The sequence below is a fragment of the Duganella phyllosphaerae genome, from assembly GCF_001758785.1.
GTDB classification, from domain to species: domain Bacteria; phylum Pseudomonadota; class Gammaproteobacteria; order Burkholderiales; family Burkholderiaceae_D; genus Rugamonas; species Rugamonas phyllosphaerae.
This window is the reverse complement of the sequence record NZ_LROM01000125.1, coordinates 1-57,671: the sequence shown is the minus strand read 5'-3', so window position 1 is coordinate 57,671 and position 57,671 is coordinate 1. Positions and strand designations below refer to the sequence as shown.

The following is a 57,671-nucleotide window of genomic DNA, read 5'->3' as shown; positions in this document are numbered from 1 at the left end:
ACTGCTGCAGCTGGGCGCCCGCGTGGCCGTCTCGGCGCGCCGCGCCGACCGCCTGCAGGCGCTGGCACAGGACCACGCCAGCGCCATCGTGGCGCCGTTCGACATCGTGGACATCGACGCCTGGGGAGCGCAGTATCGCGCCATCTGCGACCAGGCCGGCGGCGTCGACCTGATCGTATTTTGCGCGGCCGACTACCAGCCCGAACGCAGCTGGGAAGTGACCGCCGCCGGCGCCGCGCACACGCTGGCCGTCAACTTGGGCAGCGTGTACACTGGCCTGGCAACCGTACTGCCCGACATGCTGGCGCGCGGCAGCGGCGGCGTGGCCATCGTGGCCAGCGTGGCCGGCTACCTGGGTTTGCCCAACGCCAGCGTGTACGGTCCCGGCAAGGCGGCGCTGATCAACCTGGCCGAGTTGCTGTACCTGGACCTGCATCCACGCGGACTCGATGTGTACCTGGTCAATCCGGGCTTCGTGCAAACCTCGCTCACGGCCAAGAACGATTTCCCCATGCCGGCGCTGCAAACGCCGCAGGCGGCAGCGCAGGCGATCCGGCGCGGACTGGCGCGGGGCGCATTCGAAATCCACTTCCCCAAGCGTTTCACGTGGGCGATAAAACTGGTGCGCATGCTGCCCTACCGGCTGCGCTTTGCCATGATGGCCAACCTGCTCAAACCGCAATGACCGTCCTCGAACCTCTGCTGCAATGGTACGCCGCGATCACCCCGCAAACGATCGCGCGCGCCGCCGAATTTTATGCCGCCGACGCGCACTTTCGCGACCCGTTCAACGACGTGCGCGGCGTGCCGGCCATCGAAACCATTTTTCGCCACATGTTCGCCTCTACCGAGCAGCCGCGCTTCGTCATCATCGAGCGCATCGCCCAGGGCGACCAGGCTTTCGTGACGTGGCGTTTCCTGTTTACGCTGCGCGGGGCGGAGTACCAGGTGGAAGGCGGCAGCCACCTGCGCTTCAACGCGCAGGGACTGGTAATCGAACACCGCGACTACTGGGACGCCGCAGAAGAACTGCTGCAAAAACTGCCGCTGATCGGCGCCCCTATCCGCTGGCTGCGCGGCCGCTTCAAGGCAGGCTGACACGCTTGCGCATCTTGGTGAAAGCGAGCGATCTGCCATCGATTCTGAACATGTCGGCCAATCGGTTCGATAGTGTAGGCAATGCTCATTGCGTGTACAGTTTCTTGGTCATGAAGATGCGGCTGACGCCTTCCTGCTCGGACGCGATCTCACCGAACCGTGTCCAGCCATTTTTCTCGTAAAAGCCGGGCGCCTGGAAGCTGATGGTGTACAGCACAGCGGAGCGGCAACCGCGCGCCCGCGCCTCGGCTTCGAATGCATCGAGCACCTTGGTTCCGAGGCCTGCGCCGCGTGATGTCTCGGGAAGATGAAAAAGATCCAGGAAAGCCAGGCCCAGCGAAGTTCTACCCATGGCACCGCCCAGAACCTCGCCGGTCTCGGGATGCTGGACGATGACATTCAACGGCCGCCGATCAGTGGCGCCACACGCCGCCTGGTTGAAATTATCCAGACCGGCGCCCAGGATTTTCTCGAATTCGGCGTTTTCGGTATCGCCGACAACAATAAGATTTTCTTTCAAGTCAGTTCCTTTTGACGGTTGCAGCCTGCCCCGCCCGCAACAGTGGATACGGATTGATCGCGCCGCCCATATCGTACACGCCATAGTGCAGGTGCGGCGGCGTGCCTTTGGCATTGCCCGTATCGCCTACGTAGCCCAGTACCCGACCGGCCTCGATGCGCATGCCGGCTTCCACGTCCGCGTAGCGATCGAGGTGGGCATAATAATGGCGCTGGCCGCCCGGCCCCATCACCCACACCACCTGGCCACCGAGGCGATTGGTGCCAACGCGCGCGACGATGCCTTCGGTGGTCGACAGCACGGGCGTGCCGCGCCTGGCGAAAATATCGATGCCCTCGTGCTTGCGCCCTTCGCTGCGTGCTCCGCCCCAGGTATCGCGCAAGGCGCGCGGCTTGACGCCTTCGACCGGCACCGGCAGCGTGGTGGGCTTGTCCATCGCAGCCAGGCGCACCGTGTACATGGCGCGCTCGATGCCTGGTCCAAGGAACACGTAGCCCAGGATAACGACCACCAGGACGACCAGGATACTTAAAAATATTCGAATAGCCCTCATTGTTGGCTAACTGTCATTCCGGACTCCATCCCCTACCCCCGCCAAACCCCGCAAAGAACCCCGCCCGGGTACTGTAAGCAGTCCTGGCCTGCTGCGCATCGAGCACCCGGCCATGCTGGCGCATGCTCGTGTCGAGCGGTTTGCCGTCGATATCCATGCTGCCGTATTCACGCCAGCCGGCAATGGCTGTTGCCTGCGCCGGGTTGGGCGCCGGCTGCTTGGCGTTCGGTCCGGCCCAGCCGGCGGGTGCGATGTGGGGACCCATGCGGCAGTTGATGAAGGCGACGTGGTCCCAGGTGGCGGCGTAGCCGGGGCTGCGGGCCAGCCAGGTGGCGCCGGCCGGGACGTCGTTGCCGGTCGGGCCGGGGCCGTGGGTCAGGCGGCTGTTGACGAACATGAAGCCCTTGTCCTGCGCAGCGAGCGTGCGCGCCTGCAGCAGGTAGCCGCCGCTTTTACCATTGCCGCTATCGCCGACGGTGCGCAATTCGCTGTCTTCGAACAGCGCGGCGCGGTTGTTGCCCCAGATGTAGTCCACGTTGCCGGCGATGAGCGAGCGGTAGAACCACGAATAGCCGCGCACCTGCACCGTATCCTGCTCGCTGTACAAGCTGGCGTTTTTGACGATGAGCCGCCCTTCGCTGTTGAAGAACAGCGCCTCGGCCTGGCCGCCGGTGGGCGAGGCGCGCAAGGCGCTGTTGCGCAGCGTTAGGCCGTCGATGGTCACCAGGTCGGCATCTTCGATCAGGAACAATGCCCGGCCGCCGGTGATGCCGGGCGAGCGTGCGTCCTGCGCCGTGCCGGACCCGGGATTCACGCCGTCGCTGTTGGCGGCGTCGATTACCACGCCGTCGCGGCTCTGGCCGCGCAGGGTGAGGTTGTCCTTGCCGCGCAAGTACAGCAGCTCCTGGTAACGGCCAGCGCGGATGGTGACGGTGACCGGCGCCGTGCGCGCGGTGTGCTGCATGGCGTAATTGAGTGCGCCCTGCACCGTGCGGAAGTCAGCCGCGCCGTCGTCGTCCACCACCATGTCTTGGGCGCCCTGTAGCAAGGCGGCGCGGGTAGTAAAAGTCCAGCCCTGCTCTTTGGTGACACCGGCAAACGCCACGCCGCCGATGGCGCCAAGCAGCATGCCGTCATCGACCGTCACGCGGTACTGCTCGCCCGGCGCCAGCCTGGCGTTGTGCATGTGGATGATGGCGTCGCGCCCTTCGATGGCGACCGGCTGCCAGCGCACGGCGCGCCGCAACGGCTGGCCGGCGTAACCGAGCGAGTCAAACTCGCCGCCGGTGCGGACGGTGTCCACCAGCGCGCCGTCGCGCACGCGGTAGACGCGAATGGCGCCGCCAGACTCTCCCAGCGTGGGCGCCTGATCGAAGCGCAGCCGCAGCGGCGTATCGAACGGTACTTGATGCTCGCCTATCGCTGGCGTGATGGCGCCAGCCAGCTTGACCTCGGAACGACGCGCCGGACTGGCAGCAAGCACCCTTACCTCCAGCACCGATTGCACATTGGGGTTCTGCGGGTCGGCAAGAGTGACCGTGGTGACACCGGCTGCGCGCGGCGCCAGTACCACCGCGCCATCGGTCACCGTTGCCGTCACCAGCGACGGTTGCGCAGCCGTGGCGGTGAAGCGAAGCGCTTGCGCGCCGTTGGCCGGCGCGGCGATGGCGGCGTCCTGCAGAGCGCTTGGAGTGAGATAACCGGCCGGGGAGACCGGCGCGTTGGCGTTGGCGGTCGCTGTCGTTGCCGCGCCTGCATTGGCAGCCACACGATAAGCACCCAACGCGCTCACCGGCAGTGCCAGCGGTGCATCCCCCACCGACAACTGCACCCGCTGCGGCGCGCGCGCGAGCGCCAGCCTGGCCGGCTTGTCGATGGCGGCGCCGGTCACCGGCACGCTCATCTCGAACGCCGTTCCCTGCGCCACCACGCCGTAGCTGCCCGCCTGCGCCAGCGCGCCGTCGATCACGCTGGTGATCCGTTCGCCGTCGAGATACGCGGTGAGGCTGCTGCCGGCCATCTCGAGCCGCACCGTGTAAAACCGCCCATCCGCTGCAGCTGCGCGGTTGAACTGTTTGAGGCGGGTGAGACGGCCGTCCTGCATGCGCACGATCTCGATCTGCATGCGTCCGTTGGCATCCTGCCAGGCCAGGCCGGCGCCGTACCAGTTGCCGTCATCCTGGTAGCGGCCCACCACGTAGGCGCGGCCATCGGCGCCCGACGATGCCAATGGCCGCAGCCGGGCTTCAACGTAGGCATCAGCGGCGCCGGCGCCGGCAATGCGTACCGGCGCATCGGCTTCAATCCGCGTGGGCGCACCGGTATCCGCAGCGCCAGCGTGGGCAACGACAGGCGCCAACACAGCCAGCGCCAGCAGGGCTTTCAATAACATCGCGTCTCCATGGTTTTCGAATCACTTGTGCGGTCATTCTAAACCATGCGTCGTCAGTGACGAATGCCCTGCCGCTTCAAGAATGCCAGCAGCGGTCCCGGCTCGTCGGTCTGGATGGTATCCACGCCGGCGCCGATCAGATCGCCCCATGCCCGGCCCGACGTGCGCAGCGCTTCCAGGTCGCCGCCCATGCCGATCACGCTGATCACGCCCACCGACGTCAGCGTGTTGGCCCACAGCCGGACCCCGCCCGCTGCCGCCAGCTTGCGCACCGGCGCCAACTGCTCGCGCGGCAGGAACACCAGCTCCACCCCTGCCGGCCGCCGCTGCGCCGCCAATTGGCGCGTCACCACCTGCGCGGCACTGGCGCCCTCGCCCTTGCCGGTCCACGCGCCCACGATCGGCATGTACGGCACCGCTGCAAAGGCCGGATCGTCGGCGCCCACGCCCGCTGCGTCGAGGTTCACGAAACTCTTCACCAGCACGTAACGCGCCATGCCGTGCGCGGTCGCTTCCGCAATGGTCTGGGCGTAGATGTCGTCGTCCTTGATGTCGAGGTTGATCATGATGCGGCCCCTGGCAGCGGCCAGCATCTGCGCCAGCGTGGACAGGTGCTCGTCGGTGAGCTCCGGCGACATCTGCGCGCCCATGTTTTGCTTCAGGCGCAGCGCCTGCAACTGCGCCAGGGTCAGGTCGGCCACCTTGCCGCGGCCATCGGTCGTTCGGTCGACCGTGGCGTCGTGGATCACCACCAGCGCACCATCGGCGCTGCGGCGCACGTCGAGCTCCATCATGTCCACGCCCAGGCGCACGCAGTGTTCCAGGGCGGCCAGCGAATTCTCGGGCGCCGCCGCCAGCTTCTGCTGCGGCGAGGCGTTGTGGCAGCCCCGGTGCGCCACGATGAACACGCCGGCGGACGGCTGGTCGAACTTGCGGCGGATCGTATCCGCGTGATCGGCAGCCATGGCGGGCTGCGTTCCAGCCAGCAGCAGCGCCGCGTACCATACCTTCAAATAGCGGCCCATGTTAAAACTCCGGCGTGTAGCGCAAGCCCACCCACGCCACCTTCGGCACGGAATAGGTATCCTTGAGCAGGTTCATCGACGGTCCGGTGAGGCTGGTCATGCGCTTGCCGGTGACGTTCTGCACCTGGCCGAACAGGGTCAGCTCGCGCGTAAGCTTGTAGCTGGCCTGCAGGTCCACCTGCGAGCGCGGCGCCCAGTACAGGTCCTGCCAGGCGATATCCGGCACGATAGCGCGCAGCGCCTTGCCCTGGCGGTTGTACGCCGCGCGCAGTTCCAGTCCGGCGCTGGCATAGAACACGGTCAGGTTGGCGGTGCGGTCGGGCTGACCCACCAGGCGGTCGATGTCGCGTGCGGAGCCATCGGACCGGCGCACCGTCATCTTGCCATCGAGCGCGCTCCAGTTGGCGCTCAAGCCCATGTCGGCGATGAGCGGGTGGATCCAGCCCAGCGAGTTGACCACCGCACTCAGTTCCGCGCCCCGGATCGATGCCTTCGACGCATTGGCCGGCCGCGTGACCACCGCGTTCACATAGTTCACACCCTGGTAGGTGTAGCCCTGCGAGGCCTGGTTGAAGATCTCGTCCTTGATGTCCTTGTTGAACACCGCCACCGACAGCAGGCCCTTGGCCGCCTTCGGCAGGCGGTAGTTCAGTGCCAGGTCGGTGTTGGTGGACAGGCGCGGCTTGATGTCCGGGTTGCCCACCGTGACCGCCACACCGGTGGCGTTTGGATTGCCCGTGTCGCCGACGTTGGTGAAACTGATGGCGCTGCGCGCCGCGTAGGAATCGTAAGTGGGCCGGCCGATGGTCTGGCTGGCAGCAGCGCGCAGGTCGAGGTCCGCGCTGGCCTGCCACGTGGTTTGCAGCGACGGCAACAGGAAGTTGTAGCGCGACGACGTGGGCAGCGGCGTCCAGGCGCCGGCCACCAGCGCGCGGCCGGCGGTGTTGAGCAGGGTGCGGTCGTCGCGCAGGCCCACCAGGGTTTTCCACTGTTCGGTGTTGAAACTGACCTGGGCGTAAGCGCCCAGCGTGCGCTCGCGATGCTCGAAGTTGTCCTGGTTGCTGAACGCAGTCTGGTTGGTGGTGTTCAGGCCACCGGCCGCCCGCAGCGCCTCGATCTGGGCGCTGGCCGCCTGCGGGTCGATGGTGATCAGTCCCAGGCCATTCTGGCTGTAGCGCAGCGGTGCGGAAGGGCCGGTCACGCCAAGCAGAGTGAGCGCGGGCTGGCTGGTGTTCGGTTCCAGGTCGTTGCGATGAATATTGTAGCCAGGACGGTCCACGGTGTAAGCGGCGCCCACGGCAAAGCCCACGCCCGGCTGATCGAGTTCGCGCCGGTAGTCGGCGCGCACGTTGCCGATGGTGTCCTGCGCCGAGCGGCGGTAGTCGTCGCGGTAGTACAGCAGCTTGTAGTTGGACAGGTTGTTGTATGCCGCCGGCGAGACGTTGAACGAATGATTCAGATTGCTGGTGTCGTAGTCGAACGCGTATTCCGGCGTGGCGACGGGAATGGCGCCGCCGGTGCCGGGTGCGCTGTAGCTGGCATTGGTGCCGTACTTGATCATCCTGATCGGTTCACGGTAGGTAGCGCGCGAGACGTTGGCGCGCAGGCCCAGCGTCTCGTGGTCGGCGATCTGCCAATCGACACCGCTTTGCAGCAGCCGCGTTGCGCTGGTCATGTCCTGCTGCGAGTAGCCCACTTCGACGTCGCCGCCCGGATAGCGGCCGGACGTCGGCCCCTGGTTTTGCACGGTGAGCGTATTGCGCGGATCGATCAGGTTTTCGTTGCGCACCATCTGGTCGCGGAACTTGTAATAGCCGCCGGTGACAAAGCCATACACCGATTGCCATGGCTTCGCTTCGAGCTTGACGGTGAGGCCCAGGCGCGAGCGCTGGTCCTGCACATACCAGTACTTGTCCTGCTGCGGCACGGCATAGCCGTTGCCGAGGTTATTGCCACTGAGGCGGTTGCCGGCCGCGTCGTAAAAATTCTCGAACACGGTGTCGGTGGTCATGTGCGTGTCGGTGCTGGTATCGAGCTTCTGGTAGTTGGCCGCTACCACCATGCCGTACTGTTTAGCGTCGCCAAAGGTGAAGCTGCCGGTGGAGATCACGCGCTGGCCGATACGGTCCTGCGGCCGTGGGCGCGAACCGTCGCTGGCCGCCCCACCCGCTCCCTCGATGGTAAAGAACGGCCGGCCGCCGCGTTCGAAGGCGCTGCGCGTTTTGAGGTCGATGGCGCCGCCGATGGCGTTCGGTTCCTGGTCGGCGCCGAAGGTTTTGGACACCACCAGCTCGCTGATCATCGACGACGGCAGCAGGTCGAGCCGCACGCCGCGTCCGATCGAACCGAGATTGCCGTTCGGCGTACCCGGCGAGGCCAGGGGCGAGCCGTCGATGGTGACGTTGTTGTAGGCCGCACCCAGGCCGCGCAGCACCGGCGTGGCCGCCTCGTCGCGCGGGTGCTCATTGTCCAGCGTGGGCAGGACCGAGAGCCCCGGCACCCGGCGCAGCGTTTCGACGATGGTGTTGTCGGGCAGACCCTGCACCTCGTTGGCGCTGACCACGTCGGCGATGCCGCTGCGATCGAGCTTGCTCTCGATGGCTTTCAGGTAGGCGCGCTTGATGCCGGTGACGGTGACGACGGTGTCAGGCGTCGCCTGGTTATCGGCGTTGGCCGGCTGGGCCGCTTGCTGGGCGTGGGCGCCGGTCGCCATGGTCAGCGCCACGGCGGTAGGCGCCAGCAACCAGCGGTGTTTGGTCATGGTGTACTTCATGTTGTTCGATCCCCTTGCAGATGGTGCCGCGCCGGCTGGAATGCCTGCTGCGATCGGCATCGAGTGTAGGGTCGGCGCCGCTTGCCGGGGTGCGTTTCACGGTCAAATCTCACCGTGAAATACGCTGTCAAAACCGCTGTCTCAGCGCGGCGCCACGCGCGTGCCCAGCACCGCGATATCGGTGCTGCCATTGGCCTGCAACACGCATTGCAGCAGCACTTCGAAGTCGCCGATCGCGCCATTTTCCCGCTGCGCCCGGTGGATCAGGGGCCCGAGTTGCGCGGGATTCATCATGAACTCGATGGCGGCGTCGGTCCCGGCCGAGGTGGTACCGCCGATCAGCAGCGTGTGGCCGTCGCCGCTCAGGTTGCGTTTGAAGCCGATCAGCGCATAGCCGCGCCGCGCCGGGTCGCGTGAAGAGAACGGGTAACGCGGCCGTTCACCGCTGACGGGCCGGTCGTTCAGAATGAGAAAATCACCGGTTTCACTGTCCCAGTCGATGTGAAAATTGAACTGGTTGCGATACAGCGCCCACCAGGGATTGGAAGACTCGACGCCGACGAGGATGGTGTTGTCGTGCTTGAGGTCTGACAGTTTCACATCACGTGAAAAGCGCACGTGATACCGCTGCGGCGCGGCGGTGGCCAGCTTGCCCAGTTCCGCCGCCAGCGTCACCGACGACATGCCGGTGTACCGGCGTGCGTTGTAGCGTTCCACCTCCAGCGTTGGCGTGTCCGCCGCACCGGGACGGTTGGCGATGTAGTCGGCCAGCGGCACTGCGCGGCGCGTATCGCCCTGGTACATCACCAGGCCGTTGTCGGACACCACCAGCGTGGCATCGCGGTCGGCCGGCAGCATGGTGGCCCAGAACCGCGTACTCGCATCTTGCGCCGAACTGCTCGCTGCGTCATCGCGCGACTGCCACCACAGGATGGCCATGGCGGCCAGCACCAGCAGCATCAATGCGGGCATCAGCGCCGCCAGCCGCCAGTGATGCGCCGAAGGGACCGGGACATGCGTCGCTGGCGGCGGCGAAGAGGCAACAACGGATGCAGGCATTGGCTCCGGAGAAGCTGCCAGCGGCGCTAGAGGCACAAACACCGGCACATATGCGCCCCGTGGAATCGCGATGCGAAACGCTTCCGCACGGCCCTCGTCCTCGTAATACTGGTCGAGGCGCTGGCGCAGCAGCCGCGCCGTGCTGCGCACGATGGTGTCGTCGGAAGGGTTGTAATGGTCGGGGCGGCCGAAGACGGCCGTGCCAATGCGCTGCTCGGAGAGCTGTTTTTCCTGGCCGTCGAGGGTTGCGACGCAGACGTGGCGCAGAAAAGCCGTCAGCCGTCCGCTGCGCGAAAACGCCTGGCTGGCCAGGATGCGCGCCAGCGCGGCGGTGAACTCTTCCCGCTGCGCCGCCAGCCCACCCGGGCGCGATTGCGCGCCTGCGATTGCTTCCGTTGACATCCGCTTCCATCTCCAGCCGACCATGATCACCCACAGGCTAGCAGGCGATTGTGACAACAGCGTGAATTGGCGGGGGAATCCATAAATTCATTGATTAAAATGAATTTTGGCGATAACCTCGAATTCCTGCGATTGCCTGCCAAAGCGCGTAATGAAATCCGTAATTGAAAACGATGAAGTCTGCACCACCCAGCGCGCGGCCGAAATCCTCGGCGTCTCGGTCTCCTCGGTCCAGCAACTGGTGGAGTCGGGCGCCATCGACGCCTGGAAAACCCGTGGCGGCCACCGCCGCATTCCCATGGCAGCGGTACTGGCTTACAAGGGCCAGCCGGGCCGCGAGCGGGCCACCATCCTGGTCGTGGAAGACAATCCGATGCAGCGCATCCTGTACCAGAAGCACCTGGGCGCCTGGAACCTGACGGCGCAACTGGTATTTTGCGAGAACGGCTACCAGGCCTTGCTGGAAGTGGCCCGCCGCCAGCCCGACATCGTCGTCACCGACATCGTCATGGAAGGCATCGACGGCTATGAGCTGCTGAACACCATCGTCAACGACCCGCAACTGCGGCCCATGCACATTGCCGTCGTCTCGGCGCTCGGCGAATCGGATCTGGTGGCGCGCGGCGGTTTGCCGCCGGGCGTGGTCTTTTTCGGCAAGCCGGTCAACTACGACGAATTGCGCGGCTACCTGCGCGCCGGCTGCGCCAACTTCCTGCGGGCCGCCCGATGAGCCACTACCGTTACCAGAGCATCGACCCCACCGTGCTGATGGAGGCGGCCGGCGATCACGGCACCTTTATCACGCTGTCGCACACCTTCCTCGAACATGCGCCGGGATTGTTCTCGCGGCTGGAGCAGGCGTTCGCGCGGCGCGACTATCAGGCGATTGCCGCCAGCAGCCACGCGCTCAAGGGCATGGCGATGCTGATCGGCGCCGCCACGTTCTCGAGCGAACTGCAACGCCACGAGTCGGCCGCGCGCCAGGGCTGCGCGCTCGACGCCGCCCAGGCCGAACTGGCGCCGCTGCTTGCGCTGGTAATGCGCGAGGTCACCCAGAGCATCGTACGCGCGGTACCGCAGAACTGAGCCGCCGCGCGCCATGACCGTCGTCCGACGCCGCTGGAGCGCCCTCACCGCGCGCCGCGCCACCGTACTCGTGTGCGTGGTGCTGCTGGCCATGCTGGGCGCAACCACCGCGCTGGTGAGCTGGCGCCTGTACGTCCACGAAATCGCCGACTGGCGCGGCGAACTGGAAAACCTCACCCTCGTGCTGGCCGAGAACACCGCCCAGACCATGACCTCCACTTACCAGGTGCTCGACAGCATCGACGCGCTGGTGGCCGACGCCGCCGACAAAGCCGGCCCATCACCGACCGCGCGCCAGGCGGCACTCGGCAGCGCGCGCATGTCCCAGGCGCTGCGCGACCGCATCAGCGTGTCGCCGCAAATCAGCGTGGCCACCATCATCGCCGCCAGCGGCAACGTGATCAACTTCACCCGCAGCCATCCGGCGCCGCCCATCAACGTGGCCGACCGCGACTATTTTTTGCACCACGCGCAGAACGACTCGCCCAAGCCGTTCCTCTCCACCCCGGTGCGCAACAAGGGCAACCAGACCTGGACATTTTACGTGAGCCGGCGCCTGAACGACCCTGCCGGCCGGTTCGCCGGCGTGATCCTGGTGGGCGTATCGTGCGATTTCTTCGGCGAGTTTTTCCGCAACGTGAGCCTGGGCGAACACGCCGCCATCTCGCTGTACCGCAGCGACTTTACCTTGCTGGCGCGCTGGCCGGTGCGCGAGTCCATGATGGGCAAACGCAACCTGGGCGGCGCCACGTACGACGTCATCAGCGCCGGCAAGCAGCACGACGTGGTGCTCACCAGCAGTCCGCGCGCGGCAGACGGCATGCGCACGGTGCAGCGCATGGGCGCCGTCCGCGTGGTGCGCGACTACCCGCTGATCATCAACGCCACCATCACCGAAGAACTGCTGTTCGCCGGCTGGCGCAACAACCTGCGCATGCTCGGCGCGGTGGTCCTGCCCAGCATGATCGCGGTACTGATTGCCTTTGTGCTGATGGCCTTCCTGCTCAAGCGCCGCGAGGAAGATGCGCGCCAGGCGCTGGCCCTGAAGGCCGAAGCCGACGCCGCCAATGCCGCCAAGTCGCGCTTTCTGGCCGTGACCAGCCACGAGATCCGCACGCCGATGAACGGCATTGTCGGCATGAGCGAGTTGATGCTCGACACCCGCCTCGACGCCACCCAGCGCACCTACGCCGGCAATGTGCACCACGCCGCGCTGGAACTGCTCCACATCATCAACGACCTGCTCGATTTTTCTAAGGTCGAAGCTGGCCACATGCAGCTCGAACGGCAGGCCTATGCGCCGGCCCAGCTGATCGAACAGGTATTGGCGCTGCACCGGGCCAGCGCCGAACGCAAGCAGCTGCGCCTGTCGGTCGATGTCGATCACCTGCCTGGCCACGTCGAAGGCGACCCTGCGCGGGTGCGCCAGGTGCTGGGCAACCTGGTCAACAATGCCGTCAAGTTCACCCCTGCCGGGGCCATTGGCATCCGCTTGCAGGCCATCGCACCATCAGCCGGCGCCGACCCCGCGCAGTGGCGCCTGCGCTACTCGGTGACCGACAGCGGCATCGGCATCTGTCCGCACGCGCAGTCCCACCTGTTCGAACCGTTTCGCCAGGCCGACAGCAGTATCGGCAACCGCTACGGCGGCACCGGCCTGGGCCTGGCGATCTGCAAGCACCTGGTCGAATTGATGGGCGGCGCCATCGGGTGCGCCAGCATCCCGGGCCAGGGCTCGACCTTCAGCTTCGAGCTGCCGGCGCGGCTGATGCCGGCGCCGCCGGCCGACAGCGCGCCGGCGTCGGCGCAGGTCGCCGCATCCGTCCCGGCGCCTGCCGGCCATGCGCTGCTGGTGGAGGACACGGAAATGAACCGGCAGCTGGCGCGCATCCTGCTGCGCAAGCTCGGCTGGACCGCCGACGAAGTACACGACGGCCAGCAGGCGCTCGACGCGCTGACGGCGCGACGCTACGACCTGGTGCTGATGGACTGCATGATGCCTGTGATGGACGGCTATGAAGCGTGCCGCCGCCTGCGTGCGCAGGAAGCGGCCAACGGCTGGCCGCATACGCCGGTGATCGCGCTTACCGCCAATGCCATCGACGGCGACCGCGCGCGCTGCCTGGCAGCGGGGGCCGATGGCTACCTGACCAAGCCATTTACGGCCACCGCCTTTGCCGACGCCATTCGCCGCTGCACCGGCGACTGAATCGTCATAGAATGGCGCTATCGTTCAAAAACCAATGTTCTAACAATAATAGCGAGAGACACTTCGATGCCGGACATCTCCCAGGAAAGCGCACGCCTGCTGGTGCGCCAGGACTACAAGACCCTGTCGCTGGCCGCCCTCGGCGGTGCGCTGGAATTCTACGACTTCATCATTTTCGTCTTCTTCGCCACCACCATCGGCGCCCTTTTCTTCCCGCCCGATATGCCGGACTGGATGCGGCTGTTCCAGACCTTTGGCATTTTTGCGGCGGGCTACGTGGTGCGTCCGATCGGCGGCATGGTCATGGCGCATTTCGGCGACCTGCTGGGCCGCAAAAAGATGTTCAACCTGTCGATCCTGCTGATGGCCGTGCCCACGCTGCTGATCGGCCTCTTGCCCACCTATGCCAGCATCGGCCTGGCCGCGCCGCTGCTGCTCCTGCTGCTGCGCGTGGCCCAGGGCGCGGCGGTGGGCGGCGAGGTGCCGGGCGCCTGGGTGTTCGTCTCGGAACACGTGCCGGCGCGGCATATCGGCTACGCCTGCGGCACGCTCACCGCCGGCCTCACCATGGGCATATTGCTGGGTTCAATGATGGCCACCGGGATCAACAGCGTGTTCACGCCGCAGCAAGTACTCGACTACGGCTGGCGCCTGCCGTTCCTGCTGGGCGGCGTGTTCGGCCTGGGCGCGATGTACCTGCGCCGCTGGCTGCACGAAACGCCGGTCTTCACCGAACTCAAACAGCGCAAGGCGCTGGCGGCGGAACTGCCGCTCAAGGCCGTGCTGCGCGAACATCGCGGCGCGGTGGTGCTGTCGATGCTGCTTACCTGGATGCTGTCGGCCGCCATCGTGGTGGTGATCCTGATGACGCCCACGCTGCTGCAGAAGGTCTATGGTTTCGATGCCCGCACCGCGCTCACGGCCAACACCGCCGCCACGCTGTGCCTGGCGGTGGGCTGCGTGGTGGCTGGCGTACTGGCCGACCGCCTGGGCGCACGCCGCATGCTGATCGGCGGCGCACTGCTGCTGGCGGCGTGCACGTACGCGTTCTACACCACGGTCAAGGTACGCCCCGACCTGCTGCTGCCGCTCTACTGCCTGCTGGGCTTTGCGGTGGGCGTGGTGGGCGTGGTGCCGAGCGTGATGGTGCGCGCGTTTCCGGCGCCGGTGCGTTTTTCCGGCCTGTCGTTTTCGTACAACCTGGCCTACGCCATCTTCGGCGGCCTCACCCCGGTCATGGTCACGCTGATGCTCAAGGTGGAGCCGCTGGCGCCGGCGTGGTACGTGATGGCGCTGTGCGCGGTGGGCGTGGTCACCGCGCTGTTCGTCAGGGACGGGCAGCGACAATAGCTGGCGCTGGCACTGGAGCGCTGTCAGTCCAGCCGCCACCCAGCGCCTGGAACAACGCCACCGTGTCCGCGTACCGCGCGGCGCGGGCCGCGATCAGCGCCACGCTGGCCTGCTGCCACGACTGCTGCGCCAGCAGCACCGCCGGATAGGCCAGCGTGCCCAGTTGCCACTGGCGCTGGGCGATGCCCAGGCTGCGGTGCGCGGCCTGTTCGGCGGCGTCCGCGCTGCGCAGCGCCCTGGCGTCGGCATCGACCGCGTGCAGTGCGTCGGCCACATTCTGGAAGGCCGTGAGCACCACGCTGCGATACTGGAACGACGCTTCGGTGTATGCCGCTTCGGCCGCGCGCTGCTGGTGCAGCAAGGCGCCGCCCTTGAACAGCGGCTGCACCAGGTCGGCGCCGATGCTCCAGAAACCTGTCCCCGACTTGAACAGCGTGCCGGCATTGAGCGCCGTCCCGCCCAGTGTGGCGGTGAGCGCAATATTGGGCAGGCGCGCGGCCTTGGCCACGCCTACCTGGGCGCTGGCCGCATGCAGTTGCGCTTCGGCGGCGCGGATGTCGGGCCGGTGCTCCACCAGCCGCGCCGGCACACTGACCGGCAGCGTTTCGGCCAGTTCCAGGCCATTGAACTCCACCCCCGCCGCTCCGGTGCCGTCGGCCGGCATGCGCCCGCCCAGCACCGCCAGCAGGTTGCGCTGCTGGGCCACCTGTTTTTCCAGCGGCGGCACGCCGGCTTGCGCCTGCGCCAGCGCAGTCTCCTGCGCCGCTACATCGGCCGGGCCCACCTGGCCGGCGCGCTGCATGGCGCGCGTGGCCTCTAGCTGGCGCTGCGCCAGGTCGGCCAGCTCGCGCGTGACGTCGAGCTGCGCGCGCAGCGCAGCCTCGTTGATCGCGGCCAGCACCACGTTCGCCTCCAGTGTCAGGCGCGCGGCGTCGCCCTGGTAGCGCGCCACGTCCACTTCGGCGCCAGCCGCTTCCAGCTGCCGACGCACGCCGCCGAATACATCGGGCGAGTAGCCCACGTTCAGTTGCGCCGTGTGCAGCGAGAACAGGTTGGCGCCGGAGGCCAGGGGGCTCGATAACGTACCGGCCACCCGCTGGCGCGTGGGCGCGAGGTGCAAGGTGGCGTCCGGCCACCACAGACCCTGCTGGGCGGTGGCGTTTTCGCGCGCGGCCAGCAGCGCGGCCTGCGCCGCCTGCAAGTCGGGATTTGCCGCCAGTGCGCTATCTACCAGGGCATTGAGCGATTCCGAGCCGAAGCTGGTCCACCAGCGCGCCGGCACATCCTGCCCGGCCGCCAGTTTCTGGGTATGTTCCGGCTGCGCCGCTTCGCCGTCGAGCACCTGGGCGGTGTAGCGCTGCGCCGTGGGCGCGGCCGGTGCGACAAAATCGGGGCCGGCGGCGCAGCCGGCGATCAGCGTGGCCAGCGCAATGGCGAACAGTTGGGCGGCAATGATTTTTTTCATGCGCTCTCCTCCTTCATGTCTTGTTGATTCATGCGTTGTTCGACCAGGCGCTGTTCAATCAAGTAATACAGCGCCGGCAGCAGCACCAGCGTCAGCGCTGTGGCGGTGACCAGGCCGCCCACCACCACGGTGGCCAGCGGGCGCTGAACATCGCTGCCCAGGCCATGCGCCAGCGCGGCCGGCACCAGGCCCAGGGCCGCCACCGTGGCCGTGGTGAGCACCGGGCGCACCCTTTCGCTGGCGCCCTTGATCACGGCCAGCCGCAGGTCGTCGGGCAGCAACGCGCGCCAGCGATTCAGGTTGGACAGCATCACCACCGCGTTGAGCACCGCCACGCCGAACAGCGCGATAAACCCTACCGCCGACGACACGTTGAGCGTCATGCCGCGCAGTTGCAGCGCCACCAGGCCACCGAGCAGCGAGAGCGGCACCACCAGCAGGATCAACCCCGGCTGGCGCAGGTTGCCGAACGCCGAGAACAGCATCACGAACATCAGCGCCAGCACCGCCGGCACGATTACCGCCAGTCGCGCCTGGGCGCGCTGCTGGTTTTCGAACTGCCCGCCCCAGGTAATCTGGTAGCGCGCATGGTCGTACGGGATCTCGCGCGCAATGCGGCCCTGGGCCTCGGCCAGGAACGACGACAGGTCGCGCCCGCGCAGGTTGGTGCGCACCGTCAGGTGGCGCCGGTTCATCTCGCGGGTGATCGTGGTTTCACCCTGCGCCATGCCGATATGGGCCACCTGCGACAACGCCACGTGGGCGCCGTTGGCAGTGGTCAGCACCAGGTTGCCGATCGCCTGCGGATCGCTGCGGGCAGCGCCCTCGAAGCGCGCGGCCACGTCGTAGCTGCGGTCGCCCACGTACACTTGCGCCACCGGGCTGCCGCCGATGCCGGTCTGGATCAGCGCCATCACGTCGGCCACGTTAATGCCCAGGCGCGCGGCGGCGGCGCGATCGACATCGATGCGCACTTGCGGCAGCGGCGGCTCCTGGTCGATGATCACGTCCTGCGCCCCTGGCACGGTGCGCAGCAGGTGCTCCACGGCGGCGGCCAGCTTGCGGGTTTGCTGGAAGTCGTCGCCATAGACCTTGACCACCAGGTCGCTGTGGGCGCCGGCCAGCTTGTCGAGCACACCGTCGATCATCGGCTGCGAGAAGCCCACGTCGGTGCCGGGCAAATCACGGTAGCGCGCGGCCAGCCGATCGACCAGGTCCTGCTTGGCCATACCCGACGGCCACTGGTCGTAGGGTTTGAGCGTGACCGCGCATTCGATGTGCGAGGGCGTAAATGGATCGGTGCCCTCGTCGTTGCGGCCCAGCTGCGTAACCACGTGCGCCACCTGCGGCTCTTTCAGGGTGGCGTCGCGCAGGGCGTCGGCCATGCGGGTGGCCTTGTCGAGCGAAATCCCCGGTGGCAGCGTTACCTGCAGCCAGATCGAACCTTCGTCGAGCGCGGGCAGGAAGTCGCGGCCGATGGCGCCGCCCAGCACCACCACTGCCGCCAGCGTGGCGCCGGCCAATACCAGCACCAGCTTCGATTTGCCGACCAGCCGCTGCAACAGCGCTTCGTAGCGCGGCATCAGCCAGGTGAGCAGCGGGTTGTGGAAAATCTTGCGCGGCTTGCGGAAGGCCCAGTGGGCCAGGCCCGGGATCACCATCATCGTCATCAGCAAGGCGCCCAGCAAGGCAAAGCCCACCGCAAAGGCCATCGGCGAGAACAGCTTGTATTCGATGCGCTGGAACGCGAACAGCGGCAGGTACGCCACCATGATCACCAGCATGCCGAACAGCGTGGGCTTCATCACCTGGCTGGTGGCGGCCAGCGCCGCGTCTTCGTCCAGCAGGCCTTCCGGCTGTTCTTCGCGCCGGCGCAGGATGGCTTCGAGCACGAAGATGGCGCCATCGACGATGATGCCGAAGTCGATCGCGCCCAGCGACAGCAGGTTGGCCGGCACCTTGAAGTGGTGCATCAGGATAAACGCCGTCATCAGCGAGACGGGAATCGCGGCAGCGGCAATCAGCGCCGCGCGCACGCTGCCCAAAAACAGCACCAGCACCAACGTGACCAGCACCACGCCTTCGATCAGCGTCTTGCCGACCGTATGCACGGTTGCCTCCACCAGCGAGCTGCGGTCCATGTAGGCCACTACCTTGACATCCTTGGGCAGCAGGTGGTCGTTCAGGTCGGCCACGGCGTCGTGCACGCCGGCGATCACGCGCGACGGATTCTGGTTCTTCAGCAGCAGCACGATGCCGGAGACGGTGTCGGACACGTGGTCCTTGCCAAGGATGCCGTGCCGTTCCTGCTGGCCCAGCGTGACCGTGCCCAGGTCTTTCACCAGCACCGGCACACCGCTTTTTTGCGCCACCACGATATTGCCCAGGTCATCGAGGCCACGGATCAGTCCCACGCCGCGCACGACCATGCCCTGTTCACCGCGCGTGAGGATGCTGCCGCCCGCGTTGGCGTTGTTGGACGAGATGGCCTGGGTGATCTGCGCCAGCGACAGGCTGTATTTGACCAGCTTGGCCGGATCGAACTCGATCAGGAACTGCGTGGTCACGCCGCCAAAATTGGTCACATCGACCACGCCGGACGCCTGTTTCAGGCGCGGCACCACGGTCCAGCGCTGCAATTCGGACAGTTCGCGCAGGCTGCGCGACTTGGACTCCAGCGTGTAGCGGTAGATTTCACCGATCGGGGAAGTGAGCGGATCGAGCGACGGCTGCGCGCCGTATGGCAGCGTAACGCCGGCGATGCGCTCCTGGAGGCGCTGGCGCGACCAGTAATCTTCGGCGCCGTCCTCGAACACCACGGTGATCAGCGACAGGCCGAAGGTGGACTTCGAACGCATCACGTGCATGCCGGGCGTTCCCATGATTTCGCGCTCGAGCGGAATCGTGATCTGCTGCTCGACCTCTTCGGCGGCCAGGCCGTTGACCTGGGTGACCACCTGCGAGGTGGTGTCGGCGATGTCGGGATAGGCTTCCAACGGCAGCTCGGTCCAGCAGTAGGCGCCGTACACGGTGGCGAGCAGGAAGATCAGCGCGACCATGCCGCGCTTGTTGAAACACAGGTGGACGATGCGGTCAATCATTGAGCAGCACTCCATCCTTGACCACGATGCGGGTGCCAGCAGCCAGGCCGGACTGCACTTCCACCTGGTCGCCCACCTGCGCGCCCAGCTTCACTTCGCGCGACGTAAAGCGCCACGGAGCCGTTTCCACGAACACGCGGCTGGCAAAACCGCCCTGCACCACGGCGGTCAACGGCACCAGGATGGCCGGACGCGCGCGCGCGCTCAAAGTGGCGGTGGCGAACATGCCGGGTTTCAGGCGGCCGTCGCGGTTCTCGAACGGCACCCGCAGCTTGACGGTGCGGGTATCGGGATCGAGCATTTCGCCCACGTAGCGCACGGTGCCCTGCAACGGCTCGGGATAGGCGTCGAGGCGGATGGTGGCGGCCTGGCCGGCATAGACCTGCGCCAGGTCTTTTTCCTGCGCGTTGATGGCGACGAACACCTGCGACAGGTCGGCCACCGTCATCAATGGCGCGGTGGCGTCGTTCCAGTACATGCCGCGCGCGGCGGACAATTCCACCACGCGGCCGGCGAACGGTGCGCGCACCGCCAGCGTGCCGTTTTTCATGTTGCTGCTGGCGAGTGCGCCACTCTGGCGCAACCTGGCGGCAGCGCGGGCGGCCTCGCTGACCGCTTGCGCGTAGTCGCTTTGCGCCTGTTCCAGGTCGCGGCGGGCAGTCAGCTGCTCGTGGTCGAGCGCCTGCTGGCGTTCGAGGTTGCCCGCTGCCAGCGTGAGCGCCGCCTGCGCGCGGGCCACGTCGGCGCCGGCCTGGGCAAAGTCGGGGGCGTCGATCACGAACAGGATCTCGCCGGCTTTGACGGCATCGCCCAGCTGCTTGTTCAGGCTGACCACGCGGCCGGCCATCGGCGTGGTGATTTTTACCAGCCGGGCGGGATCGGCTTCCACCGCCGCCGGCAACACGAATGGCGCCGCCAGGCTTTGTGAGACCACTGGCGCCACGGCCAGGGTCCGGCGCAGCGGCGAGGTGGCCGGCACGACGATCGCTTCGCCTTCGTGCTGCAGCGCCGGCGCCGGCCCTGTCGGCGAGGAGGAGTTGGCGGCATTGGTGGCATTGGCGGCATTGGCCGCCTGCATCGCGTGCATCCCATGCGCGCCCCAGGCGATCAGGCCGACGGCGATGAGGGCGGCCAGCAGCAGCGGGCCGGGAATGAAACGGGTCCAGCGGCGGTCGCTGGAAGATTGGGTGATTTTTTTCATGGCGGTTCTCCTGAAGCTACAGCCGCCATGGTACGAATTTATGCTGCACCGCATCCTGAATACTTCTTCAGGATTCCTGCGTACCGGCGCTGTTATACTCGGGTTCCCGGTCGAGGACATTCATGCACATCCTGTTGGTAGAAGACGATCACAAAGCGGCGCGGCTACTGGCGCGCGGCCTCGAGGAAGAAGGCTTCCAGGTGCAGGTCGCGCATGGCGCCCACGAAGCGGCCATGCCGGCCGGCTTCGACCTGGCCATCCTCGACTGGATGATGCCGGGCAAAGACGGCGTGACCCTGTGCGCCGAATGGCGGCAGTCCGGCCACCAACTGCCGGTGCTGATGCTCACCGCGCGCGATGCCGTGGCCGACCGCATCCTGGGCCTGAACACCGGCGCTGATGATTATTTGACCAAACCGTTCGTGTTCGACGAGCTGCTGGCGCGGGTGCGCGCGCTGCTGCGCCGCTTCGACCGCGCCCAGCCGGCATTGCTCAAGGTGGCAGACCTGGCGCTCGACGCCCGTACCCGCACCGCCACGCGCGGCGGCAGCAGCTTCGCCCTCACCGCCAAGGAATACGCCCTGCTCGACCTGCTGATGCGCCATGCCGGCAGCGTCGTCACCCGCCTGCAACTGGCGGAGCAGGTGTGGCACGCGGACCTGATTGCCATCGACAACCTGATCGACGTCCACATCAAGAACCTGCGCCGCAAGGTCGATCCCCCCGCTGCGGCGCCGCTGATCGAGACCGTGCGCGGACGCGGCTTCCGGCTCGGACCGCCGTCTGAGCCTGACCATGCTTAGCCTGCGCCAACGCCTGATCGCGGTCCACCTGCTGGCCATCCTGGCCGCCGTGGGCGCCACGGCGGGCGCCGGCTGGTGGGTGTTGTCGCAGTCGGTCAACCGCCAGCTCGATACCGCCCTGCTGGCCCTGGCCGAAGCCGAGGCGGCGATGCTGAGCGACAGCGATGGCACGGTGATACGCGTGCACGAAGCGCCGCAAGGCAGCGCCCCGCCCTCGCTCACGCGGCTCGACCGGCTGGTGCAGATCATCGACAAGCAGGGCTGGATCCTGGCGCGCAGCAGCAACCTGGGCACCGAGGATTTGCCGGCGTCGTCGCAGCTGCTCGACCAGCTGGCGGCTGGCCGCACCGTGTTCGAGACCCTGCCCGACACCAGCGAGGAACCGCTGCGCATGGTATCGGTGCCGGCGCGCGTCAAAGGCCAGCTGTACGCCGTGCAGGTGGCCGGCTCGCTCGACGACGCCAACAGCACGCTGCGCTCGGCGGCGCTGCTGTTCGGCGCCATGGCGGTAGCGCTGATGGCGGCGCTGGGCTGGGCCGGCGCGCGGCTGTCGCGCAAGCTGTTCGTGGCGATCGAGAACATCGTCGAGCAGGCCGGCCGCATCGAGGACAACCACCTGGACCGACGCCTGCCGCACCCTGGCGGCGACGACGAAATCGGCCACCTGGTCACCACCCTGAACGCCATGCTCGAGCGGATCGAAGGGGCGTTCGAAACCCAGCGCCGCTTTACCGCCGACGCCTCGCACGAACTGCGCTCGCCGCTCTCGCGCCTGCGCGCCGAGATCGAGATCACGCTGCGCCGTCCGCGCGAGAGCGGCGACTACGTCGCGGCCCTGCGCTCGTGCCTGGACGAGGTGGAGCGCCTGACCACGCTGGTGGAAGAACTCCTGATGCTGGCGCGAATCGACGCCGGCCAGGAGCGCGGCCCCGGCCAGCCGGTGTCTTTGACGGACCTGGTGCGCGACACCGTCGCGCGCATGGCGGCGCCGGCGCGCGAGCGCGGCATCGAACTCGTTGATGCCGGTGACTTGCCCGGGGATGTGCAGGTGGAGCAGGCGGCGCTGGGACTGGTGCTGCGCAACCTGCTGGAAAACGCCCTGAAGTTCTCGCCGCCGGGCGGGCGCATCGAGGTCGGCCTGGCACAGGGCGAAGGCACGATACTGCTCACCGTGGCCGACCAGGGCCCAGGCATTGCGGACGCCGAGCTGCCCTATGTATTCGACCGCTTCTTCCGCGGCACGGGCGCACGTGCCAGTGAAGTAGCCGGGGTGGGCCTGGGCCTGGCGCTGTCGCAGTCCATCATGCGCGCGGCAGGCGGCAGGATCACGGCCGCCAACCGCCCCGGTGGCGGCGCGCTGTTCACCGTCCAACTTCAACAATTACAAGAGACACCATGACCCCATCGCGCCGAGCACCCGACGCCGTCAGCCTGCTGGAACAACTGCGCCAGGGCGCCCTCACCGCCGAACAGCTGGTTGGCCAGCACCTGCAAACGCTGGCGCGCGAGCAGCCACGCCTGAACGCCGCCACCAGCATCTTTCACGAACAGGCGCTGGCCGAGGCGCGGCGGCTCGATCGCGAAGGCGACCATTCGCTGCCACTGTTTGGCCTGCCGTGCAGCGTGAAGGAGACTTTTGGTCTGGCCGGCCAGCAGGTGACGGCCGGCTCGCAGCGGATGGCGCCCGAACCGCACACGCACGATGCCGAGATCGTGCGCCGTTTGAAAGCTGCCGGCGCGGTGGTGATCGCCCGCAGCAATGTGCCGGAACTGGCGATGACGGCCGAATCGACCAATCCCCGCTACGGGCGCACCAACAACCCGCTGGCGCCAGACCGGGTGGCCGGCGGTTCGAGCGGCGGCGAAGGCGCGCTGGTGGGGTCGAACAGCTCGGTCTTTGGCGTGGGGTCGGACATCCTCGGCTCGATCCGGATCCCGGCCGCGTTCTGCGGCGTGGTGGGCTTCAAGCCGCATTCGGCAGCGGTCGATGGCGCCGGCACCTGGCCACAGGTGACCGGCAATACCCGCACCTGGCTGGGCCTGGGGCCGATCACGCGCAGCGTGCGCGACGCCCGCCTGGTGTACAACGTGATCGCGCGACAGCCGCTTGCCGCCGGTGGCGACATCGCTGGCGGCGCGGCCGGTGGCCGGCTGGTGGTGCCGGGCGGCTTTCCGCTGACGATACGGGATGCCTGCATCGGCCAGGCCTTGGCGGCGGCGAGAGCGGCCCTGGTGGCTGGCGGCTACCGCGAAGAAGCGCAGGATTTTTCGGACGTGCGCCACCTGTTCCTGCAAATCCCGAAAATCATCCTCGACGACTTCTACGATACCTGGATCCGGCTGCTGACCACAAAGGAAGCGGCGCCCTTCTCGCCCTGGCGCGAACTGGCGGCGCAACTGCTGCGCCGCCCCACCATCGACAACGGCCTGCTGACGTGGATGCTGATCGCGCCGCTGATGAAACCGCGCCGCCAGTCCACGGTCACGCGCATCGCCACAAACTACGCCAGCGCGCGCGCCCGCTACCACGCCATGCTGGGCGCGGACGGCGTGGTGGTCCTGCCCACCCTGGGCTTGCTGGCGCCGCACCATGGCAAGATGAACCGGCAGTCGTTGAAACCGGGCGTCAACGGCCTGTTCACCGCCCACACCATGGGCAACTACCTGGACCTGCCGGCAATCGCGGTGCCAGCCTGGAAGTACCGCGACCCGGCCACCGGCCTGGTCCCCAGCATCTCGCTGCTGTGCGCCCCCGGCGCCGAAGCGCGCCTGTTCGCCGCCGCCCAAATCGCCGAAGCCGCCCTCAACTAACCTTCGGGGTCAGTGCCGACATTCGGACATTTTTGAACTTATTGCGCATGTTACGGTCGCTTGTTAGTGCCGAGTTCGTGTCCAGATGTCGGCACTGACCCTGAACTTTAGGCGGCTTGTTTCTTGGCCTGGGATTCGGCCATGGCCGTTACCGAGCGCAGCAGCTTTTGCACGGCATCGATCAGGCGTTCGTCCGACTCGCGTTCGGTGTCCTGGGGATTGTGGTGGTGTTTCAGCGGGTCGCCTGATTCGGCCTCGGCCGCCTGTTGCTGGTCGGCGTAGGCGGCGCGGCCTTCGGCGTGGTCGTCGCCGGTCGATGCAGGCACTGCCGCTGGTGCTGACGGAGCAGCCGCTGGTGCAGCGGCCGCGCCGCCCTCTTCTGCCGCAGGCGCGCCGTCGCCCGCGCGCAGCACGGCGGCGGCTTCCCTCAGTTGGCCGGACAGTTGCCTGAGTTCCTGCAGCGTGCCCCTGGCGCCGCTGCCGCCGAACATCGCCAGCAGGTGCAACAACTCCTTGATGCGCTTCTTGATCATCTCGATGCGTTCGCGCGCGGCCGCCTTGGCCGCTTGCGCGGCAGCCGTGCGCAAAGCGCGGACCACGTCGGCGCGTTCGCGGGCCTGGTCGGCCTGCTTTTGCTTGAGCTTGGCCAGTGCGGCCAGCGCCTGCGCTTGCAGGCGGCTGGCGGTGTCGCCGCCCGCCGCGAGCGGCTCGCCTCTGGCTTCGGCAGCCTGGCCGGCCCGGTACAACGGTGACGACAGCATGGAGTTCTCCCGCAATTGATCTGTACCGGTAACAGGCGACGGCCCAGGAAATTAGTTAAATGCCAAACCCTCCCTTGACCTCATGTTAAGTTGAGGTTCTATAGTACAGCCATCGCTTTTACCGAGATGTCCGCATGCACGCCTCCCAGACCATCACCCCTGCCGCCACCCTCACCACGCCGGTCCTGCTGCTGATGGCCGTGGCCACCGGCCTTTGCGCCGGCAGCAACTATTTCAACCAGCCGCTGCTGCACTCGATCGCAGTGGCGCTGAACGTCACCGACGCCACTGCCGCGCTCACGGTCACCGTGTCGCAACTGGCGTACGCGCTGGGCCTGCTGCTGTTCGTGCCGCTTGGCGACAAGCTCGAACGCCGCAGCCTGGCCAGCGGCCTGATGCTGCTGGCCGCCGCCGGCCTGTTCATCAGCGGCTACGCCGCCAGTTTTTCCATGCTGGTGATCGGTACCGTGCTGACCGGGCTGTTCTCGGTGGCTGCGCAAACGCTGGTGCCAATGGCGGCCACCCTGTCCGCGCCGCAGCGCAGCGGCCGCGCCGTGGGGCTGGTGATGAGCGGCCTGCTCAGCGGCATTCTGCTGGCGCGCAGCGCGGCCGGACTGCTGTCGGACCTCGGTGGCTGGCACACCGTGTACCGTGCGGCGGGGTGCATGATGGTGGCCCTGGCGCTGGCGCTGTGGTACGTGCTGCCCGCCTCGCGCAACCCGGTTTCGATGAGCTATGGCCAGGTATTACGGTCGCTGCTGGCGCTGGCGGCGCGCCATCCGCGCCTGCGCAGCCGCACCTTGGTCGGGGCGCTGACGTTTGCCTCGGTCAGCGTGGTGCTGTCGTCCACCACGCTGCTGCTGTCCGGGCCCGGTTTTGCGCTCGGCGACAGCCAGATCGGCCTGGTCGGCCTGCTGGGCGTGGCCGGCGCCATGATGGCCAGCGTGGCCGGGCGCCTGAACGACAAGGGCTGGGGACTGGCCACGTCGGCCGCTTGCCTGCTGCTGTTGCTGGTGAGCTGGGGTGCGCTGCGCCTTGGCCTGGCCAGCCTGCCATGGATTTTGGTGGGCACCCTGCTGATCGACATCGCGCTCGCCGGCGTCCATATCGGCAACCAGGGCGTGATTTACCAGCTCGATCCGCAGGCGCGCTCGCGCATCAACGCGGTGTACATGACCGGCTATTTCGCTGGTGCGGCAACCGGCTCGGCGCTGGGATCGCTGGCCTGGCAGTTGGCCGGCTGGCGCGGCGTGTGCGTGGCGGGGGCTGCGCTTGGGCTGATGGCCGGCGCCGCGCTCTGGCATGACTACCGGCTGGCGCGCAGCCGCTGAGCGGCCGGCGCCAGCCAGTCGGCCACCTGCGCGGCCGGCATGGGCCGGGCGATCCAGTAGCCCTGGCCCTCGTCGCAGCCCCAGCTGGCCAGCAGTTCGTATGCTTGCGCCGTCTCGATACCTTCCGCCACCACGCGGTGGCCGAACTCGTGGCCGAGCCGTATCATCGCGCACAGGATCGTCACGTCGTGCATGTCGGTGGGCAGCGTGCGCACGAACGACTGGTCGAGCTTGAGGATGGTGGCAGGAATCTGCTTGAGGTAGCTGAAGTTGCTATGGCCCGTGCCGAAATCGTCGATGGCGATCTGCAGTCCCAGCGCGCGCAGGCGCCGCAACTGCACCCCGACCGGCAGCGGATCGTCGGCCACGGCGCTTTCGGTGAACTCGATTTCGATCAGCCCGGGATCCACCCGGCTTTGGCCGAGCAGGCGGTCCAGCAGGTCGGCAAAACCGGCGGTGGCCAGGTCCAGCGCAGAGACGTTGAGCGACACGGTGAGCCGCAGGCCGGCGTCGTGCCAGACCTGCGCCTGCGCCAGCGCCGCGCGCACCACCCATGCCGTGATGTCGCCGATGAGCGCGGTCTTTTCCGCCAGCGGAATGAATTCGCCGGGGCTGATCGTCCCCAGCTCGGGGTGGTTCCAGCGCAGCAGTGCTTCCACCCCGGTGCACACACCATCGGCCAGGTCGATGCGCGGCTGGTAGTGCAATTGCAACTGGTCGTCGGCGGCCAGCGCACCGGGAATCGCGGCCAGGATGCGGAATGCCCGCTGCTGCGCCGCGTCCAGTTGCGGGTGGTAGATGGCCCAGGGACGATGGGCGGCACGGGCATGGGCCAGCGCCGCGCCCAGCACGCGCGCGGTATCGGCCGTCGGCACCTCATCCGGCGTGGCCAGCGCCACGGCGCCCAGCGTGACCGCCGGTGCATGCGGAATGCCCTGGTGCTCGCACGGCACCGAGAAACGCTGCTGCAAACCGCGCAACTGCTCCTCGAGCGCCGCCTCGTCCCGGGCGGCCAGCACGCACGCCATGACGGTGCTGTCGATACGGTACACGGGCGCCGGGCCGAGTGCTTGCGACACGCGCCGGGATGCCGCCATGAGGAAGCCATCGGCGTAATCGGCGCCAAATGCCGACTGCATCTGCTGCAGGTAACCATGGCCGCAAACGTCGATGGCCACGGCAAACAGGCGGCGGCCGTCGTCCGGCGCATCGTTGATCCACAGCGCCACGTCTTCCAGGAAGCGGGTGCGGTTGGGCAGTTGCGTGAGCGGATCGGCGTAGCCGATGCTGCGCAGGGTTTCGATCCGCATCATCGCCAGCCGCGCGAAATGGCGCAACTGGGTGACCTGGACGGCGTCGAAAGCGGCGCGCGGCGCGGCGTCGAGCACGCAGAACGTCCCCAGGCACAGGCCCTCCTTCGTGATCAACGGCGCGCCGGCGTAAAAGCGCAGGCCCGGCGACCCGGTGACCAGGGGATTGTCGGCAAAGCGGATGTCCTGCAGCGTGTCGAGCACGATCAGCGGCTCGGTGCTGTGCAGCGCGTAGGCGCAGAATGCCTGCGAGCGCGGCGTTTCGCGCACTGCCATGCCGATACGCGACTTGAACCATTGGCGCCCGTCGTCCACCAGCGAAATGAGCGCCATCGAGGTGCCGAAAACGTGCGTGGCCAGCAAAGTCATCTCGTCGAACGCCGGATCGGTCGGGGTGTCGAGCAGGCACAGCTCGCGCAAGGCGGCCAGGCGCTCGTTTTCGCTGCGCAGCACGGGAGGAGAAAAGGTCATGGTCTGAATATTCCGGGGATCGCCGATTGTAACCGAATACGGCATAGATTTCCCAGAAACAATAAAAAGATATTTTTTACAACGGTGTTTAGCGCGTGCCCGCTCATTGGGATGATTGTTTCACGGAAAGATTCGCACAGCGGCAAGGTAAAGCGATATATTTATTTTTCCGATAACAATTACTATGGAGATATTATGTCGCAATCTACCCGCACGCCGGGCAGTCGGTTCCGGTCGCTGGGCCTCGGCCTCGGCCTGGTCATCGCGCTGCCCGCCGCATTGCTGTGCTTACCGGCAGGCGCCCAGCAAGCGCCGGCGCCAGACCTCGCCACCCGGCAGGAAGTGGTGGTGGCAGGTAAGCGCAAGATGCAGGATCCGACCGAGTTCATCGCCGCCGACAGCCGCGTGCTGGGCCGCAAGTTCGCCTCGTCGTGCGCCTATATGTCCGGCTACAACCCTTATGAAGACGATCTCTTCATCGACTACATCACCAGCTTCCACGGCCTGTCCAGCGAAGTGGAGACCATCCGCGACGTCTCGCCGCTGGGCGATGCTGCCGGCAAGAATACCATGGGTCGCGAATTTGACAGCACCATGCCTGGCGCCGATGCGACCGCCAGCAGCGCGCTCTCCAACCAGATGGAGCCGTCGGTCAAATGCTCGAACACCGACCGCCGCTTTGCCGCCGGCCGCAACAGTATTGCGCGCAAGGACAAGACCCTCAACCTGGCGCTGGACGCCTACGACAAGGGCGACTACGTGGAAGCGATGTCGCAGTTCAAGCAAAACTACAGCAAGCTGGGCAACGATTTCTCGGCCCTGATGCTCGGCCGCATGTACCTCGAAGGCAAGGGCGAAAAAGTCGACATCACGCAAGCGCTCTACTGGCTCGACAAGGCCGTCAACCAGCGCTTCGGGCCGAAGGACCGCATGCGCTTCGACCCCAAGCATCCGCAGCTGATGAATACCCGCGCCGAGGCAGCCATGACGCTGGCCAAGGTGTACATGGTGGGCTCCGGTGTCAAGCGCGATCCGCGCAAGGCCCTCGAGTTCTACGAGGTGGCGGCCGACTCCGGCTATACGCCAGCTACCGGCATGCTGGGCAGCGCCTACCTGTCCGGCTTTGCCGGCGCCAAGGATGTCAACAAGGGCGTCAAGTACCTGAAGGAAGCGGGCGAAGCGGGCTACGCCCCTGCGCTATTCCAGCTCGGCAAAGCCTATTACGAGGGCAACGACGTACCGAAGGACCTGAAGCTGGCCGGCGCCTACTTCACTGCCGGCGCCAAGGAAGGCCATCCGGGTGCGCAACTGGCGGCCGCCCGCATGTACGACTTCGGCGAGAGCGTGGCCCCCGATCCCAAGCGCGCGCTGGTGTATTACAAGGAGGCCGCCATCAAGGGCGTACCGGCCGCGCAAAACGCGCTGGGCACCTACTTCTACAAGGGTGAAGTGGTCGATCAAAACCTGCAAACCGCGCGCAAGCTGTTCAACGCCGCCGCCATGCAGGCGCAACCGGACGCCATGTACAACCTGGCCATCATGACCCGCAACGGCGAAGGCGGCGCCAAGGATTTGTCGATGGCCTACGTCTGGTTCAGCCTGGCCAAACAGGCGCGCTACCCCGAAGCCGACGTGGCGCTGGCCGAGGTGAAACCGCAGCTGTCGCAGGCGGAACTGGCTCGGGCGGATGCCTTGCTCAAGCCTGGTTCCGGCACGCAAACCAAGTAAGCCTTATTCTCACCAGGGCGGTGGCCGTTGCCTGACGGCCCGCCTCTCGCGAGTCTTTTCTTAACAAGATCACGACGTCGGAACTTTGTCGGCACTGTCGAGCATAACAATCGGGGCCCGTGTTTTTGGCAATCGCTGGATGGGTACTTGGGAACACTGAGGCAGCTAGCGAGAGGCGACGCCCCGCGCTGATCAGGCCAGTGTGCCCACCAGCGCCACCAGCCTGGCCGGATCGACCGGTTTGACGAAGTGATGATCGAAGCCGGCGGCGGTGGCTTGCTGTCTGGCCTGCTCGTCGCCGTAGCCGGTCACCGCGATCAGCACCACGCCATCGAGGCCGGGCGTGGCGCGCAGGCGGCGCGCCAGTTCGTAGCCGTCCATGCCGGGCAGACCGATGTCGAGCAGGCACACGTGCGGCCGGAACACCAGCGCGTGTTCCACCACGCGCGCCGGGTCGTCCTCGGTCAGCACCTGGTGGCCGTGGATTTCCAGGAACATGGCCAGCATGGCGGCGGCGTCCTCGTTGTCGTCCACGACCATGGCGCGCAGCGCGGTGCCGGTTGCAGCGAGCGGCGCGGCTGGCGCTGCATGCTCGTCGGCCAGCGGGACGGGCACCGGCGCCGGTGCGCAAGCGATCTGCGGCAGCGTGATGGTGAAGCGGCTGCCCTGCCCCAGTCCCGCACTCTGCGCGAGGACGCTGCCGCCATGCAGTTCCACCAGGCTTTTCACCAGCGCCAGGCCGATGCCAAGGCCGCCCTGCGAGCGGTCGGTTTCGCGCTCGGCCTGCACGAACAGGTCGAACGCGTGGGCCAGCACGTCGGCCGTCATGCCGATGCCGTTGTCGATCACCGCAAGTTTGACCTGGTCGGCGCCGGTGTCCAGGCGCAGCATGATGTCGCCGCCACCGGGCGTGTACTTGACCGAGTTGCTCAGCAGGTTGGCCAGCACCTGCACCAGGCGCTTGGCGTCGCCCATCACCAGCGCGGGCGCGGGCGGCGTGCTGACGGTGAGGCGGTGGCCGTGGCTGTCGATCAGCGGGCGTACCTGTTCGATGGCGTCGGCCACCACGCGCCGCACGTCGATGGCGCTGGCGTTGAGCGGGATCATGCCGCGCGTGACGCGCGAGACATCGAGCAGGTCGTCGATCAGGCCCGTGATGTGGCGCACCTGGCGCCCGATCACGGCGCTGGCACTCTGCACCAGCGCCGCATCGGCGCCCGGCTGTTGCAGCATTTCGGCGGCGGCCGAGATGGGCGCCAGCGGGTTGCGCAGCTCGTGCGCGAGCATGGCCAGGAATTCATCCTTGCGGCGGTCGGCGGTGCGCAGCGCCTGTTCGGCGCGGGTGCGGTCGGTCACGTCGCGGAACATCAACGCCACCAGCAGGCCTTCCTTCGGCCCCACCGGCGTGGCATACACCTCGAACCAGCGGTTCATCGGCTCGGACCCTTCCAGAAAGCGCACCGGCTCGCCGGTCAGGGCCACCTTGCCGTAAATCTGGAACCAGCGATCCTCGAGGTCGGGCACCAATTGGCGCGCGGTTTTTCCCACCACGTCGACCAGGCCGGTCTGGCGCTCGAACGACGGGTTCACCTCGAGAAAGCGGTAATCCACCGGCACGCCGGCGTCATCGAGCACGATGCGGATCACGGCCAGGCCTTCGTCCATCGATTCGATCACCGTCACGTACGACTGCTTGAGCAGCTGGCTGGTGCGCATGTCCTCGGTGACGTCGGCGCACACCACCAGCACGCCGCGCACGCACGCCTCGTCCTGGATCGGGCTGTAACCATAGGTCCAGTACATCTCTTCGCGCTTGCCGTTGCGGGTGAGCGATACCAGCGCGTTCTCGTGCCAGGTGGCGCCCTTGCCGGCCATGACGTAGTCGATTTCAGGCTCGATGCCATGCCATACCTCGGCCCAGCAGTCGCGGCAGCGCTGCCCCAATGCGGCCGGGTGGCGATCGTCGGCCAGGGTGCGGCGATAGGCGTCGTTGTAGAACTGGTGCAGGTCGTCGCCCCACCAGATCATCATCGGGTGGTTGCTCGTAAGAATCAGCCGCAGGGTGGACTTGAGCAGCGACGGCCAGCCGGCGGGCGGACCCAGGGGGTGATCATGCCACTCATGGTCGCGCGTGAGCATGCCCATTTCGCCGCCGCCATCGAGAAACGCCGGCAAACCGGGCGCGCTGTTGGATACCATTGCCGAACTCCACGTAAATAGTCGCGCCGATCTTACCATGCGCCACCCGCGCTCCCGTTGGCGGCAAGGCCTGGACGATTCTGTTATTGTCGATGTGGGAATGCAAAGATTGCACCCCACCCGGTGTCGCAACCGCGCACCGCCACGACCTGAAAGGAGCATCCCATGGCCTATGAATTGCCGCCTTTACCGTACGCGTACGACGCCCTCGAACCGCATTTCGATGCGCGCACGATGGAAATCCACCACACCAAGCACCACCAGACCTATGTCACCAGTCTCAACAATGCGGTGAAAGACGCCGGCATCGAACCGGTGGCGGTCGAAGACCTGATCAAGGACATCGGCGCCCTGCCCGAAGCCGCCCAGACGGCCGTGCGCAACCACGGTGGCGGCCACGCCAACCACGCGCTGTTTTGGACCGTGCTGAGCCCCAAGGGCGGCGGCGAACCGACCGGCAAGCTGGCCGACGCCATCAACAACGACCTGGGCGGCTACGAGCGTTTCAAGGAACAGTTCATCAAGGCGGCGCAAACCCGCTTCGGTAGCGGCTGGGCCTGGCTCACGGTGGGCCAGGACGGAAAGTTACTGGTGGAAAATAGCGCCAACCAGGACAGCCCGCTGATGGGTGCGTTCGTGGGCCTGTCGGGCGGCACGCCGATTCTGGGCCTGGACGTGTGGGAACACGCGTACTACCTGAACTACCAGAACCGCCGTCCCGACTACATTACGGCCTTCTTCAACATCATCGATTGGGAAGAAGTGGCGCGCCGCTACGAGGCCGCAGTGCCTGCCTGACCGTGCGTTTCAGAGGGCAAGCCAACGACGAACCACAGCGTTCGCTCCCAGCCGCCCTTGTAGTGTCGCCTGGCCGCCACGCGTGCGCGATCGTCACTTGCATCCCGCTATATAATGGACATAATTTCAACAGTCCAGCGCCGCCACATGAACTTAAACACCAGGAACAACGTCAGGATCATCGGTGACGGCGATGGCCTGCCCACCATGATCATGGCCCATGGCTTCGGCTGCGACCAGAGCATGTGGCGCCACCTGGCGCCCGAGTTCGCCGGCCGCTACCGCGTTATCCTGTTCGACCTGGTGGGCAGCGGCGGCTCCGACCTGGCGGCGTACGACCGCCAGAAATACAGCTCGCTGCAAGGCTACGCCGACGACCTGCTCGAGCTGATCGATGCCTATGCCAGCGGTCCCGTGATCTTCGTGGGCCATTCGGTCAGCGCCACCATCGGCGTACTCGCTGCCAACCTGGCGCCCGAAAAATTTGCGGCGCAGATCCTGGTCGGCCCGTCGCCGCGCTATATCGACGACGGCGACTACCGCGGCGGCTTTTCCGAGGACGACATCGCCGACCTGCTCGACACCATGCAGGCTAACTATCTCGGCTGGTCCAGCACCATGGCGCCGGCCATCATGGGGGCGCCCGATCAACCGCACCTGGCCGAGGAACTGACCAACAGCTTTTGCCGCACCGATCCGGCAATTGCCAAGCATTTCGCGCGGGTCACTTTCTTATCGGACCACCGCGCCGATTTTGCCCGTTCGACCACGCCGGCGCTGATCATGCAATGCAGCGACGACCTCATCGCACCGATGGAAGTGGGCGCCTTCATGCACCGCGCCATGCGCGACAGCACGCTGGTGGTGATCGCCAACCACGGCCATTGCCCCCACCTGAGCGCGCCCGACGCCAGTATCGCCGCCATGCAGGCCTTCCTCGACGCCCCTGCCCCGGCACCAGCACCAGCACAATGACAGCGGCGCCAGACGTCTGGGACGACGCGCCGTGCGGGTTGCTGTTTGCCGACGTCGACGGCACCATCGTGCGCGCCAACCTGACCGTGTGCCGCTGGCTGGGCTACGAACCGGCCGAACTGGTGGGATCAAAGCGCTTCTCCGAACTGATGCCCATGGGCGCCCGGGTATTTTTGCAAACCCACTGGACACCGCTGCTGCAAATGCAGGGATCGGTCTCGGAGGTGCAACTGGACCTGCTCGACCAGCAGCGGCGCCGCATCCCGATGATGCTCAGCGCCATCCGGCGCCAGCGCGACGGCGTCATCCACGACGAAATCGCCCTGCTGATCGCCACCGACCGGAAATTGTACGAGCGCGAACTGCGCGCCGAGCGGGAGCGGGCCGAAGCTGCAACCGCCGAGCTGGCGCAAGCGCAGGCGCAACTGCGCGACGCCAATGCGGCGTTGTCGCTCCAGCACCGCTACAAGGATGAATTCCTGGCCACGCTGGCCCACGAGCTGCGCAACCCGCTGGCCTCGATGCTCAACGTCAGCGAGATCCTCAGGCTGCGCGCCCAGGCCACCAACGCCAGCGACCGTCCGGCCGAGATCCTGGTCCGGCAGATTGCCCGCATCAATCGGCTGGTGGACGACTTGCTCAACGTCGCGCAGATCGGCCAGGGCAAGGTGTCGCTGACCATGGCGGTGGCCGATATCGTGCCCACCTTGCGCGATGCCTTCGACGACGCGCTGCCGGCCATGCAGGCGGCCGGACAGCATGCCACCGCCAACCTGCCGGCGCAGCCGCTGTGGGCCAGGTTCGACCAGGTGCGGCTGACCCAGATCGTCGCCAACCTGCTCAACAACGCCAGAAAATACAGTCCGGTCGGCGCCGCCATCGTGCTGCAGGCGGGCATCCGCGACGGCAGGATAGCGATCGAGGTCAGCGATACCGGCATCGGCATTGCGCCCGACCAGCTGGCACTGGTGTTTGAAAAATTCCTGCAACTGGCGCCTGGCCTCGACCGCGCACAGGGCGGGCTCGGCATCGGGCTGTCGCTGGTCAAAGGACTGGTCGAACTGCACGGCGGTGAAGTGACGGCGCACAGCGATGGCGCCGGCACGGGAGCCCGCTTCACGGTGGTGCTGCCGCTGTTGGCCGGCCCTGCCGGATAAAGCGTCGCGTGACGGACACAGCTGCATAGGCTTTCCATGTGGAAATGAGATAGAATCACGCAATGCCGCTCTGACGCAACTGCGGCTTCTTTCGCGGCCCCATCCCCGCCGCCATTCACGTTCCCCGCAAGATCTCTTGACTGCCGCCCCGGCCAGCCCGGTGCGGCGCGGAATGACAGGCCGCCCGTCGGCCCTGCATCCGGACTTCGCCTGGCAGGAACGCATTTCACTGTTGACCAAGGGTGTACCTGTGAAACTCGGCAATCTCAAAATTGGTGTCCGGCTCGGCCTGCTGGCGGCGCTTTTCTTCTTCGCTTTGCTGATCGTTGGCTTCGTCGGCTGGCGCGCGCTCGACGCGGGCAACACCCGCGCCAGTGCAGCCATGGTGCGCCTGGGGGCCATGGGCCAGGCCAGCGACACCGCGCGCAGCGCCCAGGTGGAATTCAAGATCCAGATCCAGGAATGGAAAAATATCCTGGTGCGCGGCGACGACCAGGAAACGCTGGACAAATACCGCGCCGCCTTCATCAAGGGCGGCGACGCCACCCGCGCCGACCTGGCGCGCCTGGCCACCATGCTCGACCAGCTGGCCATCGCCACGCCCATGGTGAACGACGCGCTGCGCACCCAGGAAGGGCTGACCGCCCGTTACCTGAAGGCCCTCGAACAATTCGACCCGGCGCAGGCCACCTCCGCCGACAAGGTCGATGCGCTGGTCAAGGGCGCCGACCGCGAACCGACCCGCAAGATCGACGACATCGTCGCCTACATCGGCCAGCAGGCGCAAGACGTGGCGCAGCAGATCGAAGCTGACAATGCAGCGGCGCACCAGCGCGCCACGCTGACGATCGCCCTCGCGCTCGGGCTGGTGCTGGTCATTGGTTCGGTGACGGTGCTGTGGCTAATCCGCAGCATCACCCTGCCCCTGTATGCGGCGGTGGCGGTGGCCCAGACGGTCGCCGCCGGCGACTTGCGCACCGAGGTACGCTCGGACACCACCGACGAAATCGGCGACCTGCTGCAAGCGCTGCGCCAGATGCAGGGCAACCTGTCGGGCATCGTGGGCCGGGTGCGCGACGGCACCGTGGCGATCCACGCAGCATCGACCGAAATCGCCAGCGGCAATCTCGACTTGTCCTCGCGCACCGAACAGCAGGCCGGCGCGCTGGAGCAAACCGCCGCCTCGATGGTGGAGCTGACCAGCACGGTCAAGCAGAACAACGACAACGCCAACCAGGCCGGCGAACTGGCCGACAGCGCCTCGGCCATCGCTGTCAAGGGTGGCCAGGCGGTGGCGCAGATGGTCTCCACCATGACGGCGATCAGCGCCTCGTCGAGCAAGATCGTCGACATCATCGGCACCATCGACGGCATCGCGTTCCAGACCAATATCCTGGCGCTGAACGCGGCGGTGGAAGCGGCGCGCGCCGGCGAACAGGGACGCGGCTTCGCGGTAGTGGCCACCGAGGTGCGCAACCTGGCGCAGCGCTCGGCCACGGCGGCGCAGGAAATCAAGGCGCTGATCAACGACTCGGTAAGCCGCATCGCCTCCGGCAGCGAACTGGCAAGCGTGGCTGGGGCCACCATGGGCGACGTGGTGGCCAGTGTGCAGCGGGTCACCTCTGTGATCGCCGAGATCACGGTGGCGGGCCAGGAGCAGACCGAGGGCATCGCCCAGATCAGCTCTGCCATCAGTCACATGGATGGCGTCACGCAGCAGAACGCCGCGCTGGTGGAAGAAGCGGCAGCGGCGGCCGACGCGCTGCAGCAACAGGCGGCGGCGCTGACCGAGGCGGTGAGCGTGTTCAAGCTGCCGGGGACGATGGCAGACGCCTGATGTCGGTCGCCATTATCGACAAAGGCGCCGGGAACGCCACCACCACCCGCAGTCCCGTGGACGACAACGGCGCCGTATCGAACGTGACGGTGGCGCCCGCCTTGTCGGCCACCGCCTTCACGATCGCCAGCCCCAGTCCGGAGCCGGTGGTCTCACTGCTGCCCAAGATGCGATAAAAGGCGTGGAATACCCGTTCGCGCTCGGGCTTGGGGATGCCGGGGCCGCTGTCATCGACAATCAAGTCCACTCCGCCCGCGTGGCTGCAGAACGATACATCGACCCGCCCCCCGTGTGGCGTATAGCGCAGCGCGTTATCGACCAGGTTCTTCACCAGCATGTGCAAGTCCAGCGGCGCAGCCGCCACCAGCGCGTCATCGGTGCTGAGCACGCCGAGGTCGATGCCGCGCTGCTCGGCCAGCGGATACAGGTCTTCGATCACGGCGCGCACCACCTGTTGTAACGATACCGGGCTTGGCGCCGTGCTGTCGGGCGCACCCTGCTGCGAGCGGGCCAGCGCCAGCAGTTGGTCGAGCATCACGCGCGTGCGCTGCAGGCCGGCGGCCAGCGTTTGCATGCGGCGCCGCGCTTCGTCCGGCATGTCGGCAGCGGCCAGGCGCTCGGTCTGCAGCGACATGGCGGTGAGCGGCGAGCGCAGTTCGTGCGCAGCGTCGGCCACGAAGCGGCGCTGGGTTTGCATCGCCGCGTCCACCCGCGTGAGCAGGCGGTTGATTTCGGCCACCAGCGGCTGCACTTCGTCCGGCAGGCCGGCGGCGTCGAGCTGGCGCAGGTCGTAGTGGGAGCGGCGGCCCGCCTCGTCGGCCACCGCGCGCAGGGGGCCGAACAGCTTGCGGATCAGCCAGTGCACCAGCAGCGGCAGCAGTACCGCCAGCAAACCGAACGGGATCAAGGCCCGCAAGGCGTTGTTGACCGCCACCGCGTTGCGCACGCGCGTTTGCTGGGCCACCGCCAGCCGCACGCCGCTGTTATCGGTGCGCACGAACACGCGCCACGAGTCCGCATCCATGTCCACCGTTTGCAGGCCATCGACCAGCGGCGTGGAGAATACCGGCAGGCCATCGTAGTCCTCGGGTTCGCCCGGCGAGGGATTGAGGAAACGCACCACGATGCGCTCGTCGAGCGTGATGCCGCTGATTTTCTGGCGGGCGGCCAGCGTGACCGGCCCGGTTTGCAGGCGGCCGATCAGGTGGGCGATCTGGCGCAGCTGCTTGTCCTGGGCGATGTGGGCGTCGTTCCACGAGGCGACCAGGGTGAACACGGCGGCGCTGCCGGCCATGAGCACCACGGCCAGCGCGATGGTGGCCGAGAGCCGGTACTGGAGCGACGTGTTCATGGCGCCTTGGACACCATCCAGCCCACGCCGCGCACGTTCTTGATGGCGTCGGCGCCGAGTTTTTTGCGCAGCGCGTGGATCAGGAACTCGACCGCGTTGCTTTCCACTTCCTCGTTCCAGCCGTAGATGCGGTTTTCCAGTTCAGTGCGCGAGAGGATCGCGCCGGGGCGCACCATCAGCGCCTGCAACAAGGCGAATTCGCGACCGGTCAGGCGCACCTGGCGGCTATCGCGGCAGGCTTCGTGGGTGGCCGGGTCGAGCGTGATCACGCCGTTGCCCAGGTTGGGGCCGACGGCGGCGGCCTGGCGGCGGGTGACGGCGCGCATGCGCGCCAGCAGTTCGGACAGCGCGAACGGTTTGACCAGGTAATCGTCGGCGCCGCCATCGAGGCCAGCCACGCGGTCTTCGGTGGCGTCGCGCGCGGTGAGCACCAGCACCGGCACGCCGCGGCCGGCTGCGCGCAGCGTGTGCAGCACCGACATGCCGTCGCGCCGCGGCAGGCCCAGGTCGAGCAGCACCATCTGGTACGGATTGCAGGCCAGCGAGTCGAGCGCAGCGTCGCCATCGACCACCCAATCGACGCCATAACTGGCTTCGCGCAGCGCCTGCTGGATCGCGTTGCCGATCATGTCATCGTCTTCCACCAACAGCACCCGCATGACGTCCTTTCGATTTCCGCGCCGAATGTCGGCGCCAGGGCGGTATTTTAACGGCATCGCGCATGGAACGTCCGCTAAGTGACTGCTAAGTGTGCTTGCCTACCATCCGGACGTCGTTACTCCAGCCTGGGCCCCGCTGCATGAAAAGCATGAAACTACTGAAGCCGTTGATTTTTTCCCTGATGTGCGTGGTGGGCCTGGCAGGCTTGCAAGCGCCGGTGGACGCATACGGCGCCGATACCCGGCACAAAGCCAAGGTCACCAAGTCCAGCAAGGCAGTGAAGGCCAAGGCGACCAGGGCCAGGACAGCCAAGGCCGTCAAGCCGCTGCGCAAGCGCAAGATGGCCAAAGCGGTGGCGGTCTCGCAAGCACCGAACGCGGCGCACCTGGCGGCGCTGCGCTCGAGCGCAGTGGTCATCCTCGATCCGACCACGCAGGACGTGCTGTACCAGAAAAACCCGGATACGGTCCTGCCGATTGCGTCGCTCACCAAGCTGATGACGGCGCTGGTGGTGCTCGACGCGGGCCAGAGCATGACCCAGCAGATCACCGTCACCAGCGCGGACGTCGACCGATTGAAATATTCATCGTCGCGACTGCAAGTGGGCACCACGCTGCCGCGCACGTCCATGCTGCACCTGGCGTTGATGAGTTCGGAGAACCGGGCCGCGTCCGCGCTGGGCCGCAATTATCCGGGCGGCACCCGCGCCTTTGTGGCCGCGATGAACCGCAAGGCCCGCACGCTGGGGATGCGCAACACGCGTTACGTGGAACCCACCGGCCTGTCGAGCGCCAACGTGTCCACCCCGAGCGACCTAGCCAAACTGGTGATCGCCGCCGAAAAGAGCGCCCTGATCCGGCGCTACTCCACCGACCACGCGTTCAGCATCCGCCAGGGGCGCGGCACCAGCGTGTACCACAACACCAACCGCCTGACCGCCAGCAGCAACTGGCGCATCCGCCTGCAAAAGACCGGCTACATCTCCGAAGCGGGCCGCTGCATGGTGCTCTACACCATGGTCAACAACCGGCCGACGGTGATGGTGTTCTTGAACTCGCAGGGCAAATACTCGCACGCTGCCGACGCCAACCGGGCGCGATCGTGGCTGGCGGGATATCGGGGTGGCAAGGTACAGCGGGCGGTCAAGCGGCGGCACTGACCGCCCTCTTCCTTAGAAGTAATACCCCGCCTGCAAATTGATACGGCGGCTATACCCGGGATGCTCGGCCGAAGTCGAACCCAGGCCACCAAAGTCCGGTGAGATGTACGGGTGGTGCTTGCCCAACATGAAGTCGGCGGAGAACGACCATTTACCGGCCGAGAAGCTCAGGCCCGTAACGTTCTGGGCCGAGTCCTTGTAGCTGCCCACGCGCTTGTGCAGCATGCTGTAGTCGTTATAGACCTTGAAGCCGCTGAACGGTCCGACCTTGCCGCCGATGTCGTAGCTGGCGTTGGCGATGTAGATGTCGCCCTTGGACGCCACCGGGTAGGGGTAGCCGAAGCCGCCGATCATGACGAAACTGTTGGCGTCCAGGCCGCCGTAGGTCTGCGTGGCTTCGTGGCTGGTGCGGTAGTCGTAGCGCATCGCCTGCAACATCACATCGAACGGTCCCGACTTGCCCTTGAAGTGCACGGCAAAGGCGTTGCGGCGGGTGTTGACGGCGCCGTTGGCGCGCGCTTCGTTGCGGATATTACCGGTCAGTCCCGAAAAGCCCACTTCCTGCCGGCCCTGGTCGCCCAGCTTGAACGCCACGCGGCCGATCAGGGTGTTGCGCTCGGTATCGCGCTGGCCGGTGCCGAAGCCTTGCGCATCGTCGTCGGCCACGATGTTGTACGAGTAGCGGTTGGCCGAGGGCGCGGTATTGCTGCCACCACCGTAAGAGCCGCCGTCGCGCGGGTAAAAGCCCACCTGCCATTCGACCGGACCGGGCTTGCTGAGGTAGGTCACACCGAGGTCGTACTTGTCCTCGAAGCCGGCATAGAACGCGATCGACTCATAAAAATTGTTCGACGCGTACGGCTGCAGGCCGAACAGGTTCTTGTCCACGCCGATGTGCAGCTCGCTCTTGTCGTCGAAGCGGCGTCCAATCCAGCCGTGGTGGAGGAAATGCTGCCAATAGCCGCCCTGCCCTTTCGGGAAATTATTGTAGCGGTACTGGGCCGAGCCGATGGTGGTGCCGTCGTCGTAGTTGACGTCGAGGCGGGCGGTGTCCAGGCCGAAGAAGCCGTTGCGATATTCGTCCTGCCAGCTCTTGTAAACATAATTGAAGCGGATCGCACCGCCCACGGTGAGGGGCGACTTGCCCTCGTCGGCCGCCACGGCGACACCGCCGGACAACAGGACAGTAGCGGCCGCTGCGCATCCGCACCAGCCTTTGACATTTTTCGACAACATATTTTTCCTTTAAAACGAAGGCGGCGCTTCCGGCGCTGCGGCCTGAAGTTCGGCCAGGTAGATTCACCTTGGCCAGGACGGGATCGCCCATGTGACGCACTTCGGACAGGCCCAGCACCAGCGCCTCGATCTCGAGCCGGTTGAACATTTGCGGCGGCAGGCTGCCGTCCTCGATCAGCGAATAGCCGTAGCCACGTTCGCCGCCGATATCGGCGCCACCGTCCCGCAGGCTCTCGCGCAGTTTCCAGCCGAGCGGTAGACCGACTGGGGGAAGAAGCCGGTCTCGCGGGCCGGGCGCTGCGCCGTCACGGGTGCAGGCAAGGTACGCAAGGCCTGCAACAGGCGAAACACACGAAACACACGATCGGATCGCGACATGACAACTGACAGTATTTGGCAGGAGGGGTCGATATAGTACCACCGGTCTCGACCATTACCCCGTCCGGTTGACCGACCGGAGCGGGTTCGCCACTCTCACTATCCTGGAGAATCTTGCATGTCCATCAAATCCGTAGCCCACATCAACCTGCGGGGCACCGCCCGCCAGGCCCTCAATTTTTACCACGCGGTGTTCGGTGGCCGGGTCACACTGGCCACCCACGGCCAGGCCGGCATGACCGATGATCCCGCCGCAGCGGACCTCATCATCTGGGGCCAGGTGGTCGCCGACAACGGCTTTTGCGTGATGGCGTTCGACGTACCGGCGGCCATGCCGTGGGACCAGGGCCAGAACGCCTACTACGTTTCCGTGCGCGGCGACAGCGCCGAGGAGATTGCCGGCTACTGGGCCGGGCTGGCCGAGGGCGCCACCGTCATTGCGCCGCTGGCGGCTTCGTCGTGGTCGCCGTTGTACGGCATGCTCAAGGATCAGTTCGGCGTGGTGTGGGTGCTGGATGTGGCCAATCAGGGTTGATCACGACGGCGATCGGGTGGCAGCTTCGGCGTGCCGCTTGATCAATTGCTTGTACAGGTCGGGCTCGCTGGTTTCGAGCTGCTTGAGGGCGTCGACTGCCGTGCGCAACACGGTCGTCGTTTGCGCCTGTTTGATGTCCTCGATGTCAGCCCTGGCTTTTTTCACCTTGTTGAGGACATCGATATCGGCCTCCTGCTTTTCCGCCAGCTTGATCACCAGGTCGTTGAGCCAGCCTATCTGCTTGCCGTAACTGGCCACTTCCGACACCACGCGGTCTTCGACCCCGGCGTCGCCAGCGAAGTTAAACGTCGGCGAGAAAAATGGCGAATTGAAGCGCTGCATGACGTCGCCCGACAGCGGCATCTTGAACATCCAGAACGGATCGAATGAGGTAGCCATAATTGCTCCACGAGAAGGTTGAAAACATTGCAAAAGGAATCATCATTCTAGTCCCCATCACAACGCTCTCGCACGCCGCGTCCGACCGTTCGCTTGATCCAGGCTAAGCCAGTTTCACCATCTCGCGATACAGGTCTGCCTTGCCCTCGAAGCCGATGCCCGGCAGTTCCGGCAGCATGATGTGGCCGTCGTCGACCGTCACGCCGTCAGGGAAGCCGCCGTAGGGCTGGAACAGGTCGGGATACGATTCGTTACCGCCCAGCCCCAGGCCGGCCGCGATATTGAGCGACATCTGGTGGCCGCCGTGAGGAATGCAGCGCTTGGGCGACCAGCCGTGCTCGCGCAGCATGTCGAGCGTGCGCAGGTATTCCACCAGGCCGTAGCTGAGCGCGCAGTCGAATTGCAGCCAGTCGCGGTCGGCGCGCATGCCACCGTAGCGGACCAGGTTGCGCGCATCCTGCATCGAGAACAGGTCTTCGCCGGTGGCCATCGGGTTCTTGTAATAATTGCGCAAGGTGGCCTGCAACTCGAAGTCGAGCGGGTCGCCCGGCTCCTCGTACCAGAACAGGTCGTACTGCGACAGTGCCTTGGCATACTTGATCGCCGTATCGAGGTTGAAGCGGCCGTTGGCGTCCACCGCCAGTTTCTGGCCATCCTGTAAAACGCTGAGCACCGAGTCGATACGACGCAAATCTTCGTCGAGGTCGGCGCCGCCGATTTTCTTCTTCACCACCGTGTAACCCCGGTCGATGTAGCTGCGCATCTCGTCCTTGAGCTTGCCATGATCCTGGCCCGGGTAGTAATAACCGCCGGCGGCGTACACGAAAATCTTGCGGTCGGCCTGGCCGTTGCCGTAGCGGTCGGCCAGCAGCTGGAACAGCGGCTTGCCTTCGATCTTGGCCACCGCGTCCCACACCGCCATGTCGATGGTGCCGATCGCCACCGAGCGCTCGCCGTGGCCGCCCGGCTTTTCGTTGGTGAACATGCAGTTCCAGATTTTGTGGGGATCGAGGTTGGTGCCGGCATCATCGACCAGGCTGGCCGGATCGGCTTCAAGGATGCGCGGAATGAAACGCTCGCGCATCAGGGTGCCCTGGCCGTAACGGCCATTGGAATTGAAACCGTAGCCGATCACCGGCTTGCCATCGCGGATGACGTCGGTGACCACCGCCACCAGGCTCAGGGTCATCTTGCTGAAGTCGATATAGGCATTGCGGATAGGCGAGCTGATCGGGACGGTTTTTTCGCGGATTTCAACGATTTTCATGCGGTTCTCCTGTCAAAGTGGAACCAGTCTACTATTGAACCACACTGCTACAATTTACCTGGATTGAAACCTTTATTCACTTTAGATAAAGAATGACAGATGAAGAGTGATGCGGCCCCTGACCTGACCTTCTTCGTGCTGCTGGCCAAGCTGGGCAGCATGAGCGCCACCGCGCGCGAACTGGGCGTCACGCCGCCCGCCATCACCAAGCGTCTCGCCGTGCTGGAGCAGCGCCTGGGCGTGCGCCTGGTAAATCGCACCACGCGCCGTATCAGTCTCACCAACGAAGGTGAGTCATACCTGGCGCAGGCCGCGCACATCCTGCACCAGATCCGCGAGATGGAGGAATCGGTGGCCAGCGGCCGTGCCGCGCCCAAGGGCCTCCTGCGAGTAAACGCCACGCCGGGTTTCGGGCGCACCCGCATCGCGCCCATCGTCTCGCGCTTTGCCCATGCGTACCCGGAAGTGGAAGTGGAGCTGCACCTGACCGACCGGCCCATCAGCCTGGTGGAGGAAGCGTACGACCTGGCGATCCGCTTCGGCGAGCTGCCCGATACGCGCCTCACGGCCCGCAAGCTGATGGCCAACCGGCGCTTTTTATGCGCGTCGCCCGGCTACCTGAAACAGTGGGGCGAGCCGCGCACGCCGGCCGAACTGCACCGCCATCGCTGCATCCTGCACCGCCAGAACGACGACGTGTACGGCACCTGGCGCCTGCAAAAAGGCAAAGTGGAAGAACTGGTGAAGGTGCGCGGCGCCGTCTCCAGCAACGACGGCGACATCGTCATGCTGTGGGCGCTGGCCGGCCACGGCATCGTCCAGCGCTCGGAGTGGGACGCCGCCAGGTACCTGGCCAGCGGACGCCTGAAGCAGGTCATGCCCGACTACACCTTGCCCGACGCCGACCTGTATCTGTATTACCTCAGCCGCCAGAACCAGCCGGCCAAGGTGCGCGCCTTTATCGATTTTATCGCCACGCAGTTCAGCGTGCCATAAATACTCTGGCCGCATGCTCGAGCACCTCGTGCAGCCGGTCGGTATCGACCGGCTTGGCGAAGTAGGCGTCGAAGCCGGCGGCGAAACCGGCCTCGCGGTCGCGCTCTTCGCCGTAACCGGTAACCGCGATCAGGGTGGCGTCGCGCCCCTCCGGCCGGCGCCGCAGCTCGCGCGCCAGGGCGTTGCCGTCCATGTCGGGCAAGCCGATGTCGAGGATGCACACGGCGGGCGCCCACGCGGCGGCGCGCGCCAGTGCTGCACTGGCGTCGTGCTCCACCTGCACCAGGTAGCCCTGCGCTTCGAGCAGCATGGCCAGAATGCTGGCGGCGTCGACGTTATCGTCAACCAGCAGCACGCGCAGGCGCTGGCCGGCACCCGCAGCGCCAGCCGGGGCGTCGTCCCGCGCCAGTTGCGCCAGGCCGCCGTACGCCGGCAGCTCTACCGTGAACTGCGTGCCGGCGCCGGGCCCGGCGCTGACAAAACCGATGCTGCCGCCATGCAGTTCGGTGAGTTTTCGCGCCAGGGCCAGGCCCAGTCCCAGCCCGCCCTGCGAGCGGTCCGGGGTACGCGTGGCCTGGGCGAACAGATCGAAGATGCGGTCCGTCAGTTCGGCCGCGATGCCGATGCCGTTGTCGCGCACCGAGAGGCGCACCCGGTCCTCGCTTACCGCCAGCGCCACCACAATGGCGCCGCCGGACGGCGTAAACTTGGCGGCGTTGTTGAGCAGGTTGGCCAGCACCTGCACCAGGCGCTTGTAGTCGCCCAGTACCAGTACCGGCCCGGCCGGCAGGTGCAGCGCCAGCTCATGGCCGCGTCCCGTGATCAGGGGCCGGGTTTGTTCCACGGCGGCGGCAACCACCAGTTGCAGGTCGAGCGGCTGGCGCTCGATCTCGACCAGGCCGCGCGTCACGCGCGAGACGTCGAGCAGGTCGTCCACCAGCGCCGTCATGTGGCGCACCTGGCGCGTGATGATGCCGCTGGTGCGCTGCAGGCGGTCGGCGTCGAGCAGGCCCAGGCCCATCAACTCGGCGGCGGCGCTGATCGGCGCCAGCGGATTGCGCAGCTCGTGCGCCAGCATGGCCAGGAATTCGTCCTTGTTGCGGTCGGCCTCGATCCGCAGGCGCAATTCGCTATCGCGCTCGCCTCCTTCGCGGCGCAGGCGCGCCAGGCTGATCGCGCCTTCCACCCGCGCCAGCAGTTCACGGCCGCTGAACGGCTTGACGATGTAGTCGTCGGCGCCGGCGGCCAGGCCCTCGATGCGCGCTTCCTCGCCGGCCCGCGCCGAGAGCAAAATGAACGGCAGCTCGCGCATGCGCGACTCGGAGCGCACCTCGGACAGCAAGGCAAAGCCGTCCACCAGTGGCATCATGACGTCGCTTACCACCAGGTCGGGCAAGTCGCCGCTGCGCAAGCGCTCCAGCGCCTGGGCGCCGTTGACGCAGGCGGTGACCAGGTAGCCGGCATCTGTCAGGGTTTTCTGCACGTAACGGCGCATGTCGTTGTTGTCGTCGGCCAGCACGATGTGGCCGCTGACGTGCTGCCGCTGCGGTGCGTCCGGCTCGGTGTGGGCGCCGCTGTCGATCCACTGCGCAGCTTCGCTCAGGTACACGGGCGCGTGCACGTGCCGCCGCGCCGATGGCTGGCGGTGTGTGACAGGCGCCGCGCTGCGCGCCACCATCGGAATCCGCACCCGGAACAACGCGCCCCGCCCGGCCTCGCTCTCCGCGGTGATCTCGCCGTCGTGCAGCAGCACCATTTCGTGCACCAGCGCCAGCCCGATGCCGGTGCCTTCCACCGAGCGCCCGGGCTGTCCCTCGATACGGTGGAAGCGCTCGAACACGCGCCCCAGCTCGGCCCTCGGAATGCCCACGCCGGTGTCGGCCACGACCAGTTCGGCCATGCCATCGACCGCGCGCAGGCGCACACTGATGCCGCCTTCGAGCGTGAATTTGAACGCATTGGACAGCAGGTTGAACACGATCTTTTCCCACATGTCGCGGTCGATCCAGACCGGCGCCGGCAACGGCTGGCAATCGATGCCCAGCGACAGGCCGGCGCGTTCGCAGGCGGACGCGAAGTGGCTGGCCAGTTCGGCGGTGTCGGTGGCCAGGTCGGTGGCTTCGAACGTGGCCGACGTGCGGCCCATTTCCATGCGCGAGAAATCGAGCAGCGCGTTGACCAGTTTTAATAGTCGCCGGGCGTTGCGATTGGCCGTGGCCAGCAGCACCTGCTGCGGCGCCGTCACATCGGGCATGGCCAGCAGGTCTTCCAGGGGGCCGAGCATGAGCGTGAGCGGTGTGCGGAATTCGTGGCTGACGTTGGAGAAGAACACGGTCTTGGCGTGGTCGATCTCGGCCAGCATCGTCAGCCGCTTGCGCTCTTCCTCGTGCGCGGCCACGCGCGCCAGCGCCGTGCCCAGGGTGGCGCCCAGCAGTTCGTAAAAACCGCGGTAGTCGGCGGAGAATGGCAGCCGCGCGCTGGCGGCGGTGAGCAGCAGCGCCACCGGTTGCGTGGCGCCAGGGCGCATCACGGAAATGGCCAATGCCAGGTCGGGGCCATCGGGATACGGTCCGCACGGCGCGTCGCCCAGCGCCTGGCGCAAGCCGGGCAGTTCCAGTACGCGCGGCTCGGCCGCAGATTGCAGCAATTGCGCCAGCGGCCAGAAGCCTGCTGCCGCGCCGTCCGCATCGCCAGTGGCGGAAGCGGTGAAAGCGCCAGCCAGCAGTCGCTCGGGCGCAACCAGCGGCGACGCTTCGATGCCGCTGCGCTGGCGCAGCACGTAATCGCCGGTCTCCGCGTCGAACTCGTACAGCAGCACGAACGGCAGGTCGAACTCGAATTGCTTGAGCGTGACGGCGGTTTGCGCAAACACCTGCTCGCCGGTTTGCAGTGGCGCCAGTTGTGCGGTCAGGTCGCGCACGGCGCGGGTGCGGCGCGCACCGAGCATGGTCAGCGTGGTTTCGGTCACCGGGTGGAACAGGCCGCCGATTTCGCCGCTCTCGTCGCGGATCGGGCTGAGGGAAAACGTAAAAAACGTCTCTTCCAGGTAGCCGTTGCGGAACAGGAACATGCGCTGGTTTTCCAAGTACGAGGTCTCGCCGCGCACCGCGCAGTCGAACGGCGCGGCCAGCGCCGCCCATGCCGACTCCCAGCACACCCGGTAATCCATGCCCAGCGTGGCCGGATGGCGGTCGCCGCACAGCACGCGGTAGCCATCGTTATAAATCTGGATCCGATCCGGCCCCCAGACGATATTGATCGGGAAATTGGAGGCCAGGCACAGGCTGACGGTCGTGCGCAGGCTTTGCGGCCAGGATGATATCGGTCCCAGCGTGGTGGACGCCCAGTCGTGCGCGCGGATCAGCGCCGCCATCTCGCTGCTGCTGTCGAGGAAGCGCGCATCCGCCGCCGGGCGCTGACCGTGGTCTTGTGTCATGTGAACATACTGCCGATGGTAGGGTTGATGAGTTGCCAAGCCGACAGTATGAGGCAAGCGGCGCCTTCCTTATGTTCGGCAGATCACAAACGCTACCGACTAGCGGTTTCAGCGCGGGGTGGGCTAGTCGCGCAGGGTGACGCCGCCATCATCCACCACAGTGCGGTCGAGCGTCGCTGCAGCTGCAGTCAGGGTGGCCGGGGCAGCGTTGTCGTAATCGACGACCTCGGCGCCGGTAACCGCATCGACATGGGTGATGCGCACCTGCAGGCGATCCGGCGCGCCACTTTGGCTGCCGCCATCATGCGCTTCGAGCGTGAAGCGGTAGCCGGCACGGCCGTTGAATCGCCCGGTGCCGCTCACGTGGGCCACCTGTCCTGCACGGCTGACGCCGATCTGCTCGCCGCGGAAGTGGAACGGCCCGCTCAGCACCAGCGCCTTCGCTGGCGCGCGGTTGGTATCGCCACCCAGCGGCGCCCACAGAGAAAAATGCAATGGCGCCGCGCTGCTTGCCCGGCCGACGGGGGCAGCGCCGGTGCCGAGGCGCAGCGTGCCGGCGCCGCTGACCGAGGCCAGCGCCGGATCATCCACCGTCACGTCCTGTACCAGCTCGGTCGAGCGGCCAGCCGAGTCGGTGACGCGCACGCGCACCGCCTGGAAGCCTGCGGCGCAGAAGCGGTGGCGCAGTGTGACCTGCCCCACGCCGCCGGCCTCGCGCACGATGGGTGCAGGTGACGGGCAGCCATCGGTCCACACCACGCTGGCCTGGTGGGTTTGCGAGGGCGAGTTGTCGATGAAGTTGACGGTCAGCGTGAGATCCTGGCCCAGTTCCACCGTGCGCGGCAAGGTGGTGATCGGACCGAGCACCGGCGCGTCGGTGCCGCGCGTGCCGGGACGCAGCATGACCAGGCCCGCATTCGAGTTGGCCAGGATGACGCCCGCTTCATTGATCGCCTGACCATATTGCACGACCAGTCCTGGCGGCGCCCGGTAGAGGCGGCTGTTCAAGTCGATCGGGGTGGTGAGGCCCGCCCAGCGCACGGCGCGCGAAAAGGTCGCGCCCTGGCCTCCCGGCCACTGGACCGTGCCGACGATCTCGCCGGCGTTATTGATGTCGCTGGCAAAGCTGTCGGCAAGCGGATAGCCGGGCAATCGTGCGAGTCCGCCGGTGGGCGTCCACTTGTAGGCAAACAGGCGTTGGTCGTTGCGCAGCGCGTAGCCGACCGCCTCGCTGCGATCGTTCAGGCTGGTCACATCGGTCAGCGGACCGCCACCGTCGATCGGCACCATGCCGGTCAGGCGGCTCCAGAAAAACGCCTGCTCATTCGGACTGTTGGCGGTGTCGGAACGGCCGGCCACTTCGGTACGCTCGTTGATATGCAGCCCGAACGCCCGGGTGCCGCCCAAGGTGCCCAGGTCGGTTCGCCTGCCGCTGGCATCCCACAACATGGCGGTAATGGCCCCGGAAGCGGCGTCGCCATACCCGGTGGCGATGTTTTGCCGGTTGATGGCATGGGCGATGGACAGCGAAAACGGCTGCGGCCCCAGCGGTACGAGGGCGCCGCCCGGATTCCACCGCACGGCGCGCGAAGAGATGCCGGTTTCGGCATTGAGGCCGGCGATGTACTGCAGGTCGTTGATGTCTTCCGCGCTGGCCACCGAGGTTCCCGGCAGCGCGCGCATGCCGCCGGCCGCAGTCCAGGTAAAGCCGAGGATGTTGCTGCGTGGCGCGGCGTCTTCCGAACTGCCAACCACCACCCCGAGGTTGTTCAAGCCGCGCACCAGGGTGTAGGTGCCGCCGAGGGTGCCGATAGGGTGGACGCGGTCGCCGTCGAAAAAGCCGTTGGTGGCGCCGTAGTAGTTGAAGGAATTGAAGACGGCCTGGCCGCGTTCGTTAAGCAAGGCGGTGCCACCGCTTTCGGGCCACAGGTTGACGACGCTGTAGACGATGCCAGGCGGCGTGATGGCGGAGTTGGCTGCGGAGTTGGTTGCGGAGTCGGCCGCTGCCGTGGCTGGCGCCGACGACAATACGGCGCAGAGCGCAGTGGAAGCCGCTGTGGTGACGGCAACGGCCATGGCGCGCGGTTGATGACGGGGATGGAAGGTCAATGAGTGTTGCACGGTAATTCTCCCAGGCAGATTAAACGCAAGCGAACGCTCGCGCCAACGCTGGAAGACCTGCAGCCAGGTAATGTGCGGACAACCGCCTGTCCAACGTTACGCAGTACTCTAGGCGCACCAAAACAGGGCGAAATTGACATCAATCAAACTTTCCGAGAGTAAGCTCCAGGAAAGCACAAGCCCAGCAAAACAAAATTTTGCTAAGCAAAACTCAATTAAATTTTGTTTTGAGAGCGCCCATAAAAAAACCCCAGCGAGCTGCAACAGCCCGTTGGGGTTCTCGGGGTGAGCCGTGTTTAAACGTTCACGGTATCGGCCACCGAGCTGAACTCCTCGATCTTGTCGAAGTTCATATAACGGTAGATGTCGGCCGAATTGGCATCGAGCACGCCGGTGTGCTCCATGTACTCTGCGCGGGTCGGGATGCGGCCCAGCAGCGAACACACCGAGGCCAGCTCGGCCGAACCCAGGTACACATTGGTTTCGATGCCGAGGCGGTTCGGGAAGTTACGCGTCGACGTCGACATCACCGTGGCGCCCTTGCGGATCTGCGCCTGGTTACCCATGCACAGCGAGCAGCCCGGCATTTCCATGCGCGCGCCGGTGCGGCCCAGCGAGCCGTAATGGCCTTCGGACGTCAGCACCTGCTGGTCCATCTTGGTCGGCGGCGCGATCCACAGGCGCACCGGGATGTCCGACTTGCCTTCCAGGACTTTCGACGCCGCGCGGAAGTGGCCGATGTTGGTCATGCACGAACCGACGAACACGTCGTCGATCTTGGCGCCGGCAACTTCCGACAGGGTTTTCACATCGTCCGGGTCGTTCGGGCAGGCCACGATCGGCTCGTGGATATCGGCCAGGTCGATCTCGATGACGGCGGCGTATTCGGCGTCGGCGTCGGGCGCCAGCAGTTCCGGCTTGTCGAGCCAGGCCTGCATCGCCTTGATGCGCCGCTCCAGCGTGCGCTGGTCGAGGTAGCCGTTGGCGATCATCCACTTCATCAGCGTGATATTGGAGGTCATGTACTCGATGATCGGCTCTTTATCGAGGTGCACCGTGCAACCGGCAGCGGAGCGCTCGGCAGACGCGTCGGACAATTCGAATGCCTGTTCGACTTTGAGCTGCGGCAGGCCTTCGATTTCCAGGATGCGGCCGGAGAAGATGTTCTTCTTGCCCTTCTTGTCCACCGTCAGCATGCCCTGGCGGATCGCGTACAGCGGGATCGCGTTGACCAGGTCGCGCAGGGTCACGCCAGGCTGCATGGTGCCCTTGAAGCGCACCAGCACCGATTCCGGCATATCGAGCGGCATCACGCCGGTGGCGGCGGCAAACGCCACCAGGCCTGAACCGGCCGGGAACGAGATACCGATCGGGAAGCGGGTGTGCGAGTCGCCGCCGGTGCCGACGGTGTCGGGCATCAGGAGGCGGTTGAGCCACGAGTGGATCACGCCGTCGCCGGGACGCAGTGCGACGCCGCCGCGGTTTTCGATAAAGGTCGGCAGTTCGCGGTGCATCTTGACGTCCACCACTTTCGGGTAGGCGGCGGTGTGGCAGAACGACTGCATTACCAGGTCGGCCGAGAAGCCCAGGCAAGCCAGGTCTTTCAGTTCGTCGCGGGTCATCGGGCCGGTGGTGTCTTGCGAGCCGACGGTAGTCATCTTCGGTTCGCAGTAGGTGCCAGGACGAATGCCCTCGCCTTCCGGCATGCCGCAGGCGCGGCCGACCATTTTTTGTGCCAGCGAGTAGCCACGGCCGCTATCGACCGGGTTTTGCGGCAGGCGGAACAGCGTCGATGCGGGCAGGCCCAGCGCTTCGCGCGCCTTGGTGGTCAGGCCACGGCCGATGATCAACGGAATACGGCCACCGGCGCGCACTTCGTCGAACAGCACCTGCGACTTGACGGTGAATTCGGCGATGACCTTGCCATCCTTGAGCGCCTTGCCTTCGTACGGACGCAGTTCGACCACGTCGCCCATTTCCATTTGCGTCACATCGAGTTCGATCGGCAGCGCGCCGGCGTCTTCCATGGTGTTGTAGAAGATCGGAGCGATCTTGGTGCCCAGGCACACGCCGCCGAAACGCTTGTTCGGGATGAACGGGATGTCTTCGCCGGTAAACCACAGCACCGAGTTGGTGGCGGACTTGCGCGACGAACCGGTGCCGACCACGTCACCGACGTAGGCGACCAGGTGGCCCTTGGCTTTCAGTGCTTCGAGCTGTTTCAGCGGGCCGATCTTGCCCGGCTCTTCCGGGTTGATGCCGGGACGCGGGTTCTTCAGCATCGCCAGCGCGTGCAGCGGAATGTCGGGACGGGTGGTGGCGTCCGGTGCCGGCGACAGGTCGTCGGTATTGGTTTCGCCGGTCACCTTGAAGACGGTGATGGTCAGGCTGTGCGGCACTTCAGGACGCGAGGTAAACCACTCGGCGTCGGCCCACGATTGCAGCACGCCTTGCGCGCTGACGCTGCCCTGGTCGGCCAGTTCCTTGACGTCGTGGAAATAATCGAACATCAGCAAGGTCTTTTTCAGGCCTTCGGCAGCGATGGCGCCGACGACCGGATCGTCGAGCAGGTCGATCATCGGCTTGATGTTGAAGCCGCCGAGCATGGTACCCAGCAGGCGGGTGGCCAGCTCGCGCGAGACCAGCGGCGAAGTTTCCGCACCCTTGGCCACGCTGGCCAGGAACGCACACTTGACCTTGGCGGCATCATCGACGCCGGCCGGTACGCGGTTGGTGATCAGGTCAACCAGGAACTGTTCTTCGCCGGCTGGCGGATGCTTCAGGAGTTCGACCAGGTCCGACGTTTGATCGGCGGACAAAGGCAACGCAGGGATCCCGAGGGATGCACGTTCAGCGACGTGCTGGCGGTAGGCAGCTAGCATGAAAAACTCTCATTCAGGGTGGGTAGCGGAAGGAACCAGGCCAACTTCACCTGCTCCGGCCGCTATTGTACCTCAATGAGTCTTATATAAGACATATAACAGCAGACTCCATGAACCGTGAGTCTCCCGAGCAACAAAACACTGCCTTTACTGTGCGACCTTGATCACAACCTTGCCGAACGGTCCGCGCGCCAGGTGCTCGAAAGCCTGCACCGCTTCGTCGAAGCCATATACCTTGTCGATCACCGGCCTGATGCCGTGCTGGTCGAGGAAGGGATTCATGCGGTCGAACGAGGTGCGCGGCGCCACCGCGATGCCGCGGATCGTGGTCTGGCGGAAGATCACCGGCATCAGTTGCAACTGCGTGGTCTGCCCGGTCAGGAAACCTACCTGGGCGATAATCCCGGCCGCCTTGGTCGCCTGCACCGATTGATTCAGCCCTGCGCCACCTGCCACGTCGATGGTGACATCCACGCCCTTGCCGCCGGTGAGCGCCAGCACCTCGCGCTCCCAGTCCGGGTGGGTGCGGTAGTTGACACCATCACTCACGCCGAACGCCCTGGCCTTGGCCAGGTTGGCGTCGCTGCTGGACGTGGCGATCACGCGGGCGCCGTGGGCGGCGGCGATTTGGGCGGCAAAGATCGAGACGCCGCCGGTGCCTTGCACCAGCACGGTCTGTCCCGGTTGCAGGCGGCCGACATCCATCAACGCGTACCAGGCCGTGAGCGCCGCGATCGGCAGGGTCGAGGCTTCCTCGTCGGTCATGCCGGCTGGCGCGCGCACCGCGCTGTCTTGGTGGATGATCATGTACTCGGCCAGCCCGCCCGGAAGCGGCATGCCGAAGCAGTACGCCGGCTCGTCCGGGCCGGGTTCACCATCGATCCAGCGCGAATACAGGTGCGAGTTGACGCGGTCGCCGATGGCAAAGCGGGTAACACCGGCGCCTGTCGCGACCACCACGCCCACCGCGTCCGACACCGGAATGAGCGACTTGGGCACCAGGTGCGGCTCGTAAATGCCATCGATGATGGCCTTGTCGCGGAAATTGAGCGACACCGCGCCCACCTTCACCAGCAGCTCGCCCGCTTGTGGCACCGGGGTCGGCACCTCGCCCTGTTGCAGGTTATTCAAACCAAAATCCTTCAATAGCCATGCTTTCATCGTGTTCTCCTGTAGCGTGAGGACCGCAGCGGTGCTCAACCACGCGCCGCATCGCGCTCACCACCGAGGGCGAGGCCTACCTGCTCAGTTGCCGGCGCGTGCTGGAGGAACTGGACCAGACCGAATCTTTTCTGGCCACCGGCCACCGCGAACCGGCAGGCCGGCTGCGTATCGAGCTGCCTACCACGTTCGGCCGGCGCCATGTCGTGCCACCCCTGCTGGCACTGGCGGCGCGCCACGACCGCCTCGACCTGTCGTTCACGTTGCGCGACCAGGCGGTGGACATGGTTGTCGAAGGCATCGATCTCGCGGTGCGCATCGGTACCCTGGGCAACCATTCCGACCTCATCGCGCGCCGCCTGGGCGACCAGCATATGGTGATCTGCGCTGCGCCAGACTACCTGGCGCGCAAGGGCCCGCCGCGCAGCCACGCCGACCTGGCGGCGCACGACTGCCTGGCAGGCTGGCGCCGCACGGTCAGATCCACCTGGCTGTTGAAGGATGCGGCCGGCGCCATCGTCCCGCACGAGCTGCCGGTGCGCCACGAACTGCCCGACGGCGACGCCCTGCTCCAGGCCACGCTGGCCGGCAGCGGCCTGGCGCAGTTTCCCACCTGGCTCGCGGGCGACGCCTTGCGCACCGGCGCACTGGTGCAGGTGCTGGCGGATATGGGCGGCGGGGCGATGCCGATCCACGTGCTGTGGCAGAAGACCTGGCACCTGCAGCCCAAGGTACGCATCGCTGTCGATACGCTGGTGGACCTGGCGGCAAGCCGGCCCGACATCTTCGATGCGCGGCCGCCGGCCAGCCGCGATTAACGCTGTGCCACCGACTCGGTTTGCGGCGCCGGCTGCCAGCCGCCACCGAGCGCCTTGAACGCCGCTACCGCCGCGCGCGCCGCCTCGGTTTGCGCCTGCGCGCGCAGGTCGGACGCCTGCAGCAGCCTGTCGTCCGCCTGCAGCACTTCGATCAGGCTCACCACGCCCTTCTGGTAAGCGGCAAACGACGCCTGGCGCGCCTGCTGCCACGCCTGCACGCCCTGCTCCAGCGTGGCGGCCTGGCGGTTGCGCTGATTCATGTCGGTCAACGCGTTTTCCACGTCGGCCGTGGCGCGCAGCGCCGACTGGCGGTAGGCTGCCAGCGCTTCCGCTTCCTGCCCGCGCGCCTGGTCAATCTGGGCGTTGATGCGGTCGAAGTCGAACAGGCGCCAGCGCAGGCCCAGCATGGCCGATGCCTGGCTGGCGTCATTGCTAAGCAGGTTGCCTCCCGAGATGGCGGTGGCGCTGCCGATCATGCCGCTTAATGAAAACTTCGGATAGAACTCGGCAATCGCCACGCCGATGCGGGCATTCGATGCAGCCAGCCGGCGCTCGGCCACGATCAGGTCGGGGCGGCGGCGCAGCAGGTCGCCGGGCGTGCCGGTGGCCGTGATGACCGGCGCGGCCGGGATGGCAGATGCTGCGACCAGTTGCGCACGATGCGTACCGGGCGCGCTGCCCAGCATGACGTCGAGCGCATTCATGGCGGTATCCTGCGCCGCTTCCAGCACCGGCACTGACGAGCGCACCTGTGCCAGCGCGCCCTCTACCTGGCGTACTTGCAGTTCCGGCACCAGGCCCTTGCCCAGCAACAGATTGAGGGTGGCCTGCAAGCCCTCTTGCGTGCGCACCTGCTTGCGGGCGACCTCGAGCCGCGCTTGCAGGCCGCGCAAGGTGATATACGTGTCGGCCGTCTGCGCGGCCACCGCCAGCCGGGTGGCGGCCGCGCCGGCGGCGGACGCCTGGTACTCGGCCAGCGCTGCTTCGCGCCCGCGCCGCAGCCCGCCAAACAGGTCGATTTCCCAGCCGGCGCCGATGCCGGCCTCGTAGGCGCTGCCGTAACGGTCGAAGCCCGGCTGCGAGTTGAGCACCTGGCCCAGCGGCGTTTCCACCGACTGGTAGGCGCGTGCCGCCTGGGCGTTCACGTTTGCAGACGGCAGCAGCGCTGCCTGGGCGGCGCCAAGACCGGCACGCGCCTGCGCCACGCGGGCCGACGCCTGCGCCAGGTCGAGGTTCTGCGCCAGCGCCAGCGTGATCAGCTGATCGAGTTGCGGATCGTGGAAATCCTGCCACCACTCGGACAGGTCGGCTGCCCGCGCGGTGGACTGGGCCAGGTAGTGCTGCGGCAGTTGCAGATCGGGGCGCGCGTAGTCGGGCCCCACGGCCGGAGCGGTGGCGCAACCTGTCACAAAACAGGCTGCCGCCAGCGCAATCAAAGGTCGGGTCGGGATCATGGAATTCCACTAAAGAAGAAAAGACGATAGTGACTATATCACTATTTAGTCACTTATTGTGCAAATCGGCGATGGGGGTTAAGCTGTCGGCCATGACTACTGCAACTACCAACAATGGCCCGACCCGGGGCCCGGCCGACCACGATGTGCGCGACCAGATCGTCACCGCCGCCACCGCCCACTTCCGCCTGTATGGCTACGAAAAGACCACCGTCTCCGACCTGGCCAAGGCAATCGGCTTTTCCAAGGCCTATATCTACAAGTTCTTCGAATCGAAGCAGGCCATCGGCGAACAGATTTGCGCCACCTGCCTGCTCGAAATCGAAACCGACGTGCGCGCGGCTGTCGATGGCGCGGAAGGCGCGCCGGAGAAGCTGCGCCGCCTGTTCAAGACCATCGTGGCGTCCAGCATGCGGCTGTTCTTCGAGGATCGCAAGCTGTTCGACATCGCCTCCTCCGCCGCCTCCGAACGCTGGGATTCTGCGCAGCGCTACGAGCTGCGCATCCAGGGTGTGTTGACGGACATCCTGCGCCTGGGCCGCGACAACGAAGACTTCGAACGCAAGACGCCGCTGGACGAAACCGTCAGCGCCATCTACCTGGTGCTGCGGCCTTACCTGAACCCGCTGCTGCTGCAGTACAGCTTCGACTCGGTCGACCACGCTCCCGCCCAGTTATCGAGCCTGGTGCTGCGCAGCTTATCGAGATGATCATTCTAAATCGACTGTGACCATTGACATAATTGGTCACTAGTCTCAAAATGAAATCCTGTTTTGTTCACTCACGGGATTTCTATGCCTCGCCGCCTTGCCGCCACCGCCGCCCTGTCCGCCGTTTGCCTGCCTACCTTGGCATTGCTGCTGGCCGGCTGCGGCAAATCGCCACCTTCCGATCCTCGTACCGAAGCGCCGCTGGTGCGCACCACCACGCTCAGCGCAGCCGCATTCGGCGCGCGGACCTTCACCGGCACGGTCGCCGCCCGCGTCCAGAGCGAACCGGGGTTCCGGGTGGCCGGCAAAGTCCTCGAACGGCTGGTCGATACCGGCCAGCAGGTCAAGCGCGGCCAGGTGCTGATGCGTATCGACCCGATCGACCTGAGGCTGGCAGCCACCGCCCAGCTGGAAGCGGTGGCTGCCGCGCGGGCGCGCGCCCGGCAAACCGCGCAAGACGAAGCCCGCTACCGCGACTTGCGCGGCACCGGCGCCATTTCCGCCTCTGCCTACGACCAGGTAGCCGCTGCAGCGGATGCCGCAAACGCGCAGCTGAAGGCAGCCGAAGTCCAGGCCGAAGTGGCGCGCAACGCCAGCCGCTACGCCGAACTGGTGGCCGATGCCGACGGCATCGTCATGGACACCCTGGCCGAACCGGGCCAGGTAGTGGCTGCCGGCCAGCCGGTGCTGCGC

General features: G+C 66.3%; 43 protein-coding genes (1 of these 43 running past the window's edge). 21 read left to right on the top strand and 22 right to left on the bottom strand.

What is annotated here, in order from left to right:
* On the top strand, positions 1–685 hold the 3' portion of the coding sequence (locus DUPY_RS21855) for an SDR family NAD(P)-dependent oxidoreductase (RefSeq protein ID WP_070251039.1). 95 nt of this gene lie to the left of the window's left edge; 685 of the gene's 780 nt are visible here — the last part of the coding sequence; its start codon lies beyond the left edge, outside the window; it ends in the stop codon at positions 683–685.
* Complete coding sequence (locus DUPY_RS21850) at positions 682–1,098, top strand: nuclear transport factor 2 family protein (protein ID WP_070251037.1); 417 nt, start codon at positions 682–684, stop codon at positions 1,096–1,098. Before DUPY_RS21855 ends, DUPY_RS21850 begins: the two co-directional genes overlap by 4 nt.
* Before the next feature lie 85 nt (positions 1,099–1,183).
* Here DUPY_RS21850 and DUPY_RS21845 read toward each other — a convergent pair whose 3' ends face one another.
* The 6 genes from DUPY_RS21845 to DUPY_RS21820 all read right to left on the bottom strand — a co-directional run bounded on the left by DUPY_RS21845 (position 1,184) and on the right by DUPY_RS21820 (position 9,822).
* Positions 1,184–1,618 (bottom strand): GNAT family N-acetyltransferase, encoded by a 435-nt coding sequence (locus tag DUPY_RS21845; protein WP_070251035.1) that lies wholly within the window; start codon positions 1,616–1,618, stop codon positions 1,184–1,186.
* Between the two features lies 1 nt (position 1,619).
* On the bottom strand, positions 1,620–2,078 hold the full coding sequence (locus DUPY_RS21840) for a M23 family metallopeptidase (RefSeq protein WP_371851810.1): 459 nt from the start codon (positions 2,076–2,078) through the stop codon (positions 1,620–1,622).
* Positions 2,079–2,184: 106 nt separating this feature from the next.
* The gene (locus DUPY_RS21835) at positions 2,185–4,563 is read right to left on the bottom strand and encodes a pectinesterase family protein (protein WP_070251031.1); all 2,379 of its coding nucleotides are present in this window, start codon (positions 4,561–4,563) and stop codon (positions 2,185–2,187) included.
* 53 nt (positions 4,564–4,616) lie between these two features.
* A complete protein-coding gene (locus DUPY_RS21830) occupies positions 4,617–5,588 on the bottom strand; it encodes a glycerophosphodiester phosphodiesterase family protein (RefSeq protein WP_070251029.1) in 972 nt (323 codons plus the stop codon).
* A 1-nt stretch (position 5,589) separates the two neighbouring features.
* Complete coding sequence (locus DUPY_RS21825) at positions 5,590–8,349, bottom strand: TonB-dependent receptor (protein ID WP_208600081.1); 2,760 nt, start codon at positions 8,347–8,349, stop codon at positions 5,590–5,592.
* 153 nt (positions 8,350–8,502) lie between these two features.
* Positions 8,503–9,822 (bottom strand): hypothetical protein, encoded by a 1,320-nt coding sequence (locus DUPY_RS21820; protein WP_070251025.1) that lies wholly within the window; start codon positions 9,820–9,822, stop codon positions 8,503–8,505.
* Positions 9,823–9,973: 151 nt separating this feature from the next.
* On the opposite strand from DUPY_RS21820, the gene DUPY_RS21815 reads away from it, so the two are divergent.
* From DUPY_RS21815 to DUPY_RS21800, 4 genes are all read left to right on the top strand, one after another.
* Entirely contained in the window at positions 9,974–10,552 is a 579-nt protein-coding gene (locus DUPY_RS21815) for a response regulator (protein WP_070251024.1), read from the top strand.
* Positions 10,549–10,908, top strand: a complete 360-nt coding sequence (locus DUPY_RS21810; RefSeq protein ID WP_070251022.1) for an Hpt domain-containing protein — start codon at positions 10,549–10,551, stop codon at positions 10,906–10,908. The genes DUPY_RS21815 and DUPY_RS21810 overlap by 4 nt, the downstream gene beginning before the upstream one ends.
* 13 nt (positions 10,909–10,921) lie before the next feature.
* Entirely contained in the window at positions 10,922–13,117 is a 2,196-nt protein-coding gene (locus DUPY_RS21805) for a hybrid sensor histidine kinase/response regulator (protein ID WP_070251020.1), read from the top strand.
* Between the two features lie 66 nt (positions 13,118–13,183).
* Positions 13,184–14,467 carry an MFS transporter gene (locus DUPY_RS21800; RefSeq protein ID WP_070251019.1) on the top strand — a complete coding sequence of 428 codons (1,284 nt, stop codon included), beginning with the start codon at positions 13,184–13,186 and terminating at the stop codon, positions 14,465–14,467.
* Here DUPY_RS21800 and DUPY_RS21795 read toward each other — a convergent pair.
* From DUPY_RS21795 to DUPY_RS21785, 3 genes are read right to left on the bottom strand one after another with little or no spacing between them, the layout of a single operon-like run.
* Entirely contained in the window at positions 14,445–15,932 is a 1,488-nt protein-coding gene (locus DUPY_RS21795; RefSeq protein ID WP_070251017.1) for an efflux transporter outer membrane subunit, read from the bottom strand. The two genes, DUPY_RS21800 and DUPY_RS21795, sit on opposite strands and share 23 nt — an antisense overlap.
* Entirely contained in the window at positions 15,929–19,033 is a 3,105-nt protein-coding gene (locus tag DUPY_RS21790) for an efflux RND transporter permease subunit (RefSeq protein ID WP_070251015.1), read from the bottom strand. Before DUPY_RS21790 ends, DUPY_RS21795 begins: the two co-directional genes overlap by 4 nt.
* On the bottom strand, positions 19,026–20,234 hold the full coding sequence (locus tag DUPY_RS21785) for an efflux RND transporter periplasmic adaptor subunit (protein WP_070251013.1): 1,209 nt from the start codon (positions 20,232–20,234) through the stop codon (positions 19,026–19,028). The genes DUPY_RS21790 and DUPY_RS21785 overlap by 8 nt, the downstream gene beginning before the upstream one ends.
* 122 nt (positions 20,235–20,356) lie before the next feature.
* Between DUPY_RS21785 and DUPY_RS21780 the strand changes: the two genes are divergently transcribed.
* Genes DUPY_RS21780 through DUPY_RS21770 form a run of 3 tightly spaced genes read left to right on the top strand, consistent with a single transcriptional unit; the run spans position 20,357 to position 23,848 of the window.
* Entirely contained in the window at positions 20,357–21,037 is a 681-nt protein-coding gene (locus tag DUPY_RS21780; RefSeq protein WP_070251011.1) for a response regulator transcription factor, read from the top strand.
* Positions 21,030–22,436: a sensor histidine kinase gene (locus tag DUPY_RS21775; protein ID WP_070251009.1), complete on the top strand. Its 1,407-nt coding sequence runs from the start codon at positions 21,030–21,032 to the stop codon at positions 22,434–22,436. The genes DUPY_RS21780 and DUPY_RS21775 overlap by 8 nt, the downstream gene beginning before the upstream one ends.
* Complete coding sequence (locus DUPY_RS21770; protein ID WP_070251007.1) at positions 22,433–23,848, top strand: amidase; 1,416 nt, start codon at positions 22,433–22,435, stop codon at positions 23,846–23,848. The genes DUPY_RS21775 and DUPY_RS21770 overlap by 4 nt, the downstream gene beginning before the upstream one ends.
* Before the next feature lie 107 nt (positions 23,849–23,955).
* On the opposite strand, the gene DUPY_RS21765 is transcribed toward DUPY_RS21770, so the two are convergent.
* Positions 23,956–24,609 (bottom strand): hypothetical protein, encoded by a 654-nt coding sequence (locus DUPY_RS21765; RefSeq protein WP_070251004.1) that lies wholly within the window; start codon positions 24,607–24,609, stop codon positions 23,956–23,958.
* Positions 24,610–24,743: 134 nt separating this feature from the next.
* Here DUPY_RS21765 and DUPY_RS21760 point away from each other — a divergent pair, with 134 nt between their 5' ends.
* Positions 24,744–25,940, top strand: coding sequence for an MFS transporter (locus DUPY_RS21760; RefSeq protein ID WP_070251002.1), 1,197 nt, complete (start codon positions 24,744–24,746; stop codon positions 25,938–25,940).
* Here the strand turns inward: DUPY_RS21760 and DUPY_RS21755 are convergent.
* On the bottom strand, positions 25,916–27,721 hold the full coding sequence (locus DUPY_RS21755; RefSeq protein ID WP_070251000.1) for a sensor domain-containing phosphodiesterase: 1,806 nt from the start codon (positions 27,719–27,721) through the stop codon (positions 25,916–25,918). The genes DUPY_RS21760 and DUPY_RS21755 overlap by 25 nt on opposite strands.
* A gap of 195 nt (positions 27,722–27,916) precedes the next feature.
* On the opposite strand from DUPY_RS21755, the gene DUPY_RS21750 reads away from it, so the two are divergent.
* Positions 27,917–29,449 (top strand): tetratricopeptide repeat protein, encoded by a 1,533-nt coding sequence (locus tag DUPY_RS21750; RefSeq protein WP_070250998.1) that lies wholly within the window; start codon positions 27,917–27,919, stop codon positions 29,447–29,449.
* Between the two features lie 192 nt (positions 29,450–29,641).
* On the opposite strand, the gene DUPY_RS21745 is transcribed toward DUPY_RS21750, so the two are convergent.
* Entirely contained in the window at positions 29,642–31,648 is a 2,007-nt protein-coding gene (locus DUPY_RS21745; RefSeq protein ID WP_070250997.1) for a PAS domain-containing hybrid sensor histidine kinase/response regulator, read from the bottom strand.
* Between the two features lie 165 nt (positions 31,649–31,813).
* On the opposite strand from DUPY_RS21745, the gene DUPY_RS21740 reads away from it, so the two are divergent.
* From DUPY_RS21740 to DUPY_RS21725, 4 genes are all read left to right on the top strand, one after another.
* Positions 31,814–32,446, top strand: coding sequence for a superoxide dismutase (locus DUPY_RS21740; protein WP_070250994.1), 633 nt, complete (start codon positions 31,814–31,816; stop codon positions 32,444–32,446).
* A gap of 147 nt (positions 32,447–32,593) precedes the next feature.
* Positions 32,594–33,421: an alpha/beta fold hydrolase gene (locus tag DUPY_RS21735; protein ID WP_070250992.1), complete on the top strand. Its 828-nt coding sequence runs from the start codon at positions 32,594–32,596 to the stop codon at positions 33,419–33,421.
* On the top strand, positions 33,418–34,578 hold the full coding sequence (locus DUPY_RS21730; RefSeq protein WP_070250990.1) for a PAS domain-containing sensor histidine kinase: 1,161 nt from the start codon (positions 33,418–33,420) through the stop codon (positions 34,576–34,578). Before DUPY_RS21735 ends, DUPY_RS21730 begins: the two co-directional genes overlap by 4 nt.
* Before the next feature lie 250 nt (positions 34,579–34,828).
* Positions 34,829–36,415 carry a methyl-accepting chemotaxis protein gene (locus tag DUPY_RS21725; RefSeq protein WP_070251058.1) on the top strand — a complete coding sequence of 529 codons (1,587 nt, stop codon included), beginning with the start codon at positions 34,829–34,831 and terminating at the stop codon, positions 36,413–36,415.
* Here DUPY_RS21725 and DUPY_RS21720 read toward each other — a convergent pair.
* Positions 36,384–37,766, bottom strand: a complete 1,383-nt coding sequence (locus DUPY_RS21720) for a sensor histidine kinase (protein WP_084640840.1) — start codon at positions 37,764–37,766, stop codon at positions 36,384–36,386. The two genes, DUPY_RS21725 and DUPY_RS21720, sit on opposite strands and share 32 nt — an antisense overlap.
* On the bottom strand, positions 37,763–38,425 hold the full coding sequence (locus tag DUPY_RS21715; protein ID WP_070250988.1) for a response regulator: 663 nt from the start codon (positions 38,423–38,425) through the stop codon (positions 37,763–37,765). Before DUPY_RS21715 ends, DUPY_RS21720 begins: the two co-directional genes overlap by 4 nt.
* 149 nt (positions 38,426–38,574) lie before the next feature.
* Between DUPY_RS21715 and pbpG the strand changes: the two genes are divergently transcribed.
* Positions 38,575–39,585: a D-alanyl-D-alanine endopeptidase gene (pbpG, locus tag DUPY_RS21710; RefSeq protein ID WP_070250986.1), complete on the top strand. Its 1,011-nt coding sequence runs from the start codon at positions 38,575–38,577 to the stop codon at positions 39,583–39,585.
* Between the two features lie 12 nt (positions 39,586–39,597).
* Here pbpG and DUPY_RS21705 read toward each other — a convergent pair whose 3' ends face one another.
* Complete coding sequence (locus DUPY_RS21705; protein WP_070250985.1) at positions 39,598–40,821, bottom strand: hypothetical protein; 1,224 nt, start codon at positions 40,819–40,821, stop codon at positions 39,598–39,600.
* 496 nt (positions 40,822–41,317) lie between these two features.
* Between DUPY_RS21705 and DUPY_RS21700 the strand changes: the two genes are divergently transcribed.
* A complete protein-coding gene (locus DUPY_RS21700; RefSeq protein ID WP_070250983.1) occupies positions 41,318–41,734 on the top strand; it encodes a VOC family protein in 417 nt (138 codons plus the stop codon).
* Here DUPY_RS21700 and DUPY_RS21695 read toward each other — a convergent pair whose 3' ends face one another.
* Both DUPY_RS21695 and DUPY_RS21690 read right to left on the bottom strand, forming a co-directional pair.
* Positions 41,735–42,133 carry a hypothetical protein gene (locus DUPY_RS21695; RefSeq protein ID WP_070250981.1) on the bottom strand — a complete coding sequence of 133 codons (399 nt, stop codon included), beginning with the start codon at positions 42,131–42,133 and terminating at the stop codon, positions 41,735–41,737.
* Between the two features lie 103 nt (positions 42,134–42,236).
* Positions 42,237–43,400: a mandelate racemase/muconate lactonizing enzyme family protein gene (locus DUPY_RS21690; RefSeq protein WP_070250979.1), complete on the bottom strand. Its 1,164-nt coding sequence runs from the start codon at positions 43,398–43,400 to the stop codon at positions 42,237–42,239.
* A gap of 99 nt (positions 43,401–43,499) precedes the next feature.
* Here DUPY_RS21690 and DUPY_RS21685 point away from each other — a divergent pair, with 99 nt between their 5' ends.
* Positions 43,500–44,396 (top strand): LysR family transcriptional regulator, encoded by an 897-nt coding sequence (locus DUPY_RS21685; RefSeq protein ID WP_070250977.1) that lies wholly within the window; start codon positions 43,500–43,502, stop codon positions 44,394–44,396.
* On the opposite strand, the gene DUPY_RS21680 is transcribed toward DUPY_RS21685, so the two are convergent.
* The 4 genes from DUPY_RS21680 to DUPY_RS21665 form a co-directional block, all read right to left on the bottom strand.
* Positions 44,383–47,832 (bottom strand): ATP-binding protein, encoded by a 3,450-nt coding sequence (locus DUPY_RS21680; protein WP_070250975.1) that lies wholly within the window; start codon positions 47,830–47,832, stop codon positions 44,383–44,385. The two genes, DUPY_RS21685 and DUPY_RS21680, sit on opposite strands and share 14 nt — an antisense overlap.
* A gap of 123 nt (positions 47,833–47,955) precedes the next feature.
* Entirely contained in the window at positions 47,956–49,953 is a 1,998-nt protein-coding gene (locus tag DUPY_RS21675; RefSeq protein ID WP_141749638.1) for a hypothetical protein, read from the bottom strand.
* 296 nt (positions 49,954–50,249) lie between these two features.
* Positions 50,250–52,835: a bifunctional aconitate hydratase 2/2-methylisocitrate dehydratase gene (locus tag DUPY_RS21670; RefSeq protein ID WP_070250970.1), complete on the bottom strand. Its 2,586-nt coding sequence runs from the start codon at positions 52,833–52,835 to the stop codon at positions 50,250–50,252.
* Between the two features lie 147 nt (positions 52,836–52,982).
* Complete coding sequence (locus DUPY_RS21665; RefSeq protein WP_070250968.1) at positions 52,983–53,996, bottom strand: zinc-dependent alcohol dehydrogenase family protein; 1,014 nt, start codon at positions 53,994–53,996, stop codon at positions 52,983–52,985.
* 98 nt (positions 53,997–54,094) lie between these two features.
* On the opposite strand from DUPY_RS21665, the gene DUPY_RS21660 reads away from it, so the two are divergent.
* The gene (locus DUPY_RS21660; RefSeq protein WP_229255456.1) at positions 54,095–54,814 is read left to right on the top strand and encodes a LysR substrate-binding domain-containing protein; all 720 of its coding nucleotides are present in this window, start codon (positions 54,095–54,097) and stop codon (positions 54,812–54,814) included.
* Here the strand turns inward: DUPY_RS21660 and DUPY_RS21655 are convergent.
* On the bottom strand, positions 54,811–56,268 hold the full coding sequence (locus DUPY_RS21655) for an efflux transporter outer membrane subunit (protein WP_070250964.1): 1,458 nt from the start codon (positions 56,266–56,268) through the stop codon (positions 54,811–54,813). The two genes, DUPY_RS21660 and DUPY_RS21655, sit on opposite strands and share 4 nt — an antisense overlap.
* Before the next feature lie 92 nt (positions 56,269–56,360).
* Between DUPY_RS21655 and DUPY_RS21650 the strand changes: the two genes are divergently transcribed.
* Both DUPY_RS21650 and DUPY_RS21645 read left to right on the top strand, forming a co-directional pair.
* On the top strand, positions 56,361–56,978 hold the full coding sequence (locus tag DUPY_RS21650) for a TetR/AcrR family transcriptional regulator (RefSeq protein WP_070251056.1): 618 nt from the start codon (positions 56,361–56,363) through the stop codon (positions 56,976–56,978).
* An 84-nt stretch (positions 56,979–57,062) separates the two neighbouring features.
* A partial coding sequence (locus DUPY_RS21645) for an efflux RND transporter periplasmic adaptor subunit (protein ID WP_141749637.1) occupies positions 57,063–57,671 on the top strand: 609 nt, incomplete at its 3' end.

What these genes read in the sequence shown, in the direction of transcription:
- DUPY_RS21810 (WP_070251022.1), top strand. Translation starts at nt 10,549, where the DNA reads ATGAGCCACTACCGTTACCAGAGCATCGACCCCACCGTGCTGATGGAG.
- DUPY_RS21655 (WP_070250964.1), bottom strand. Translation starts at nt 56,268, where the DNA reads ATGATCCCGACCCGACCTTTGATTGCGCTGGCGGCAGCCTGTTTTGTG.
- DUPY_RS21770 (WP_070251007.1), top strand. Translation starts at nt 22,433, where the DNA reads ATGACCCCATCGCGCCGAGCACCCGACGCCGTCAGCCTGCTGGAACAA.
- DUPY_RS21780 (WP_070251011.1), top strand. Translation starts at nt 20,357, where the DNA reads ATGCACATCCTGTTGGTAGAAGACGATCACAAAGCGGCGCGGCTACTG.
- DUPY_RS21680 (WP_070250975.1), bottom strand. Translation starts at nt 47,832, where the DNA reads ATGACACAAGACCACGGTCAGCGCCCGGCGGCGGATGCGCGCTTCCTC.
- DUPY_RS21720 (WP_084640840.1), bottom strand. Translation starts at nt 37,766, where the DNA reads ATGAACACGTCGCTCCAGTACCGGCTCTCGGCCACCATCGCGCTGGCC.
- DUPY_RS21735 (WP_070250992.1), top strand. Translation starts at nt 32,594, where the DNA reads ATGAACTTAAACACCAGGAACAACGTCAGGATCATCGGTGACGGCGAT.
- DUPY_RS21665 (WP_070250968.1), bottom strand. Translation starts at nt 53,996, where the DNA reads ATGAAAGCATGGCTATTGAAGGATTTTGGTTTGAATAACCTGCAACAG.
- DUPY_RS21690 (WP_070250979.1), bottom strand. Translation starts at nt 43,400, where the DNA reads ATGAAAATCGTTGAAATCCGCGAAAAAACCGTCCCGATCAGCTCGCCT.
- DUPY_RS21740 (WP_070250994.1), top strand. Translation starts at nt 31,814, where the DNA reads ATGGCCTATGAATTGCCGCCTTTACCGTACGCGTACGACGCCCTCGAA.
- pbpG (WP_070250986.1), top strand. Translation starts at nt 38,575, where the DNA reads ATGAAACTACTGAAGCCGTTGATTTTTTCCCTGATGTGCGTGGTGGGC.
- DUPY_RS21765 (WP_070251004.1), bottom strand. Translation starts at nt 24,609, where the DNA reads ATGCTGTCGTCACCGTTGTACCGGGCCGGCCAGGCTGCCGAAGCCAGA.
- DUPY_RS21815 (WP_070251024.1), top strand. Translation starts at nt 9,974, where the DNA reads ATGAAATCCGTAATTGAAAACGATGAAGTCTGCACCACCCAGCGCGCG.
- DUPY_RS21800 (WP_070251019.1), top strand. Translation starts at nt 13,184, where the DNA reads ATGCCGGACATCTCCCAGGAAAGCGCACGCCTGCTGGTGCGCCAGGAC.
- DUPY_RS21825 (WP_208600081.1), bottom strand. Translation starts at nt 8,349, where the DNA reads ATGACCAAACACCGCTGGTTGCTGGCGCCTACCGCCGTGGCGCTGACC.
- DUPY_RS21785 (WP_070251013.1), bottom strand. Translation starts at nt 20,234, where the DNA reads ATGAAAAAAATCACCCAATCTTCCAGCGACCGCCGCTGGACCCGTTTC.
- DUPY_RS21760 (WP_070251002.1), top strand. Translation starts at nt 24,744, where the DNA reads ATGCACGCCTCCCAGACCATCACCCCTGCCGCCACCCTCACCACGCCG.
- DUPY_RS21750 (WP_070250998.1), top strand. Translation starts at nt 27,917, where the DNA reads ATGTCGCAATCTACCCGCACGCCGGGCAGTCGGTTCCGGTCGCTGGGC.
- DUPY_RS21670 (WP_070250970.1), bottom strand. Translation starts at nt 52,835, where the DNA reads ATGCTAGCTGCCTACCGCCAGCACGTCGCTGAACGTGCATCCCTCGGG.
- DUPY_RS21715 (WP_070250988.1), bottom strand. Translation starts at nt 38,425, where the DNA reads ATGCGGGTGCTGTTGGTGGAAGACGATGACATGATCGGCAACGCGATC.
- DUPY_RS21795 (WP_070251017.1), bottom strand. Translation starts at nt 15,932, where the DNA reads ATGAAAAAAATCATTGCCGCCCAACTGTTCGCCATTGCGCTGGCCACG.
- DUPY_RS21850 (WP_070251037.1), top strand. Translation starts at nt 682, where the DNA reads ATGACCGTCCTCGAACCTCTGCTGCAATGGTACGCCGCGATCACCCCG.
- DUPY_RS21835 (WP_070251031.1), bottom strand. Translation starts at nt 4,563, where the DNA reads ATGTTATTGAAAGCCCTGCTGGCGCTGGCTGTGTTGGCGCCTGTCGTT.
- DUPY_RS21745 (WP_070250997.1), bottom strand. Translation starts at nt 31,648, where the DNA reads ATGGTATCCAACAGCGCGCCCGGTTTGCCGGCGTTTCTCGATGGCGGC.
- DUPY_RS21840 (WP_371851810.1), bottom strand. Translation starts at nt 2,078, where the DNA reads ATGTACACGGTGCGCCTGGCTGCGATGGACAAGCCCACCACGCTGCCG.
- DUPY_RS21755 (WP_070251000.1), bottom strand. Translation starts at nt 27,721, where the DNA reads ATGACCTTTTCTCCTCCCGTGCTGCGCAGCGAAAACGAGCGCCTGGCC.
- DUPY_RS21700 (WP_070250983.1), top strand. Translation starts at nt 41,318, where the DNA reads ATGTCCATCAAATCCGTAGCCCACATCAACCTGCGGGGCACCGCCCGC.
- DUPY_RS21705 (WP_070250985.1), bottom strand. Translation starts at nt 40,821, where the DNA reads ATGTTGTCGAAAAATGTCAAAGGCTGGTGCGGATGCGCAGCGGCCGCT.
- DUPY_RS21685 (WP_070250977.1), top strand. Translation starts at nt 43,500, where the DNA reads ATGAAGAGTGATGCGGCCCCTGACCTGACCTTCTTCGTGCTGCTGGCC.
- DUPY_RS21830 (WP_070251029.1), bottom strand. Translation starts at nt 5,588, where the DNA reads ATGGGCCGCTATTTGAAGGTATGGTACGCGGCGCTGCTGCTGGCTGGA.
- DUPY_RS21790 (WP_070251015.1), bottom strand. Translation starts at nt 19,033, where the DNA reads ATGATTGACCGCATCGTCCACCTGTGTTTCAACAAGCGCGGCATGGTC.
- DUPY_RS21805 (WP_070251020.1), top strand. Translation starts at nt 10,922, where the DNA reads ATGACCGTCGTCCGACGCCGCTGGAGCGCCCTCACCGCGCGCCGCGCC.
- DUPY_RS21820 (WP_070251025.1), bottom strand. Translation starts at nt 9,822, where the DNA reads ATGTCAACGGAAGCAATCGCAGGCGCGCAATCGCGCCCGGGTGGGCTG.
- DUPY_RS21695 (WP_070250981.1), bottom strand. Translation starts at nt 42,133, where the DNA reads ATGGCTACCTCATTCGATCCGTTCTGGATGTTCAAGATGCCGCTGTCG.
- DUPY_RS21775 (WP_070251009.1), top strand. Translation starts at nt 21,030, where the DNA reads ATGCTTAGCCTGCGCCAACGCCTGATCGCGGTCCACCTGCTGGCCATC.
- DUPY_RS21650 (WP_070251056.1), top strand. Translation starts at nt 56,361, where the DNA reads ATGACTACTGCAACTACCAACAATGGCCCGACCCGGGGCCCGGCCGAC.
- DUPY_RS21730 (WP_070250990.1), top strand. Translation starts at nt 33,418, where the DNA reads ATGACAGCGGCGCCAGACGTCTGGGACGACGCGCCGTGCGGGTTGCTG.